This is a genomic window from Gemmatimonadota bacterium, assembly GCA_009838845.1.
GTDB lineage: Bacteria > Latescibacterota > UBA2968 > UBA2968 > UBA2968 > VXRD01.
Genome location: VXRD01000022.1, coordinates 32,964 through 90,634, shown reverse-complemented (window position 1 = coordinate 90,634; position 57,671 = coordinate 32,964). Strand labels below are relative to the sequence as shown.

At 52.9% G+C, this 57,671-nt stretch carries 49 protein-coding genes, 3 tRNA genes and 1 pseudogene (2 of these 53 cut by a window edge); 26 read left to right on the top strand and 27 right to left on the bottom strand.

The window, feature by feature from the left end; translation table 11 throughout:
• On the bottom strand, nucleotides 1-600 hold the start of the coding sequence (locus tag F4Y39_03375) for an efflux RND transporter permease subunit (protein ID MYC12744.1). Its footprint begins 2,577 nt before the window's first position; the window shows 600 of its 3,177 coding nt (coding positions 1-600); its start codon is at nucleotides 598-600; its stop codon lies beyond the left edge, outside the window.
• A 155-nt stretch (nucleotides 601-755) separates the two neighbouring features.
• Here F4Y39_03375 and F4Y39_03370 point away from each other — a divergent pair, with 155 nt between their 5' ends.
• A complete protein-coding gene (locus tag F4Y39_03370; protein MYC12743.1) occupies nucleotides 756-1,826 on the top strand; it encodes a M42 family metallopeptidase in 1,071 nt (356 codons plus the stop codon).
• A 35-nt stretch (nucleotides 1,827-1,861) separates the two neighbouring features.
• Entirely contained in the window at nucleotides 1,862-2,572 is a 711-nt protein-coding gene (locus F4Y39_03365; GenBank protein MYC12742.1) for a DUF445 domain-containing protein, read from the top strand.
• A 66-nt stretch (nucleotides 2,573-2,638) separates the two neighbouring features.
• Here the strand turns inward: F4Y39_03365 and F4Y39_03360 are convergent, their stop codons facing one another.
• From F4Y39_03360 to F4Y39_03330, 7 genes are all read right to left on the bottom strand, one after another.
• Nucleotides 2,639-3,262, bottom strand: coding sequence for a tetratricopeptide repeat protein (locus F4Y39_03360; GenBank protein ID MYC12741.1), 624 nt, complete (start codon nucleotides 3,260-3,262; stop codon nucleotides 2,639-2,641).
• Nucleotides 3,259-4,461, bottom strand: a complete 1,203-nt coding sequence (locus F4Y39_03355) for a DegT/DnrJ/EryC1/StrS aminotransferase (GenBank protein ID MYC12740.1) — start codon at nucleotides 4,459-4,461, stop codon at nucleotides 3,259-3,261. Before F4Y39_03355 ends, F4Y39_03360 begins: the two co-directional genes overlap by 4 nt.
• 9 nt (nucleotides 4,462-4,470) lie before the next feature.
• Nucleotides 4,471-6,204: an aminodeoxychorismate synthase component I gene (gene pabB / locus F4Y39_03350; protein MYC12739.1), complete on the bottom strand. Its 1,734-nt coding sequence runs from the start codon at nucleotides 6,202-6,204 to the stop codon at nucleotides 4,471-4,473.
• A 100-nt stretch (nucleotides 6,205-6,304) separates the two neighbouring features.
• The gene (locus F4Y39_03345; GenBank protein MYC12738.1) at nucleotides 6,305-7,069 is read right to left on the bottom strand and encodes a phytanoyl-CoA dioxygenase family protein; all 765 of its coding nucleotides are present in this window, start codon (nucleotides 7,067-7,069) and stop codon (nucleotides 6,305-6,307) included.
• Nucleotides 7,070-7,088: 19 nt separating this feature from the next.
• Nucleotides 7,089-8,363: a hypothetical protein gene (locus F4Y39_03340; GenBank protein MYC12737.1), complete on the bottom strand. Its 1,275-nt coding sequence runs from the start codon at nucleotides 8,361-8,363 to the stop codon at nucleotides 7,089-7,091.
• On the bottom strand, nucleotides 8,363-9,016 hold the full coding sequence (locus F4Y39_03335) for a hypothetical protein (protein ID MYC12736.1): 654 nt from the start codon (nucleotides 9,014-9,016) through the stop codon (nucleotides 8,363-8,365). The genes F4Y39_03340 and F4Y39_03335 overlap by 1 nt, the downstream gene beginning before the upstream one ends.
• Nucleotides 9,017-9,095: 79 nt before the next feature.
• Nucleotides 9,096-9,896: a sulfite exporter TauE/SafE family protein gene (locus tag F4Y39_03330; protein ID MYC12735.1), complete on the bottom strand. Its 801-nt coding sequence runs from the start codon at nucleotides 9,894-9,896 to the stop codon at nucleotides 9,096-9,098.
• A 23-nt stretch (nucleotides 9,897-9,919) separates the two neighbouring features.
• Here F4Y39_03330 and F4Y39_03325 point away from each other — a divergent pair, with 23 nt between their 5' ends.
• The 8 genes from F4Y39_03325 (at nucleotide 9,920) to F4Y39_03290 (ending at nucleotide 19,171) form a co-directional block, all read left to right on the top strand.
• Nucleotides 9,920-11,338 carry a beta-propeller fold lactonase family protein gene (locus F4Y39_03325; protein MYC12734.1) on the top strand — a complete coding sequence of 473 codons (1,419 nt, stop codon included), beginning with the start codon at nucleotides 9,920-9,922 and terminating at the stop codon, nucleotides 11,336-11,338.
• 11 nt (nucleotides 11,339-11,349) lie between these two features.
• Nucleotides 11,350-11,535, top strand: a complete 186-nt coding sequence (locus tag F4Y39_03320; protein MYC12733.1) for a 4-oxalocrotonate tautomerase family protein — start codon at nucleotides 11,350-11,352, stop codon at nucleotides 11,533-11,535.
• A gap of 136 nt (nucleotides 11,536-11,671) precedes the next feature.
• Entirely contained in the window at nucleotides 11,672-12,853 is a 1,182-nt protein-coding gene (locus F4Y39_03315; protein MYC12732.1) for a tetratricopeptide repeat protein, read from the top strand.
• Nucleotides 12,854-12,970: 117 nt separating this feature from the next.
• On the top strand, nucleotides 12,971-13,981 hold the full coding sequence (locus F4Y39_03310; protein ID MYC12731.1) for a malate dehydrogenase: 1,011 nt from the start codon (nucleotides 12,971-12,973) through the stop codon (nucleotides 13,979-13,981).
• A gap of 106 nt (nucleotides 13,982-14,087) precedes the next feature.
• A complete protein-coding gene (locus tag F4Y39_03305) occupies nucleotides 14,088-15,179 on the top strand; it encodes a DSD1 family PLP-dependent enzyme (GenBank protein ID MYC12730.1) in 1,092 nt (363 codons plus the stop codon).
• Complete coding sequence (locus tag F4Y39_03300) at nucleotides 15,176-16,393, top strand: carboxypeptidase regulatory-like domain-containing protein (protein MYC12729.1); 1,218 nt, start codon at nucleotides 15,176-15,178, stop codon at nucleotides 16,391-16,393. Before F4Y39_03305 ends, F4Y39_03300 begins: the two co-directional genes overlap by 4 nt.
• A 72-nt stretch (nucleotides 16,394-16,465) precedes the next feature.
• Complete coding sequence (locus F4Y39_03295) at nucleotides 16,466-17,707, top strand: MFS transporter (GenBank protein MYC12728.1); 1,242 nt, start codon at nucleotides 16,466-16,468, stop codon at nucleotides 17,705-17,707.
• 27 nt (nucleotides 17,708-17,734) lie between these two features.
• Nucleotides 17,735-19,171, top strand: coding sequence for a sulfatase-like hydrolase/transferase (locus F4Y39_03290; protein MYC12727.1), 1,437 nt, complete (start codon nucleotides 17,735-17,737; stop codon nucleotides 19,169-19,171).
• 176 nt (nucleotides 19,172-19,347) lie between these two features.
• Here the strand turns inward: F4Y39_03290 and F4Y39_03285 are convergent, their stop codons facing one another.
• From F4Y39_03285 to F4Y39_03255, 7 genes are all read right to left on the bottom strand, one after another.
• Nucleotides 19,348-19,692 (bottom strand): nitrile hydratase accessory protein, encoded by a 345-nt coding sequence (locus F4Y39_03285; protein ID MYC12726.1) that lies wholly within the window; start codon nucleotides 19,690-19,692, stop codon nucleotides 19,348-19,350.
• A 7-nt stretch (nucleotides 19,693-19,699) separates the two neighbouring features.
• Nucleotides 19,700-20,299 (bottom strand): nitrile hydratase subunit alpha, encoded by a 600-nt coding sequence (gene nthA / locus F4Y39_03280; protein ID MYC12725.1) that lies wholly within the window; start codon nucleotides 20,297-20,299, stop codon nucleotides 19,700-19,702.
• Between the two features lie 28 nt (nucleotides 20,300-20,327).
• The gene (nthB, locus tag F4Y39_03275) at nucleotides 20,328-20,999 is read right to left on the bottom strand and encodes a nitrile hydratase subunit beta (protein MYC12724.1); all 672 of its coding nucleotides are present in this window, start codon (nucleotides 20,997-20,999) and stop codon (nucleotides 20,328-20,330) included.
• A 99-nt stretch (nucleotides 21,000-21,098) separates the two neighbouring features.
• Nucleotides 21,099-22,031: a DMT family transporter gene (locus tag F4Y39_03270; GenBank protein MYC12723.1), complete on the bottom strand. Its 933-nt coding sequence runs from the start codon at nucleotides 22,029-22,031 to the stop codon at nucleotides 21,099-21,101.
• Between the two features lie 30 nt (nucleotides 22,032-22,061).
• Nucleotides 22,062-22,148: transfer RNA gene (locus F4Y39_03265), tRNA-Leu, on the bottom strand.
• A gap of 77 nt (nucleotides 22,149-22,225) precedes the next feature.
• Nucleotides 22,226-23,185 carry a TIM barrel protein gene (locus tag F4Y39_03260; protein ID MYC12722.1) on the bottom strand — a complete coding sequence of 320 codons (960 nt, stop codon included), beginning with the start codon at nucleotides 23,183-23,185 and terminating at the stop codon, nucleotides 22,226-22,228.
• Nucleotides 23,182-24,123 (bottom strand): heme A synthase, encoded by a 942-nt coding sequence (locus tag F4Y39_03255; GenBank protein ID MYC12721.1) that lies wholly within the window; start codon nucleotides 24,121-24,123, stop codon nucleotides 23,182-23,184. Before F4Y39_03255 ends, F4Y39_03260 begins: the two co-directional genes overlap by 4 nt.
• Before the next feature lie 276 nt (nucleotides 24,124-24,399).
• Here F4Y39_03255 and F4Y39_03250 point away from each other — a divergent pair, with 276 nt between their 5' ends.
• From F4Y39_03250 to F4Y39_03180, 15 genes are all read left to right on the top strand, one after another.
• The gene (locus F4Y39_03250) at nucleotides 24,400-25,371 is read left to right on the top strand and encodes an aldo/keto reductase (GenBank protein MYC12720.1); all 972 of its coding nucleotides are present in this window, start codon (nucleotides 24,400-24,402) and stop codon (nucleotides 25,369-25,371) included.
• A gap of 82 nt (nucleotides 25,372-25,453) precedes the next feature.
• Nucleotides 25,454-27,889 (top strand): tetratricopeptide repeat protein, encoded by a 2,436-nt coding sequence (locus F4Y39_03245; protein ID MYC12719.1) that lies wholly within the window; start codon nucleotides 25,454-25,456, stop codon nucleotides 27,887-27,889.
• On the top strand, nucleotides 27,889-28,743 hold the full coding sequence (locus tag F4Y39_03240) for a DUF4159 domain-containing protein (protein ID MYC12718.1): 855 nt from the start codon (nucleotides 27,889-27,891) through the stop codon (nucleotides 28,741-28,743). The genes F4Y39_03245 and F4Y39_03240 overlap by 1 nt, the downstream gene beginning before the upstream one ends.
• A 199-nt stretch (nucleotides 28,744-28,942) precedes the next feature.
• Complete coding sequence (locus F4Y39_03235; protein MYC12717.1) at nucleotides 28,943-29,893, top strand: AAA domain-containing protein; 951 nt, start codon at nucleotides 28,943-28,945, stop codon at nucleotides 29,891-29,893.
• Nucleotides 29,890-30,837, top strand: a complete 948-nt coding sequence (locus F4Y39_03230) for a DUF58 domain-containing protein (GenBank protein MYC12716.1) — start codon at nucleotides 29,890-29,892, stop codon at nucleotides 30,835-30,837. Before F4Y39_03235 ends, F4Y39_03230 begins: the two co-directional genes overlap by 4 nt.
• The gene (locus F4Y39_03225) at nucleotides 30,837-32,753 is read left to right on the top strand and encodes a VWA domain-containing protein (GenBank protein MYC12715.1); all 1,917 of its coding nucleotides are present in this window, start codon (nucleotides 30,837-30,839) and stop codon (nucleotides 32,751-32,753) included. The genes F4Y39_03230 and F4Y39_03225 overlap by 1 nt, the downstream gene beginning before the upstream one ends.
• Nucleotides 32,750-35,986 (top strand): hypothetical protein, encoded by a 3,237-nt coding sequence (locus F4Y39_03220; GenBank protein ID MYC12714.1) that lies wholly within the window; start codon nucleotides 32,750-32,752, stop codon nucleotides 35,984-35,986. Before F4Y39_03225 ends, F4Y39_03220 begins: the two co-directional genes overlap by 4 nt.
• Nucleotides 35,983-38,340, top strand: coding sequence for a hypothetical protein (locus F4Y39_03215; protein MYC12713.1), 2,358 nt, complete (start codon nucleotides 35,983-35,985; stop codon nucleotides 38,338-38,340). Before F4Y39_03220 ends, F4Y39_03215 begins: the two co-directional genes overlap by 4 nt.
• Nucleotides 38,337-39,281 carry a hypothetical protein gene (locus F4Y39_03210; GenBank protein ID MYC12712.1) on the top strand — a complete coding sequence of 315 codons (945 nt, stop codon included), beginning with the start codon at nucleotides 38,337-38,339 and terminating at the stop codon, nucleotides 39,279-39,281. The genes F4Y39_03215 and F4Y39_03210 overlap by 4 nt, the downstream gene beginning before the upstream one ends.
• 16 nt (nucleotides 39,282-39,297) lie before the next feature.
• Nucleotides 39,298-40,035 carry a phytanoyl-CoA dioxygenase family protein gene (locus F4Y39_03205; protein MYC12711.1) on the top strand — a complete coding sequence of 246 codons (738 nt, stop codon included), beginning with the start codon at nucleotides 39,298-39,300 and terminating at the stop codon, nucleotides 40,033-40,035.
• On the top strand, nucleotides 39,951-41,102 hold the full coding sequence (locus F4Y39_03200) for an Ldh family oxidoreductase (protein ID MYC12710.1): 1,152 nt from the start codon (nucleotides 39,951-39,953) through the stop codon (nucleotides 41,100-41,102). The genes F4Y39_03205 and F4Y39_03200 overlap by 85 nt, the downstream gene beginning before the upstream one ends.
• 43 nt (nucleotides 41,103-41,145) lie before the next feature.
• A complete protein-coding gene (locus F4Y39_03195; GenBank protein MYC12709.1) occupies nucleotides 41,146-41,781 on the top strand; it encodes a ThuA domain-containing protein in 636 nt (211 codons plus the stop codon).
• 68 nt (nucleotides 41,782-41,849) lie between these two features.
• Nucleotides 41,850-41,923 (top strand) — tRNA-Cys (locus F4Y39_03190).
• A gap of 132 nt (nucleotides 41,924-42,055) precedes the next feature.
• Nucleotides 42,056-42,961 (top strand): phytanoyl-CoA dioxygenase family protein, encoded by a 906-nt coding sequence (locus F4Y39_03185; GenBank protein MYC12708.1) that lies wholly within the window; start codon nucleotides 42,056-42,058, stop codon nucleotides 42,959-42,961.
• 83 nt (nucleotides 42,962-43,044) lie between these two features.
• A tRNA-Leu gene (locus F4Y39_03180) sits at nucleotides 43,045-43,129 on the top strand.
• A gap of 56 nt (nucleotides 43,130-43,185) precedes the next feature.
• Here the strand turns inward: F4Y39_03180 and F4Y39_03175 are convergent.
• From F4Y39_03175 to F4Y39_03120, 12 genes are all read right to left on the bottom strand, one after another.
• Nucleotides 43,186-44,166, bottom strand: a complete 981-nt coding sequence (locus F4Y39_03175; protein ID MYC12707.1) for an alpha-ketoacid dehydrogenase subunit beta — start codon at nucleotides 44,164-44,166, stop codon at nucleotides 43,186-43,188.
• Nucleotides 44,159-45,121: a thiamine pyrophosphate-dependent dehydrogenase E1 component subunit alpha gene (locus F4Y39_03170; GenBank protein MYC12706.1), complete on the bottom strand. Its 963-nt coding sequence runs from the start codon at nucleotides 45,119-45,121 to the stop codon at nucleotides 44,159-44,161. Before F4Y39_03170 ends, F4Y39_03175 begins: the two co-directional genes overlap by 8 nt.
• Nucleotides 45,122-45,133: 12 nt before the next feature.
• Nucleotides 45,134-46,300 carry a 2-oxo acid dehydrogenase subunit E2 gene (locus F4Y39_03165; GenBank protein ID MYC12705.1) on the bottom strand — a complete coding sequence of 389 codons (1,167 nt, stop codon included), beginning with the start codon at nucleotides 46,298-46,300 and terminating at the stop codon, nucleotides 45,134-45,136.
• Nucleotides 46,301-46,317: 17 nt separating this feature from the next.
• Complete coding sequence (locus tag F4Y39_03160; protein ID MYC12704.1) at nucleotides 46,318-47,739, bottom strand: sulfatase-like hydrolase/transferase; 1,422 nt, start codon at nucleotides 47,737-47,739, stop codon at nucleotides 46,318-46,320.
• Between the two features lie 20 nt (nucleotides 47,740-47,759).
• Entirely contained in the window at nucleotides 47,760-48,593 is an 834-nt protein-coding gene (locus tag F4Y39_03155; protein MYC12703.1) for a sugar phosphate isomerase/epimerase, read from the bottom strand.
• 75 nt (nucleotides 48,594-48,668) lie between these two features.
• A complete protein-coding gene (locus F4Y39_03150; protein ID MYC12702.1) occupies nucleotides 48,669-50,258 on the bottom strand; it encodes an FGGY-family carbohydrate kinase in 1,590 nt (529 codons plus the stop codon).
• Nucleotides 50,259-50,327: 69 nt separating this feature from the next.
• Complete coding sequence (locus tag F4Y39_03145; protein MYC12701.1) at nucleotides 50,328-51,035, bottom strand: hypothetical protein; 708 nt, start codon at nucleotides 51,033-51,035, stop codon at nucleotides 50,328-50,330.
• Nucleotides 51,036-51,059: 24 nt separating this feature from the next.
• On the bottom strand, nucleotides 51,060-51,893 hold the full coding sequence (locus F4Y39_03140; protein ID MYC12700.1) for a M55 family metallopeptidase: 834 nt from the start codon (nucleotides 51,891-51,893) through the stop codon (nucleotides 51,060-51,062).
• Between the two features lie 11 nt (nucleotides 51,894-51,904).
• Nucleotides 51,905-53,062, bottom strand: coding sequence for a hypothetical protein (locus F4Y39_03135; protein ID MYC12699.1), 1,158 nt, complete (start codon nucleotides 53,060-53,062; stop codon nucleotides 51,905-51,907).
• Nucleotides 53,063-53,118: 56 nt separating this feature from the next.
• A complete protein-coding gene (locus tag F4Y39_03130; protein MYC12698.1) occupies nucleotides 53,119-54,510 on the bottom strand; it encodes a hypothetical protein in 1,392 nt (463 codons plus the stop codon).
• A gap of 10 nt (nucleotides 54,511-54,520) precedes the next feature.
• Nucleotides 54,521-55,936, bottom strand: a complete 1,416-nt coding sequence (locus F4Y39_03125; protein ID MYC12697.1) for a sulfatase-like hydrolase/transferase — start codon at nucleotides 55,934-55,936, stop codon at nucleotides 54,521-54,523.
• A 12-nt stretch (nucleotides 55,937-55,948) separates the two neighbouring features.
• Complete coding sequence (locus F4Y39_03120; protein MYC12696.1) at nucleotides 55,949-56,770, bottom strand: sugar phosphate isomerase/epimerase; 822 nt, start codon at nucleotides 56,768-56,770, stop codon at nucleotides 55,949-55,951.
• Nucleotides 56,771-57,233: 463 nt separating this feature from the next.
• Between F4Y39_03120 and F4Y39_03115 the strand changes: the two are divergent.
• Nucleotides 57,234-57,671 (top strand): annotated as a pseudogene (locus F4Y39_03115) (hypothetical protein); it runs 126 nt beyond the window's last position.

Here is a 57,671-nt window from a genome sequence, read left to right as displayed (position 1 = left end):
CTCGTGATTGAGTTCAATCATAACTTCTTTTTCATCCACGCCCCAAAAGCTGACTCTGCCCACGCCCTCGATTCGTTCTAAGTGCCGTTTCACATGCAGGTTTAAGAACTTATAGGGATCGACAACCGATGGGGCCAGAGAGACGCCCGCCCACATAATGGACCAGCTATCTGTATTAAATTTATACACATAGACTTGATCGCGAACATCTTCTGGCAATTCTAATTTGAGACGCTCAAGGCGATCTACCACCTGATTATAAGCCAGGACCATATCTGTATCGGGCTGAAACTCAATGGGCGCATCCACGCCATAAGACGCGCTGTACGTGCGAATTTTCTTTATGCCCTTTACCGCGCGCAACTGTTCTTCCAGTGGGCGGGCGATTTGTTGTTCGGCTTCCTGGGGCGAGGCGTTGCGGTGATTGTATTCAATATCCACATACAAAAAAGCCGGTGTAAATCCCGAGGGAAAAAATTTCACCGGTACGCGGAAATAGGCCATAATACCCACCAGTAATAACGCGACCAGACACATCGCAACCGTAACGGGGCGATTCACTGAAATGCGCGGCAATAAGGAAGACTGACGGTCCATCATTTTTCTCACATGGAAGGGTATAAGGCTTTATGTCAAATCATTGGACGGATAACACACCAAAAGGCTTCATGAATTTTGAAAGCACTTGATAAATTGCACGCGCCAGCGTATTCTTAGTGGTCGATAATAATCCTGAAACGAAAAGGTGACATTTTATGTCTTATCCTCAAGATGATCCCAATGTACGTCTGCTGTCAGACCTTTTGCGCGTTCCCGCACCATCGGGCCGCGAAGAACTTATGGCCCGGGTTATTATGGATCGCATTGCCGATTTGGGGCATGCACCAAAACAAGACCAGCAGGGCAATGTTTGGGTGGAAGTGCCCGGGCAAAATCCCGATCTGGGGCATATCGCGCTTGCCAGTCATATGGACGAACTCGCCATGGTGATTACCGCCATCAATGCCGATGGTACCCTGCAGGTGCGCCCGAGCGGTGGGTTGCATCCCTGGAAACTCGGCGAATGTCCTGTTGAAATCGTTTCAGATGGTGCAGAGACGGTTGCGGCACATCTCTGTTTTGGTTCTACGCATACGACTGATCCGTCGGATCCCAACACGCAATTTGCAACGGGGCAAAGTGGCATTACCTGGCCCTATTGTCATTTGCTCACTGGTCTGACACCCGATCAGCTCTCCCGCGCAGGTGTGCGCGTTGGATCGACTGCTGTACCAGTGGCAGGTGTGCGCGGGCCTCATTTTTTTGGGCCACCCGACGATCCGCTCGTTTCCGCGTGGTTATTTGACAACCGGGGCGGGAGTCTCACCCTTCTGCGCCTGCTTCAGCGCATTTCGGAAGAAAAGACAATACCCAATCGCACCACCTGCCTGTGTTTTCTCGTTCAAGAAGAAACCGGATTGATTGGGGCACGTGGCTGGACCGCGCGAAACCCGGTCGAAATTTTTATCGCGGTTGATTCTGCTCCTATGCCGAGGAACCAACAACTTCAACTCGATGGTCGCCCAGCGGTCTGGTCAAGAGATAGCCAGATGCATTTCGATCAGGGCTTGATTGCCGATCTCGCAGCAGCAGCGCAACGCGCGGGTACACAATTGCAATACGCTGTTTACGATCGCGCGGCGTCCGATGCCTCGGGCGTTCTTCAGGCGGGTCACGTACCTCGGGCTGCAACTATTGGGTATCCGAGAGAAAATTCCCACGGTTATGAGGTCTGCCGTCTGAGCGTTTTTGACAATCTGATTGCCACGTTGTTCTGCTATCTCTGAGATTTTTTTCGCTATTTCCCTGTAAGGACTCCGGTATGAATAAAAGCCTTGTGACAAATCTGCTCGCGGTCGGCGTGATCGGTGCAGGTTATGTCAGTCCTGTTTATTCCGATCATTTGCTCGCGGTTGGGCTTTTTGCAACTTCGGGTGCCCTGACCAACTGGTTGGCGGTTCACATGCTTTTTGAGAAAGTGCCGGGACTATATGGTTCAGGCGTTGTGCCGAGTCGGTTTGAAGAATTTAAGACGGGTATCCACGCTTTGATTATGAATCAGTTTTTTACCGCTGAAAATGTTAAAAAATTTCTCGCCGAACAAAAAATTCCAGATGAGTTCGATGCCGACCCCGTTATTGAGGCCGTTGACTGCGACCGCATCTTCAGCCGCCTGATGGAGGCTGTTATGTCCTCTCCTTTTGGCAGCGTAATCAATATGTTCGGCGGTACAGCGGCATTACAGCCTCTCAGAGATCCTTTTGTAAAAAAAATCCGAGTAGAAATCCGCCTCTTGCTATCCTCACCCAAATTTCTCGATGCCATCCAGAGAGGGTTGAATACCGCGAGTTATACGGAAGAAATGATTGACAAGGTTGACGCCATTGTTATGCAGCGTCTAAACGAGTTGACGCCCGAAATGGTTAAGACCATTGTCCAGGAGATGATTCACAAACATCTGGGCTGGCTGGTCGTTTGGGGCGGGGCTTTTGGTGGTTTTATTGGTTTGATTGTTTCAGTGGTTAGTCGTTAGTAGGAGCGGGTTGAACTGGCCTGAGAGACGGCCAGTTGTACCCCGCTCGAAACCCACTCCTACATATCACCATTTCTCAACAAATGTTTTTACCTCGCCGAGTTTTTCTTTTTGTTCAGATGCCCATGTCCGCAAAGAGGTCGCCATATCTGCATCGGTTGCGCCATCTGCCCATTGTGTTACAAAGGTCAACAATCGCGCTGCGTGAGGGCGATTCAGTGCGGCCAATACCCCATACGCTTTTTTCATTTTTTCCACCTGTCCCACGATCAAATACGCTTCTGCGCGATATTCAATGGCTTCTGCGTAGTTTGGATTTAATGTCAAAGCACGATTGTACGCTGCCATTGCTCCGTCCATATCTCCGGTTTTGCGCTTGACGTATCCCAAACTGCTAAATGCCTGGTAATACGTCGAGTCCTGCTCGGTCGCTTTCGCAAATTCTCCCAGTGCGCGATTGTACAGGTCCTGGATAAACCGCGCGTACGTTTCTCGCTCTTCTCCTTCTGTGCCCGACATTTTTTCTTCATAGACCCAGGCCGCATCCCGGTGGCGCAAGCCTTCTTTATGGTGGCGGATCGCGATTTCGTTTTGGCCTTCCTTGGGTTTGCGAGGTGCTGGTTTGCTCGGCGCAGCCAATACACTGTTGCTCAGGGTCAAAATTAGAATCAGCATCCATTGCATTTTCATGTCAAAATCTCCTTTTTTTGATGTTTTACCACATGTGCAGATTCCCGAATGGCGTCTGCAAGTTCATCTATCTTTTCTCGGTCGTTGTCCGGGTGCATGCCAATGAGTACTGCGCGGCTCAAGATATCCAGCGACCTGGGGCACATGTCCATTGAATATTCGATATTCAATGCCTTGTTTTGCGGCAGATTAAATGGGTCGAGCGCGGGATGGTGTGCCCCCTGCTTTCGCATAATGGGATCCCATCGCGTGTAAACGTGTCGCCCGGTGTCGATGGGCAAAAAAGCGCGTCCTTTCAATTCCGATATCTGTTTGGCAAAGGCGCGAGCGTTTTCCTCGGAATTAAAAATAAAGCCGACATGGGTCCCGCATTCGCAATCCAGACTGTTGTTTGTAATGGATGTCAGGCCCGCGTCTTCGCCCACTTTTGTCAGGGTTCGTTTGTGTCCGCGCATGCGATCCAACATTTCGTCGATGCGCTCGAGTTGTGCGTTGAGAATGGCGCCCGAGATTTCAGTGGCTCTGAAATTCAATCCGGCAAATTGTTCATCTGGGCGGTGCTCGTCGGGATTCCAGTAATAAGAACAACAATCTGCTGCTACTGATCCGCGACGAAATACAGAGTCATCAGCAGAGACAAACGCGCCGCCTTCGCCGCTGGTCATGTTTTTGAAATAGTTAAAGCTGAATGCCCCGGCATGTCCGATGGACCCGAGTTCGCGCCCTTTGTATCCACCACCCACGGCCTGGCAGGCATCTTCTAATACTTTTACCCCGCGTTTTTCTGCTATATCCATCAGTGCGTCCATATTACAGGGCAATCCCCACATATGCACGGGAATGATGGCTTTTGTGTGCGGGGCAATTTTTCGCTCGACATCTTCGGGCGAGAGGGTGATCGATTCATCTACTTCGGCAATAATGGGCATGGCTCCTGCGGCAACAACGGCGAGTGCGGTCGCCATATAGGTACACGATGGCACAATGACCGAATCGCCCGGTCCAACTTTCAGGCCAATGAGGGCGCAATAGAGCGATGCCGTGCCGCTGGTGGTCATGCGGACCTGAACACCGCCCAATCGCTTTCCCCAGTCTGCTTCAAATTGGTCGCATTCGCCGGCCTTGCCATAGCGAAAAATTTCACCGCTTTCCAGGAGGGTTTCCACGCGCTTGGCTTCGGGTTGTCCGATGCGGTACATAAATATCTCCTATTCAATAAGTTTAAGCCTTGTCCATTTTCGCACAGAATTGATCATGTAGAGTACCTCCGCGCGTTTCAGGTCATCTATTTTTAACACTTGCTCCGTAACTTTGCCTCGCGATAATAATTCGGCGCGAAAGGTACCGCCCAACAGGCCACAGGAAATGGGAGGTGTTACATACAGGTCGTCCCATTTGGCGACGAGATTGCCAATGCTGCATTCTGTAGCTTCGCCGCGTTCGTTGATGAGAATGATTTCTTCACATAGGGGATACATGTTCAATCGAGAGGTATAGGGTTCGCGGCGCGTTGTTTTGTGAAATAATAGGGGATCGCGGCTGTCAACCGGTAGTGGTGAGATACGGGCGGAAAGTACGCGATCTTGCGATGCATTTTTAAGTGGTGCGGTTTCGACCTGTACACAGCCCCTGCGCGATAGGACAAGGCGCACCCGTTGTGGTGTATCCAGACCCGATACTGCCTTTTCGAGCTCAGATAGGACGTTTAACCGATCAAAAGCAAATCCAAAATACCGCGAGGACGCTTCTATCCGATCTATGTGACGATTTAACAAAAAGAACCCGTTTTTGCCATCGTATCGCAGGGTTTCAAACAGGTCAAAAACAGGTTGTCGTTCTGCGAGCATGCGCGCTTTGGTCAAACACTCTTCATACTCGCCATCATTTGAGGAATCACAGGTTATGCCACTGCCCACACCAAATTCTGCAATACCCGTTTTGCGGTCAATACAGACTGTGCGAATCGCCACATTAAAGGCTATGTCCCCTCCCGGCGACAGGTAGCCAATGCTTCCAGTATAAATTCCCCGCGCAGTTCGCTCTACTTCTTTGATAATTTCCATGGTACGCACTTTGGGCGCACCGGTTACGGAGCCGCACGGAAAGAGCGCTGTCACCAGTTCGCGCAACCCCACGCCACAACGCATGCGCGATGTCACGGTTGAGGTCATCTGCAATACGGTTTCATAACGTTCGACCTGCCATAGTGATGGCACTTTCACACCACTTGAAACGCGCCCCAAATCGCTGCGCATCAAATCGACGATCATCACATTTTCCGCGCGGTCTTTCTCGGATTTTTGAAGCTGTTTTGTACGCGCTTCATCTTCTTCCCACCATCGTCCCCGAGGTGCAGTGCCTTTCATCGGACGCGCGATTAACGTGTTATTTTTTAACGAAAAAAACAATTCGGGCGAAGCCGATAGGATTTGAAATCGCCCGATATCCAGATACGCCGCATAATCCGTGCGCTGCGCCCGACATAGATCGCGATAAAAACTCAGGCTATTGCCCGAAAAATTTGCCCGCATTCGGAAGGAATAATTAACCTGATAGGTATCGCCGGCAATGATGAGGTCTCGAATGCGATTCAGGGCGGTATCGTAAGCAGCGCGCGAAACAGAGGGGCGCCATGAGTCCAGATCGTAGTTTCTATGATTCGGTGTTCCGACAGGGATATGTTCTCGATGCCGAAACAGGCCGAACCACATGAGTGGAAAATCTCCCGGTACGTGCGTTTTTAAAACGGGATCCAGACCCGATGCGGCTTCATAAGACAAAAATCCCGCTGCGTGTAATCCCGAATGGACAGCCTGTTCAATGCGTTCGAGTGCGGGAGCAACATCTTTGGGATGCGAAACGCAAATGGTATCGCACAGGTCGCAAAAACGATAACTCGCACCTTTGCGATGCGATTCAAATAAAACGATGGGTTCTGACATATAAATCAACGAATCAACGAATCGGCGAATTAACGACGGAGTTTGGTGCAACTTTGGGTGGCAGGGTGGGGTTCGTCTATTCGTCTATTCGTCTATTCGTCTATTCAAAGACACGGGTGAAGGTGCTGCCGCGCAATGAGCGCGTGTCACCGTGCATATAACACACGCTGAATGCGCGGCGCGCAATATCTGTGGTGTTTACGCCCGAACTGTGCAGCATCCAGTTGTGGAGCAGAACAGAGTCGCCGGCTTCTAATATTAAATCTATTGGCTCGTATTGGGATACAATGGTCTCGATGTGTTCTTCGGTCAAAAATCCGGAGCCTTGCTCGGGATTTATCAGCCTGTGATGCGATTTCGGAATAATTTTCACACAGCCGTTTTCAACTGATGTGGGATCCAGAGCCGTCCATATCGTGATTTGGGGATCGAGGGTTAGATCGGTCCAGCGGTCCTGATGCCATACCAGCGGGGTGCCGTCGTGTGCGGGTTTGTTCATAAACATCGCCCTAAAACAATCTACGGGCGTATTTTTGCCATAGATGTGTTCGCAGATTTCTCGAAACTGTGGTTTTTGTAAAAATGAGAGAAAGAGGGGATCCAATTCCAAATTTTGAATTTTGCGATATCCGAGTGTCGCGTATTTATGTCCTTTGCTCTGCGGGCCGGGTTTTCCATTGTTCTCGGGGTCAGAATCCAGTTGCATCATTACATGATCGTAGTCGATGGACGCCGTGCCGAGCATGATCTCATCAATTCGCTGCTGTAATGCCTCCAGTTCCCCATCGTCCATTACTTTGCCCAAATGAAGATACCCTTGCGCTTCAAATGTTGCCCACTGTGTTTCAGAAATATACTGATCCATGCTAACTCCTTTGTGCTTTCTAAAGTCCTGTAAAAAAATAAAAACGCGCGGAGGCGAGTACCCGCACTGCACGTACGCGATCTGCGCGATTACCTTCAATGGCTTTGTAGCCACCAATCACTGCGGCAAAATCCAGGGTTACAGCCTTTTCCAATTCGGTGCCAAAACCGAGTGTCCATGCATCGCGGTCTGTCTCAATTTGTATTTCTGGGACACTGCCGCCCCCCACATAGCGAACCGGGTCGCGGTAGTAACCACCTCTGAACGCGATGCCCCAATGCGAAATGACATATTCACATCCCAAATGCAGCCGCGCCGCACTGCGATATTGCCGCCGGAAATCATCGACATTGGGTGCAATATTGAGTGGCAAAATCTCGTAAGTTATTTCTTGCAAATCGCCGTAATGTACGTCGCCGCTCACCGTCAATCCTCCCGACGACCATCCAATTCCCATCCCAAAAGTCAGGGGTTGACGAATTTCATATGCGTCCGAAAAAGATTCGCGTGGATAGGTATCTGTGCGGTCTTCAAACTCGTCTTCAAATTCATCCGCCAGCTCAGCCGATACGCGCAATGGCGTGGCCGCTGTTGCCACAATGCCAAATTGAAATCCCGTGGGATGCCAATACCGAATGCCGCCCTGGATGCCCCAGGCAGAATAGCGTTCCTCAGATTCAAAACGCTGGAAGATGCGGATGGTGTCGGCGTGTACCCGTTGCACATCTTCAAGGGTCAATTCCTGTAAAAAGCGATTGGTTCCCCCCCAACGAAACAGCGAGATTCCCGCCGACAAACGCGGCATCAGATCTATTGCAGCCCCAAATGTCCACGCGCCGAGAGCGCCTTTGTCTTCTGAAATTCCCGCTTTATCAAAATTGGCGATGGTATCATACGCATCAATCTGTAATCCTCCATCAAAATTTTGATTGCGCCCAAAGCCTCCGGCAAAGACCAGACTCCCGCGATACACGGGAACGGGATAGACAAAACCCAGGGATGCAATGCGCGTACTGCGCAATTCGAGGGTTGAAGAACGGTCAAAAAATTGCGATATGTTGCGAAATCGGTCGTGCGAAACGCCCCAATTTACGGTTCCGCGCTCGATCCGCGCCAATCCCGCGGGGTTCCAGAACAGGCCAGAAAAATCATCGGATACGGAAATATAAGCACCGCCCATGCCCATGGCTCGGGCACCAATGCCAGAAAAGCTATCGAGAGCGACTTCTTGTGCAGGGATAGATACCGCGAAGACGCAAATCACAAATGTCGGGATACAGAGATGTTTGGTCATTATCTCATCCCTCCTCTGCGGCGCTGCGTTGAGCGTTTCTCTTCGCGCTTTTCAGACTTTTCTTCTTTTTTTGATTTTTCTGATGATTGTGTTTTGGTACTACGCGAGTTCTCCGTTTGCTGTGTGCTTTTCGTTTTGGTGCTGCGCGAGTTCTCCCGCTGTGCTGTAGGTGTGCTTTCAGTTGTGGTGTTGCCCGACCGAATTGTGCTGGCCGAGGCGGGTTCTCCACGCACGCCTGTGTATCTGATACGGGGACGCGGATTGACTTGCTCGCGTTCTATTTGAGGTCTTACTGTTGGCGCTGGCGCATATACAATATGAGGCACCAAAATCCTCGGCGACCACCCCCGCCACCACGGGTCGTACACGCTTGCCCAGCTCGAATATTTCCAGATGAGGCGGTGCCGGTTCCAGCGCGGATATCGCCGATATGGACGGTACGGGCGATATGGATGGTATGATTCGTAAAATGGCAGAGGAGATGGATTGCAATAATTGTAGTAGTAATATTCAAATCGCTGTACAGAATTCTCGGAAGGCTTGACAGGGGATTCAGCGCGTTGTTCACGATGAACGCGCGGTGCCCGAAGTTGCGTATAACACCCGGAAAAAGCGATGATACAGGTCAGTATAAAGCAGATGCGCGATGCCATGGCCAACCTCCAGAGTGAGACGTGAAAGGATCACACCAGTCCCCGGCCCTTTTTCTAAAAAATAGGACAATTTTACAGTTTACACAATGCCTAACAATTGAATTAAGTTTTTGCCCGAAATCAACTGTACGCCTGCGATAAATAGAATTGAATAGACGACTATATTAAACCAGTGGTCTGTGAAACGCTTATTAAAAAAAATGCCCAACCTCACGCCTGCGTAGCCCAATGGGGATAGGATTGCGATTGTGACGAGATGTTCGGCTCGCAAAATATCCAATCCCAAATAGGGAATTAATTTCATCTGATTGATCGCGGCAAAAAGAATTACGGTCGTTCCCACAAAGAGGTTGCGGGGCAATTGTTGGGGAAGCAAATAGATGGTTGTAGGGGGACCGCCAGCATGTGCGATGGTTGACGTAAAGCCCGCTATTGCGCCCATGAAAACGCCTTCTGCACTGTGTGGGTGTCGCTTTGTAAGTGCGCCCGTAATCACTGCGCGCAAAGCCTGGAATACCACAAAAAACAAACTCAAAATCCCCAAACCGAGTTGCAATACGCGCTCATTCGCGCTGAAATATCCAAAGAATAATGCTCCTATACCGATCCCGATTGCCGCACCGGGCAAGAGCAATTTTACACTGCGCCGATGAAAATGCTTGCGGTAGTGTGCAACGGCAAATACATCGCAAACCATTAAGAGTGGTAACAAAATCGCTGCCGAGTCTGCCACTGGAATGACAAGTGCCATGAGTGGCGTTGCCAAAATGCCAACACCTCCGCCAAACCCGGCTTTGGCTATACCGACAAAAATTACAGAGATGACAGCCAGAATCCAGAAAATCGTCGGATAATCGGGTAACACAATATCTCCTTTTATTTAGAACCGGGAACTATAAGCAAATGGGAAACGTCCCAAAATGTAATCAATTCAGATTGACAGCCTCAACGGTCAAATGTATCATAAGTACCCTTCAAAAAGGAAATATTATGAAATATACCGCGATTGTATTGTCTCTCACACTAATTTTGATAGCTCCACTGCTCGATGCCCAGGAAACAAAATCCGCTGATTTTGATGGCAATGGCACCGTTGATTTTACTGATTTTCTGGCGTTTGCTCAGGGTTTTGGCAAGTCTGCCGGTCAGGATGATTTCAATGAAAAACTCGACCTCGACGGCAATGGCACAATCGACTTTTCGGACTTTCTGCTTTTTGTCAATGCTTTTGGCGGGTCTTCAAGTCCGACGACTCCACCGGCAGGACCCGAGCCTCGATTTCTTTATATTAGCGATGTTCTAGGTGCCAATATCCGGGTTATCGATACTTCGACTAATTTGCTCGATTCCAGCCGAACGTTTTCCGCCGATTTTCCGCGGGGTATCGCGTTTTCTAATATCAACAAGCGACTTTATGTGGCAGGTAGAGATACCTTCCACGCATTTACTGAAGATGGGATCCCCGATTTTCAACTCTCACTCGAAATGCCAGTCGCACCTGGCGGAGGATTTACGAGTCGGGGCGGTTTTCACATTGCGCTTTCACCCAATCACCAGTTTGCATACGTGACCGAAGAAGAGGGGGCTACAGTCGAAGTTTTTGATGTACTTGCAGGTCAGCCCCTGGACATCATCGATGTTCCGCCCACGCCCCGTGGCATTGCTATCTCGCCCGATGGGGCGCGTCTCTATGTTGGGCACGGCAATGCTACAAATGCCGTGTCTGTTATTGATACGGGTATTCCAGCACTGATCGACAGTATCTCTGTGGGCCAAACCGTCAGTCGATTGGCCGTCTCGCCCGATGGACAAAGCCTTTATCTCAACAACACTCGTGCAGGCCGCGTGCTCAAAGTCAATACCAGCACCAAAGCGATTGCCGATAGCCTCACACTCGGTCAGGCCAATGATCTGGACATTGAAGTTCGCGATATCGCGCTTTCCGCAGATGGCACGCGCCTTGTCGTATCTCTCTACCGAATTTTTTTGGGCTTTGATGCGTTGGGCAATTCCGTGCCCGCGTTCTGGGGAGGTATTGTGGTTATCGATACACAAACATGGAGACAAACCGCCGAAATTTTTGTCGGTGTAATCGTGGGCAATATCGGCCTTAAACCCGACGGTAAGACGGTCTATGTCGCTGGTGTCGAAAGCCTTGAAAGTTTGGCTTCAACGGGCAATTTACAGGTCTATATTGTCGATCTCGAAGATAATAGAACCCTGGGTACTATCCGCGGCTTTAGCTTGCCGGTTGCTTTTTCCTTTGGCGCGTCCAAACCCGCGGTTCCCAGGTTGCAGAGTCCAGAACTGATTATTTTTTAAAAGGAGGTACTATGCCTTTCATTAATGTTAAAATGCTCGAAGGCCGCACGCACGAGCAAAAACGCGAACTCGCCAGAGCTATTACCGATGCGATGGTCAATATTTGCGATGCCAAAGCCGATGGCACGATGGTCGTTATCGAAGATATTTCCCGCGATCACTGGGCGCGAGGCGGCACGCTTCTATCGGAACAATAAGGGTAATAGCGGCGTGCAGTTTGCGCCTTCGCGCAGAGACTTGACAGGATTTTACACACTGCATATATTGGCGGTATGCATTGTCATTTAACCTGCTGCCGGAACGCGCCGGTTGCGTTGAGAAAGGAAGATTCCCATGACATTTTTTAAGCGCGGATTTATTGTTGCCCTTGCACTGGCCTTTGCTGCGACACCATTGTTCGTACAGACCGCAGAGGCAAAAGTGACCAAAGGACAGGCTTCAGTAGCCAAACGCTCGGGCAAATTGTATATCAACCAGCGCCAATACGACAAGGCGATGGAACAATATATAATCGCGGCGGAAGGACGCCCCGACGATTCCGAGGTGCAGTATTATTTGGGCTGGCTCTACGGCCAGAAAGAGCTTTTTGAAGAGATGAATGAGCACTATAATCTGGCAACGGACAGAAAGTGGAAAAGGAAAGTCGATGCCGATCGCAAAGAACTCTGGACGCGGTATTACAACATGGCCGTCAAGGGGATGAATGCCCAGAGGTTCGATTTTGCCATTGAGCAATTCGATCTCGCCATTACGATTAATCCCAATGAAGCCGACGCTTATGAAGGGCTGGCTATTACGCATCTCAATATGGGCAGTTCAGAAGCGGGTATTGAGATGTACCAAAAGGCGATTGAACTCAATCCCAAAAAAGCGCAGTCTTTTTTCAATTTGGGCGGCGCGCTTATGAATGTCGAACGGATTGAAGAAGCTCTTGAAATGTTCAAAAAGGGCCATGCGATTGATCCCGAAGAAATCAATATTTTGCAGCACATGTCGATTGCCCAATATCGACTGGGCGATAAAGAAGGTGCGGCGGAATCAGCGGAGAAGGCGCTGGCTATTGCGGGTGATGATCCAAAAATTTTAAATATTGCCGCAACCATTTATTTGCAGGCAGAGAACTACGAAAAGTCCGCTGCGATTCTCGAAAAAGTAGTTGAGATACAACCCGATAATATGGACGCGCTGTTCAATCTCGCTATTGCGTATAAGCAACTCGACAAGGGTGATAAGGCTCTCGATCTGTTTGCAAAAAGCGTTGACGCAAATCCGACTGACGCCGATGCGTGGTACCAGCTTGGCTTGCTCGCAGACAAAGTAGATGCTTACGACAGGGCTATTGAAGCTTTTTCAAAAGTAACCGAACTGCAAGCGAATAATGCCAGAGCATGGGCTGCGTTGTCTCGCGTTTATGCGCGCAAATCCGAAGTCTCGGAAGGCGAAGTTGCCGCAGAATGTGTGAAAAAAGCAACTGAGGCATTTCAGATGTACGAGGCGCTTCAAAATCAGGAGTAGATGATCAATCGCGTTTCGTTCTAACCACAGTGGGTATTTAGATCAACAATTCAACCATCAAAACCCCGTACAAAAGTGCGGGGTTTTCTCAATCGTTCACCTGAAAGAGGAGTATCGATGTACCTGACAGATGAAAAAGTTGCAGTAATGGGCGCAGCAGGCGCCATTGGTTCTAACCTTGCGCAAACGCTCCTGTCTTCGGGCACGGCGTCTCGCGTATCTATGTACGATCCTTTTGCGCCTGGGCTTGAAGGTGCGGCCGAGGAGGTTTATCACTGCGGTTTTCCCAATGCCGATGTTACGTGGACAACCGATGTTGCCGAAGCACTTGAAGGCGCTTCTTATGTTATCAGTTCGGGAGGCGCGCCGCGCAAAGAGGGCATGACCCGAGAAGACTTGCGGCGCGATAATGCAGAAATTGCCAAACAACTCGGCCTCGATATCAAACAGTATTGTTCCAACTGTAAGTTTGTCATCATTATTTTTAATCCCGCCGACATTACGGGGTTGACTACATTGGTACATTCGGGACTCGAACCCGGGCGCGTGACGACTCTCGCCGCGCTCGATAGCACGCGCTTACAAACTCGACTGGCACAACATTTCGACATTTTACAAAGCAAAGTCACTGGTTGCCGCACGTACGGGGGGCACGGAGAACAGATGGCCGTATTTATTGGTGGTATTCAGATTGACGGCACGCCTCTTACCGATATTCTCAATGGAGAGACCGTCAATGGCGTTGGCATGAGTGCCGATGAATGGACCGGTGTTCAAGATCACGTGCGCGGGGGAGGCGCTCGCATTATCGATCTGCGTGGCCGTTCTTCGTTTCAATCGCCGGCACAACAAAGCGTTTTTATGCTGCGCGGCGTTCTGGCGGGCGAGTCCTATGATTGGCCCTGCGGTGCATATCTCAATGATGGAGAATTTGATCGTATTATGATGGCTATGCCTGTGACCCTGTCTGCTTCGGGTGTGAACTGGTCCCTGCCCGAAGGCACTCAAGACGATATCAATGCTCTGCGCGAATCCTACGCCCATCTGACTGCGTTGCGAGACCAGACTATTGACGATGGCATCTTGCCTCCGCTTTCTGAGTGGGGCGGTAGCAATGTTCATCTTTAAGAAGTGTGAAGTGTGAAATGTGAAGTGTGAAAAGGTAGCCGCTTTGGGGCGGTGTTGGGAGGTCTTCTAACTTCTTACTTCCCACTTCTAACTTGTAAGGTTTATTATGCCCTATTCTCCAATTGGTCAATCCATACAGGTGCTCGATACGCCCGCGCTGCTCATTGATCTGGATAAGATGGAAAATAATATCCAGAAGATGGCGGCTCGATGTCGAGATAGCGGGTTGCACTGGCGGCCCCATGCCAAGGGCCACAAAACGCCCGCTATTGCCCACAAACAACTGTGTGCAGGTGCTATTGGCATTACCTGTGCCAAACTCGGTGAAGCCGAAGTGCTGGCAGATGGCGGTATTTCGGATATACTCGTCGCCAATCAAGTTGTTGGACGGGAAAAAGTCGCGCGTCTGGTCAACCTGCGCCGCCGCGCAGATGTTATGGTGGCGGTTGACGATCCCGTTCATATCCACGCGATAAGTGACGCGGCCACAGATGTTGGGGTCAACGTGCGCGTGCTTGTTGAAGTAGATGTTGGCATGAAACGCTGTGGTGTGCCGCCGGGAGCCCCAACCCTTGCGCTGGCACAGCAGGCTGATGCCGCGCCCGGTGTGGTTTTTGCGGGGATTATGGGTTACGAAGGGCACGCGATGTCTCTGGATGATGCCGCCAAAGAAGCCGCCTGCAAGAAGGCTGCGGGAGAGTTGTCAAAGACGCGCAATCTTATCGAGAATGCGGGGTTATGCGTCGGTATTGTCAGTGCGGGCGGTACGGGTACGCTCGCATTTACTCCCGATTTTCCCGGTATTACTGAGATACAGGCCGGCGGGGGCATTTTTATGGATACTTATTATCGCGATGGCCTCCATGTTCGCGGTTTGGAACACGCGCTTTCCGTGCTGACCACGGTTATCAGTCGCGCGGCTCCCGACCGCGCAGTTGCCGATGCTGGGCGCAAGACGACGAGTAGCCATCCTTCATTGCCCGAGGTCAAAGACCGAACAGATGTTGTCGTAACTGGTCTGGCGGCAGAACACGCCTTACTCAGCCTGACGAATAGCGATCTAAAAATTGGCGATAAAATTCAATTTATTTCCGGGTATTCCGACATGACCGTATTTTTGCACGATCAGATCTACGGCACGCGCGATGACCGCGTCGAAGTCGTGTGGGATATTCTCGCGCGCGGCAAAAAACAATGATTCGCTTTTTGCCTCTTTTTTTTTCTGTTTTCCTCTGGCCTTCAATCTCACTTGCCCAGACTGATTCAACATCTGTTCTCGACGCGCAGTGTCGCGATGCCGATACCGGTGCAAGCCTGCCTTATGCCACTGTTGTTATCCGCCGAGCGGGTGAGTTCCCCCGCGTTCACATTACCGATCTGCACGGGCGCATTGAGATAGACGGACTCGTGCCGGGGATCGCACACGTTCAGGCGCGTCGCCAGGGGTATGCCCCATCAGATACGACCCTAGTGCTTTCGCGCGGTTTGATCTCCACGCTGGAACTTTCACTTTTACCCATCCCTATACTCCTGCGCGAGGAAACCACAGTGCAGGACATCTCAGCACCCGATCTGATCCGCCTCCTGATCGCGAATACCCGCTTCGAATATCTCCACACTGGTTACGCAAATATGGATACTTATGCATTTGATGCGTATAGTAGCCAGAAGGTGATCAACCGCAAAACAGAAGAAGTCGTTGCGGGTATTGAATATACGATTAAAGGCTATTACCAACCCCCCGATAGTCTCGCGCAGCATATTACGGGCATACGCAATTGGGGCAAGTGGCGGTTGAGTGTTTCCCCGGGTCTCACGCAAAGCCCTGCACGGGGTATTGTAGATGATAAATCCTTTGAAATCGCGCCGCATCCCCTATCGTCCGACGCGCTTGAACACTACCATTATGAACGCATTTCCACAGTGCAAGTGGGCGATCTTCACGTTTCGCGCATTGGTGTGTCGCCGCGGCACGGGCACAAGCCGGGCTTGCTCGGCGATTTATGGATCGCCCGCGATGACTTTTCACTTGTAGGCTATGACCTGCGTCTCAATTTTCCCGCGCTCTTGCAATTGCGCGGCATAGATCACTGGCAGGTTTATCAGCAAAATACGCGATATCTCAACGAGTACTGGTTGCCCGCGCGCCAAATTTGTACGATTAAGACACGCGATTATACCGCGCAAGCGACAACGCGTTGCTATCGCTATGATCTCAATACGGATTTGCCACCCGCAATTTTTGAGGCGCCGGAAATTGTGATTCTGCCGGAGGCAACCACGCGAGATAGCACTTTTTGGGCTGCACATACAGCGGACCGAGATACCGCACATATCCGCATGAAAAGCGAACTCCTGCAAGGCAATCTACCCGCGGCATGGCAAAAGCTCGGTTCGGGTAGAAATCAGTAGCCGGTCATCCTGAACATCCTTTCATCACTGGATAGAACCACTCCAGTGCAAGCTCTGAACATCCTGATCCAGATGCCTATTCTCTTTTCAAATGTGCATTTTTCCCGCGATGTGCGCCTCTATTTAATGGCTAATGCGCTGTTTGGTTTTGTCCTTTTTGGTGGTATTTATCCCCTTTTGTACAATCTCTATTTGTTGCGCCTGGGGTATAATACCGAATTTGTGGGGTTGGCCAATGCGACGGGGGCACTTTGTTTTGCCCTGTCCAGTTTGCCCAGTGGGATGCTGGGTGGACGCTGGGGCAGTCGGTTTACGATGGTTGTTGGGATTTGTGTGTCTGTGGCGGGTTTTGGATTGCTTTCACAGGCAGAGTTGATTTCTTCCGGCACGCGCGATTATTTTATTTTAATATCTTATTCGCTCGGTGTGATTGGTATTGCGCTGTTTATTGTGAATGGTACGCCTTATTTGATGGGCATTACGAGTCCGGTTGAGCGCGATCCGGTTTTTGCCGTGCAGGCCGCGCTGATGCCATTTTCGGGATTTGTCGGGAGTATGTTGGGGGGCGTTGTTCCGGATTATTTGGCAGGTGTGCTCGATGTGTCACTCGCGCAGCCGGTTGTTTACCGCTATACGCTGTTCATCGGAGTACTTTGTTTGATTCCGGCGGTTTTCGCACTGCTTGCCACGCAGGATGTTCAGGTTGAACGCAAGCGGGAAGAGGGGGATAATAGCGATGTGTCCAATGCGCCTGTGCTTCCTCTTGCGGCCATTGTTATTACCGCACTGATTTCCGTTCTCCACGTTGCCGGCGAAGCGGCTGCGCGAACATTTTTTAATGTTTATATGGATGAAGGGCTCAATATCAGTCTTTCTCTTATCAGTGTACAACTCGCCGCGGGGCAGTTGCTCGCTGTTCCGGCTGCGCTGTCTCTTCCGTTTTTCTCTGCGCGTTTGGGCATTCGTCGGACGGTGGTTCTGGTAACGATTTTTACAGCTATTTTTCTTTTTTTTATGGCGCTGGTTTCAAATTGGATTGTTGCGGGGGTTTGTCTGATGGGGATTATGGCGATGGCTTCGATACGCCGCTCGGCTTTTGCCATTTTTCATCAGGAATTGGTGCCCGTGCGCTGGCGTACTGCCATGTCGGGTGCGACTGCTATGATGTCGGGGGTGGGCTATTCGGCAATGGCTCTGGGCGGTGGGTATATGATCCCGGTTGCGGGATATTCGAGCCTTTTTTTGACTGGGGCTGTGCTCACGGGAATAGGGGCGTTTTTGTTTTGGATTTGTTTTCAGAGGGGTAAAAATTAATTAGTGATAAATGATCAGGAGGTTGATATGAACACGGAGAGACCCAATATCCTTTTTTTGCTTACCGATATGCAGCGCTATGATGCGCTGGGATTTAATGGCAATGCGGTGTGCAAGACGCCGGCGATTGATCGCATTGCCAGAGAGGGCATGCGTTTTTGCCGGGCTTATACGCCCATTGCCCTTTGCTCTCCTGCGCGCGGGTCATTGCTTACCGGCATGTTTCCACATAATCACGGACAGATGTCGAATATGGGCAATTTTAATCGGGCTTTTGATTTGAATATTCTGGATAAGCCCGCCTATCCGCAGATTTTATCTGACGCGGGTTATAATGTCGGTTATGTGGGCAAATGGCATTTGCCCAGGGAGGGGGATAGCGAATTTTGGGGGTTTGATCCGTGGCATACGACGCGTGATTGGAACCAGAGTGTGCGCGATGCGGGTTTTGATTGGGGATATGCACAGGAGGTTCAACGCATGGAATGGGGGGGTGACGCGCCTTTTTGCGGTCGGTCTCAGTTGCCCGCCGAGTATATGCAGGAGCACTGGACTGCCAATAGGACGATTGATCTGATTGAAGGATTTTGTGAGGTTGATAAACCCTTTATGATTTGTAGCAGTTTTTTTGGTCCACATTTTCCCTATTGTGTGCCAGAACCTTACGATGAGATGTACGATCCCAATACTGTGGAACGCTGGATCAATTTCGACGAGCAGTTTGTCGATAAACCGAGTGTTCAGCAAAAGGAGATGCTCAGGTGGAATGCCAGTCATTTGACCTGGCAAGATTGGCAGAAGGTGATCGCGACCTATTGGGGATACTGTACGTTTATCGATGATCAGGTGCAGCGCGTTTTGGATGCTCTGGAAGAAGCGGGTCAGCTGGATAATACGATGATTGTGTACAGTTCGGATCACGGCGATATGCTGGGCAGTCACCGTTTGTTTAATAAGATGATGAATATGTACAATGAGACGCACCAGATTCCATTGGCGATCCGTTGGCCGGGTGTTGTTGAACCCAATCGTGTTTGCGATGATTTTGTGAGTTTGGTCGATATGATGCCGACGTTTCTCGAGATGGCGGGCGTGGATATTCCCGATAAGGTCGATGGGTGTTCTTTATTGCCCTTGCTGCGCGGGGAGACGCCGTCGGATTGGCGAGAGGATATTTTTGCAGAGCATCACGGGTACGAGCCTGCGCTGTGTACGATTCGAATGGTGCAGACCCAAAAGTGGAAGTATATCTACAATCCGTGTAGTGAAGATGAACTCTACGACCTGGAGAGTGATCCCGGGGAGTTGCACAATTTAGCGCCTAAGCTGGGGTACAAACACGTGCTCAGACGCATGAAGGATCGGATGGTCAAATGGTTGAGGGATACCAACGATGGAATTGTAAATGATGGCGGCTGGCAGTCAAATTCTTACGATTTGTTTGTGTCTGGGCGAGAGCGTTGAAAAAAGCATCCACAGATGAACGCAGATGAACGCAGATGGAAAAATCAAAAGAAGAGCGCGTAATTTGAGAAGGCTCACAGCATAGGCATACGCTGGGCACAACGCCAGTAAAGTTAATAGTAAAAAAGGGTTACGTCGAGATGGCGTAACCCTTTCTGGTTTGCTGGTTGTAAATTTTAGTGGTCGTGATGATGGTCGTGAATGCCAGAGGCGTATTCCGCTGTTCTGGCGTCCAGTTGTTCCCGGCTGATCAAGCCTCTATCAATAAGCAGTTCTTCGAGGGAAGCGACCCATCGGGCATAGTAGCTCGATGGGTTGTTGTTTTGTTCTGCATCGGCGATTTCCGAAGCCAATTGAGAACTGAACTCACGCCATTCGTAGAGGTCTTTTTCGTTGAGTGCAACGGCAAGGCCAAAAGCGCGCGCTTCCCAGGTATCCTGAAAAACGAGTTCTCCATTTTCTCTGGGCAGGGCAATTTTCGTGTCCAGGGTAGCGATTTTTTTGTCGGTTTTTTGAGTCATTCTGGCTTCACTTTGAGGGCGATTCGATTTTGGCGACGCCGATCATTGAGTCGCGTGTGACAAGTGAGATGAGTTGTTCTTCGGTGTAGTCTTCCGTGCCGGTAGGGCGTTCGGGCAGGACCATGTAGCGGAGATCCGAGTTGCTGTCCCAGACGCGGATTTCTACGGTGTCGGGCAGGTCGAGGTCAAATTCCCGCAAGACAGCTCTTGGCTCTCGTACAGCTCGCGAGCGGTACGCGTAGGATTTGTACCAGTTCGGAGGCAAGCCGAGTACGGACCAGGGATAACAAGAGCAAAGGGTGCAGACGACGAGGTGGTGAACATCTGGGGTGTTTTCCAGTACGACGATTTTGGCACCCTGCGCGCTGTCAAACCCCAGTTCGGCAATTGCCGCTCTACCATCTTCTATTAGCCGTCGCTTGTAGTCCGGATCTGTCCAGGCGCGGGCAACCACTCTGGCACCGTTGAGGGGACCTACGTATTTTTCGTATTTTTCCACGACTTCGTCTATAATTTCTGTTGTGATCAATCCCTTTTCGATCAGGAGCGATTCGAGTGCCCTGGTGCGCAGGGCTACATCGGTCTCGGTTTGGGTAACTGTGTTCATAAAAATATCCTTTTGTGTCTGGGGACGATTAGGCTGATTCCAGATAGCTTTCCCACATGTCCAGATAGACGGCACTTTTTGTTTCGGCGGCACTATCCCACAGTTCCGAGGCTTCAAAGCGCACGGCATATAAAGGTTGCTGGCGATTTGTACACCCTGTGGGCAGTTCGGTGTCCTGGAGGTTATCGATGCCGTAGTAATTGATGATTGTGCCGTATTTGCCCCGTACGTATCGGGGAAGCCGGGTGTGGCCCTCGGGGTGGATATTGCGCGCTTTTACGCGGTCGCCATTGGAAAATTGCGGCTGGATGTCCATTTTTTGTTGGGGTGGATTAGCGGGACGCGGTCGTTTGAGTTCTGCTCTGACGGCATCGGGATCGGGGTGTGCAGGCGTTTCGGCATTGGGATTGTTGCGGAAGAGCGCCATCCGCGTTTCCATCTCCTCTGGGGTCAGGACGCCAGCGTCGATCAGTCCTTTGATACGGGAGTATAGCCATTTTTCGTAATAGCTGGACGAGAGGTAGTGTGCCGGATCCATGTTTTCGATGTTGTTGCGAGAGCCTCCGGGGATCGGCACAGGTGTGGCTACGGATATGGCGAGTACCCGGCTTTCCCAGGGGTGGTGAAATAAGGGTTCGTTTTCTTCGCGCTCTATGGGACCAAATCCATGCATCCCGCCCATGTCGTGAATGCCGTCCATGTTTGCTCCTGTTTTTAGCTGTCGTGTATATTCACTGGGTTTCTGAAGGGGACATAGTTTAATTTGTACTTAAGACTTTGTCAACTGTGCAATCAAGGATCAAAGTACGAGCAGAACGCCGGCCACGCAGAGAGCAACCCCTGCGAGAAGGCGGAGCGTAATTTGTTCTTTGAGAAAGATCACGGCCAGAATAAGTGAGAGGACGGGTGTTGCAGTTGTTAGTGTTGCTGTTTTGGCTGGTCCGATAAACAGTACGGCTTCGACATAGAAGAATGATCCGAAGCCCATGCCCAAAAGTCCTGTCAGGGCAATCAGAGCAAATGTCCGCCATCCGATGTCGCGCAGGTTGCCGCGCCCCTGATTGAGCCGCCAAATACCAAATAATGCCATGGCTACGAGCGGCATTCGCACGCTGTTGGCCTGAATGCTGGTGAGATGGGTCATTGCAGGTTTGAGCATGGTGGTACTCAAACCCCAGAGCAAGGCTGTAAGAAGGGCGAAGATTATCCCGCGTTTGAGGCGGATGGGGTGTTCTTGCGTGTCCTGGCGTTTTTTGCGTGGTCGTTGAGAGAGTAAGATAACGCCGGATGCCGCCAACACGCATCCAAAAATAAAGGTGTGGGTGACGGGTACATCGAGTAGCAGTTGTTCCCAAATGAGCGTGGTTATTGGAAGCGTGCCAACCAGAGCCATTGTGCGCGATACGCCAATTTCTTTCATGGCGTGCAAATAGAGTTGGTCGCCAATGACTATGCCGATGAATACGGAGCCGATCAACAGCCCCCATTCGTGCAGTGGTACGTTGACGAGTGTGGATAGGGGGGGACCGAAAGGCAATAGCATCCAGAAAAATGGTCCAGAAATCCCACAGCGGATAGCTGTGATGAGTGCCGATGGCTGGTGCTGGGATAGCGTTCTTAAGACGAGGCTGGTGGATGCCCAAACCAGTGACGCCCCAAGTGCAACTCCTTCGCCGTAATTGATCACCCTCGCGCTCCGTTGTGTATAAAAAAGGGTTATGCCGAGCGGCATAACCCTTTCTGTGTTCTATGTGAGAATTTATGGTGCCGAAGGTGGGATTCGAACCCACACGGGCCTAAGCCCACGGCGCCCTGAACGCCGCACGTCTACCAGTTCCATCACTTCGGCACCTGATCCAGTGCGAAGGCAAATATATCAAATCGCTTATGGGTTGTCAAGATGGTGAGCGCGTCGCAGTCGCCGCATTATGGCAGGGCGGCAAGGGCGGCAAATAGTGCTTTGATGTAGCCCACGGAGTAAGCCAGCCCACCAGTGATGGGATCGTTGTCGCCTTCGAGCCCGGGAATGTGGTCGGGATTCAGACAGCCATCAAAGCCCACGCGATTGAGTTCCAGCAAGAGCTTAAACATGTTCATGTCGCCGTCATCGAGCAAAGTTTCTTCAAAACCGCGCGCCGTGGCGAGTGAGCCGCGCACGTTGCGGAAGTGTATCATGAAGATGCGATCTTTGCGGCCGTAGTTGTTAATTTCGTCGAGGACGAGCGGTGAGCCACCAGCTTCGGCGCGGGTGCCACAGCAGTAGAGATAGCCGACTTGCGCGCTGGGAAAGGCGTCGATGACGCGGTGAAACCCCAGGCCGCCCAACGGGGTGTCCGGATTGGGGGTGTCCGACGGGTGAATGGCGAGCTTAATCCCGGTTTCTTCGGCTATGGGCACGAGGTTTTCATAGACGATGCAGAAGTGTTTCCACCAGTCTTGCAGGGCTTCGTAATCGGGGGTTTCGGGCACGGGATTGGTCAGTGCCTGACTTTCGCCTCGCGAGAGGTATCCGCCGCGGTGTTCAGATCGGTAGCGAAACATGAGTTCGTTAAAGGTGTCGCCCCAGAATCGCTGTCGTGCAATGGGTACGCCTGCTTCGGCAAGTATGCGCAGTGCCGTACATGTATTTTCGAGTTCTTTTTCGCCGCCGGGTTGATCGGTCATAAATTTTTCCGTGATATTCGGCAGGCTGACGCGGTTGATCGACAGGCCCCAGGAATGGATTTTTTTCTTTACTTTTAGAAGTTCGTCCAGGTCGGGATACCCCTGTTCTGCAACGCCAGGAATGTCCGTATCAGTCCCAAAATCGAGGGCGTCAGCGCCGAGTTGGGTGACAAATCGCAGATACGAATCGGAGAGTTCGCGGTGCCAGACGGAAACTTTCATGAAGACCTCCTTGTGTTGATGGTTCTCAGTGCGAGCCACAGGGCATAGACCGCGCAGATTAGCAGGGCCGCGGTCACGAGATGGAGTACTTGAAATACGCGGGGTAGCCCGCCATACGCCAGAGCTATGCCATTGGCTGCTTGAAACAGAATGAGTGCGAATGCGAGGTAGCTGCTCACTTTGAGCAAGCCTCTTATTGCATTTTTGCGTATGATATAGACGAGATAAGCGGCAACGGCAATTACCACCCAGGTGAAAGAGCGGTGGATGTGATCCATAAGGCCAATATTGGCGATCCACGCACTGCGAGCGACGCCCGCGCTATTTTTGATGTAGGGATCGATGGCTTCGCGCACCTGTGTGCCGAGTAGCATTTGAATACATACGATGATGAAGAGCAGGGCAGAGAGGTGGGCGAGTAATTTGGGGGTAGGCAATGTGGCGGGAAGGCGGATGTCAACGGCGCGAAATGTGACGTAGAGCAACAGGCATAAGAGTACCATTGCGCCTGCCATGTGCAATGTGATCATGCCGGGTTTGAGACCGGATTTTACGACTTGACCGCCGAGCCAGCCTTCAAAGCCAACCAGGAAGACGGCTATTAGCGATCCATAGAAGATGGCAGGGTGTGTTTTTCGATATGGGATGGCGCGCAAGAAGGTGGCGATGACCAGCATGCCGATGATCATGCCGATGAGGCGGTTGATGTATTCGATCCACATTTTGACAGGGTTGAAGTCTTCGATGTTTAGCCCGCGTTCTGCGAGATAGGCCCGGTTGATGTCGTCGATACTCGAGGGCGGGAACCAGCAGCCCCAGCACCGGGGCCAGTCGGGACACCCCAGGCCCGCGCCTGATACGCGCACGAGACTGCCAACGCCGATGAGCAAGAGGATCGCAACGAGGGTGGTGATGGCGGTTTTTTGGAATGCGTTCATAAAACCTGCTGACTACCGTTTCTCTTTTAACATCTCGTCAATGGCTTTGCGCACTGTGCGCCGCCACGCCCATTCGGACAGGTCGTCCCAGTTGTCGGTATTTTTGGGTTTTCGGAAATACAGGTAGAGTTCAATGCCCATATAGACCCAAAATGCGAGAAAAATAAAGATGAAGAGCCAGATCATAGTATATTGCGAAGTCGCGAGACAGTGTTATGTTATAGCGATAGTTAAAGATAAGAAAAAAGATTGCACAAGCAACAGTTAGGAGGAGAGATGGAGTATCGCGTTTTGAGAGGGACGGGTATTCGCGTGTCGCGGATATGTTTGGGCGCTATGACATTTGGGGATCAGGCCGATGAGGCTACGTCTATTCGCATGGTGGATACGGCTCTGGATGCCGGTGTGAATTTTATCGATACGGCAGATACTTATGTGAATGGCGTGTCCGAAGAAATTGTGGGTAAGGCGCTCAAGGGCAAACGCGATCGGGTGATTTTGGCGAGCAAGATCGCCAATTTTGTCGGACAGGATGAGATTAAGGATCAGGGCTTGCACCGCTGGCACGTGATTCGGGGAGTGGAAGCGTGTTTGAAGCGGTTGCAGACCGATTGTCTGGATATTCTCTATTTGCACAAGCCCGATTGGAATACGCCTCTTGAAGAGACAATGGCGGCGTTTGACACTTTGGTACAACAGGGGAAGGTCATATATGTGGGGATGTCGAATTTCGCTTCGTGGCAGGTGATGAAAGCACTTTGGAAATGCGATGTAAACAATTGGGCACCGCCTGTGGTGTTGCAGGTACCCTATAATTTGATTACGCGGAGTATCGATGAGGAGTGTGTTGCGTTTAGCCGTGAAATGAATATTGGGATGGCGGTATATAATCCGCTTGCAGCGGGCATGCTGACGGGCAAACACACACGGGATACCGAACCCGCAGCGGGCACGCGTTTCGATTTGAACCGGGATTATTACGGCCGGTTCTGGTATGATCGCAATTTTGATGCGCTCGATGAATTGAAGCAGATTGCACATTCTGCTGGCAAGACGATGATTGAATTGTCTTTGCAATGGTTGATGTCTCAGTCGATTGTCGATTCGATGATTTTGGGTGCGAGCAAGTTGGAACACCTGACGCACAATATTCAGGCGGCAGATGGGCGTTTGGATGAGGATGTGTTAGAGGCTTGTGACGCGGTATGGCGCAATGTGCGCGGGGGGCATTTTCCGTATAATAGGTGAGAGGTGAATGGGAACAAACCAGATGGTATTGGTGTCGAAATTTTGAAAGCGCGGGCAAGTGTATGCAGGTTGGTCGGGATTTATGATTATGTTGCGAATAGCCAAAACCACATCTTTAATCTTCGCAATACTCTTTAGCTCGGACAGCGTTTCTGCTCAGGAGACGGATTATCGCGTGCTGTGGGCGCGGGGTGATTATGCCGAGGCGGTGAAAGTGCTCGATCGCGCGTCTTATCACCCGTGGTCAACGCGGCGGGATTATGCCGAGTTGCTGGCGTTGACGGGACGCGTTGACGAAGCGATTGAGCAACTGGAAGGGATTGGAAGTGCGCTCGATGCGACCGTGCGATTGGCCGAATTGTATCGCCTGCGCGGTCGGATGGGCGATTATGGCCTGGCATTGATGAAGGCCGAGGATCAGGTGCGCTTGTTGTCGGAATATCGCCATGATGTCGATGATTTAATCGCAATTGCGCGTCTGCGCGAGTTAAAGGGCGAAGATCCAAAATCGCTGTTGCGGTTTTACAATTTGATGGCTGAGGTTTTTCCCAATAGCGCGTCTGTGCTGGTTGCGGCGGGCAATCTGGCGCTGGACAAACGCGCTTTTGACGTGGCGTCAGAAAAATACGGTGCAGCGTTCGCGTTGGACCCCGAGAACCAGGAGGCTCTGGCGGGGTTGATGTGGTGTTATTACCGCGCGGGCGACGAGCGGGTTTCGGAAGTGATGGCGCAACTTCTCGCCCTCAATCCGAATCATTTAGAGGTCCAGCGGTTGCAAGCCGAGCAATTGCTGGATCGCAATGCGCCACATGATGCGCTTGAGGTGTTGGATTCTATCCTTTCTGTTAATCCAAATCACCTGAAAGCGCTGGGGTTAAAGGCGGCGGCGTTTTTTTTATTGGACGATTCTGCGGCGATGCAAAAGACGCAGGAACGAGTATTGGCTTTTAATGGGTATTTTTCAGGGGCTTTTCGCATTCCCGGGCGCATTGCGTCGCGGCAATACCGGTTTGAAGAAGGGCGTGCTTTTCAAGCGCGTGCATTGGAAATTGATGCAAAAGATGTCGAGGCGCGTTTGCTGTTGGCGTATGATTTGTTGCGGTTGGGCAAAGATGCCGAGGCTCGGAGCGAGTTGGAGCAAGTTTTTGCTGCCGACCCATATAGCGTGCGGGCGTATAACTTACTCGAAGCTGCCGATGCGATCGATGGTTTTGTGACGATATCGCGCGGTATTTTTAAGTTGCAATTGCCCAGGCAAGAAGCCGAGGTGATGTCCGATGAGTTGTTGAAGTTGCTCAATGAAGCGGCTTTATACTATCAGAGAAAATACAATATTGCATTGCACACGCCCGTGGTGGTGCAGGTGTTTGACGATCACGATGTGTTTATGGTGCGGTCGGTTGGACTGCCGGGCAATGCGGGGCATTTGGGTATTTGTTTTGGGCGGTTGGTTACGATGGATTCTCCCCGGGCACGACCACCCGGTACGATGAACTGGCAACAGGTGTTGTGGCACGAGTTTGTGCATGTGATTACGCTGCAAAAGACCCACAATCGCATGCCGCGCTGGTTGTCGGAGGGGATTTCGGTCTATGAAGAGACGCAAAAGGATGTGTCGTGGGGGCAGCGACTGGGGCCGGAATTTAAACATATTGTAGATGGCGAGGGGTTTCCCGCTGTAGGCGATCTCGGGCGGTTTTTTACCGATCCAGAAACGCCGATGCATCTGATGTATGGGTATTTTGTATCGGGCGAGTTTGTGGCTTTTTATGTGAATCACTACGGCCACGATGCACTGGTGACAGCACTCGACCGCATTGGCGATGGCATGGAGGCTGTTGAGGCGTTGATTTCGGCCAGTGGTGTTTCTGCTCGTATTGTGGATGAGCGGTTTATGGAATATCTGGGGAATCGATGCGCGCCCCTCAAGGCGCTGTCCAAAAATTCGGAGTTTCGCAAGGCGGTGGATGCCGGAAAAGAGGCAGTTGAGACAGAAAACTGGGCGGATGCCGAGCGGTTTTTCCTGGAGGCGTACGCTTTGTATCCGGACTATGCTGCGGAAGATGCGCCTTTGCGGCTATGGGCAGATGCCGGTGCTGTGCGCGGTGATCCGGAGTGGTATCGCAAAGCATTAAAAAAGCTCGTTGGATGGGATGCGATGGCGCATGAAGCCTGTCTGTTATTGAGTGGATTTTATGTGGAGGATAAAGACTGGACGGCTGCGCGTGCCGTGCTGGATCGGGCATTGGCTGTTCGTCCTTTTCAGGTTGAGATACTGACGCGAAGTGCCGAGGTTTACGAGATGCTGGAAGACTGGAATGCGGCTATCGCGGATTGGCGTCGGCTTATTTATCTGGATGTACCAGGACGCGCCGAGCATCGGCTCAATCTGGCGGAGGCGCTCGCAAAAAAGGGCGAGGTCAAGGCTGCAAAAGCCGAGGTGCTCGCGCTGTTGGAAACCATGCCGCATTTTTGGGATGCACAACAGTTGTTGTTGGAATTGGTGGAGGTGCCGTGATGCGAATTTTGTTGGCGTGTTTGTTGGTGCTGTTGATGCCCGAGTGGGATGTCGATGCACAGTTCGGTCGCAGACGGCGAGGTCCTATTGAGCGGATGGAGCGCGATATTTTTCCGGGTAATACGTTTACGTTTTGTCGTATCGAGTATTCGAATTATACGGGCGATGATGATTGGGGGTATCGGCGGCGGCGGGGCAGTTGGTCGGTGGATTATCCCGAGTCGGATGAGAATTTTTCACTGCGGTTGTCTCAAATTACAACGCTCAATGTGAATCGCACAGAAGATGGGCAGTTTAAGCATGTGGTCGTGCGTCTCGATGATCCCGAGGTGTTTAAGTATCCGTTTATTTATATGCTCGAGGTGGGACGGATGGCGCTGAGTGTGTCCGAGCAGGAGGGGTTGCGCGATTATTTGTTGCGCGGTGGTTTTTTGCTGGTGGATGATTTCTGGGGAGATGATGCGTGGCGAAATTGGGAGTACGAGATTTCTCAGGTGTTGCCACCCGATGAATTTCCTCTGGTGGATATTCCGCTGGATCACGAGTTGTTTCACATTGTGTTTGATATCAAGGAGGTGCCGCAGGTGCCGGGTCTGGGGAGTTTCTGGGACTGGCAATCGACGGGGATTACTTATGAGGGCTGGGCTGGGCGTTATGACCAATACGGTTCTGAGGCGCATTGCAAGGGCATTTTTGATCGGGATGGACGGTTGATGGTCGTGGTGATGCACAATACAGATTTGGGCGATGGTTGGGAGCGCGAGGGCGAGAATTACGAGTATTTTCGCAATTTTTCCGCGCCCAAGGCGTATCCGATGGGTATTAATATCGTGGTGTATGCGATGACGCATTGAGGACGAATAGACGAATAGACGAATAGACGAATCCCACCCCGCCACCCAAATTTAGTGCGAGCTTCGATTCGCAGATTCGTTGATTCGCAGATTCGTTGATTCGTAACATTTGAGGTGACTTTTGGGAGAAACTATTCAAGTTCGAGAAACGCCATTTGAAGCTGAGGCGATAGACAAGTTGCGCGATGGTCGAGCGCGGATGATGGAGCAGATTCGCAAGGTGATCGTCGGGCAGGATGAGGTTATTGAGTCGCTGCTGATTGTGTTGTTTAGCGGCGGTCATTGTTTGTTGACGGGGGCGCCGGGTTTGGCAAAGACGCTGCTGGTGCGTACGATTGCGAAGATTCTGGATTTGGATTTTAAGCGCGTGCAGTTTACGCCGGATCTGATGCCTTCGGATATAACGGGTACAGAGATTATCGATGAGGATCGCGTGGGCGGGCACCGTGAGTTGCGGTTTATTCCAGGTCCTATTTTTACGCATATTTTGTTGGCTGATGAGATTAACCGCACGCCGCCCAAGACGCAGGCTGCACTGCTGGAGGCGATGGAGGAGAAGCAGGTGACAATAGGGGGTAATTTGCACGCGCTGGAGCAACCGTTTTTTGTTCTGGCGACGCAGAATCCCATTGAGTTGGAGGGTACTTATCCACTGCCCGAGGCGCAGTTGGACCGTTTTATGATGAATATCTGGATTGATTATTTGGCGGAGGATGAAGAGTTGGACGTGGCGACGCGCACGACGTCGATTGAGGCCGAAGAGGTTGAGGCTGTGTTTTCGGGTGTAGATATGCTCGATTTTGCCAGGCTGGTGCGGATGGTTCCGGTTGCCGAGCCTGTGGCGCGTTATGCGGTGCAACTGGTGCAGGCGAGCCGCCCTGGCGATACAGCGCCGGATTTTGTGACTTCATGGGTGAGTTGGGGGGCTGGCACACGCGGCGTGCAGGGGTTGTTGCTGGGGGCGAAGGCGCGGGCACTGCTCAAGGGGCGATATCACGTTTCTTTTGGCGATGTTCAGGCGGTTGCGCCCAATGTGCTGCGCCATCGCATTTTGACCAATTTTAGAGCCGAAGCCGATCGCGTAAATGCCGAGGATGTCATCAATCGGTTGTTGGAGACTATTCAGCCGCCAGAAGCGGATCTGGTATGAGACTGACCGCTATGCAAAACTCCATTTACACATATCTCGATCCGGCTGAGTTGGCGCGTATTGCCGATCTGGAGCTTCTGGCGCGTACGGTTATTTCCGGGCTACAGGGCGGAGCGCATCGCAGTATTCACCACGGGGCGTCGGTCGAGTTTGCCCAATATCGTCCCTATGCGTGGGGCGATGATTTGCGCTTTGTGGATTGGCGGCTGTACGGGCGGAGTGATCGGTTGCACGTGAAGCAGTTTCAGGATGAGCGCAATTTGCGTTCTACTATTTTGCTGGATTGCAGCGCGTCTATGGACTATGGTTCGGGAGAAGTGAGCAAGTTTCGGTATGCACAGATGCTGGCGGCGTGTCTGGTGATGCTGGCTTCTGGTCAGGGGGATGCTGTGGGTTTTGCCGCTTATCATCGGGAGTTGATTGCGCATGTGCCAGCGCGTCGTCGAGATGGGCAACGCCATCGTATTTTGATGGAGATCGACAATTTGAGGCCCGCGGGTGAAGAGACGGATACGGCGGGGACATTGCGCGTGATGGGCGATGTGTTGCCTGCGCGGGGCATGGTGGTGCTGATCGGCGATTTGTTGCATCCGGCAGATGAGATGATTGTGCATTTGCGTTCTCTGAGGGCGCAGCGTCACGATGTGCTGGTGTTGCAGGTGAGCGATCCAGCTGAGCAGACGTTTCCCTTTGATCGGTCGGTGACGCTGGTGGATGCCGAGGACAATCGCGAGCAATTTGCCGTGCCAGAGGAGGTGCGAGAGGCCTATTTGGAAAATCGCAGGCGACATTTTGACGCGATAAGAGAAGCGTGTTTGGCAGCGGAAATCGATATTGAAGAGTTCGCGTGTTCTGAACCTCTGGATATGGCGTTGCATCGGTTTTTACATCGGCGCAACGATGGGCTGATCGCGCCGAGCAGGCGGTCGCAGGGAGGTGTTTGATGGGATTGCTGGTCCCGCTATTTGCATTTGGTGTTGCGCTGATTGGCATTCCCTATTTTGTGCATCGCATTCGCCGTCCGGAGCGCGAGACCGTGCGGTTTAGCAGTTTGATGTTTGTGCCCGATATCAAGCGCGAGGTGATCGAGCGCAGACGCGTTCAACACGTTGTGTTGATGTTGTTGCGAATGGCGGTGCTGGTTGCCCTGGCTCTTGCGTTTGCGCGGCCTTTTCAAGAGATGATATTGGATGCTGAAGCAGCACCTTCGGGGCGAACAGATCATGTGATTGCGATGGATGTTTCGCTGAGTATGGGATATGATGGGGTGTGGGAGCGCGCGAAAACAGGGGCAAAGGCCGTGTTGGAGACTGTGGGACCGGGGGATCGGGTTGGATTTGTGCGATTTGCACAGCAGGCTGTGGTCGATGTGCCGCTTTCGGGTGATGTGGCAGATGTTCGACGCGCTATTGAGATCGCCGATGTGACGTGGGCACATACCGATTATGTTTCGGCACTTCAGGCCGTTGAGCATGTTTTTGCGGCTGATACTGCGCAGGTGAAGCGCGTGGTTCACGTGATCAGCGATTTTCAGGCGAGTGGCATGCCGCTATCCGATATGGGATGGCGGTTGCCGGGTGCGATTGCGCTTCAAGTGGTGGATGTGGGTACCGCGCAGGTGTCCAATGCGTCGGTTGACGCGCTCGCTGTGCGGGCTTTAAAGGACGATGTATTGCGGGTTCGCGCTCGGGTGAGAAATTGGTCTGGGCAAGGGGGACTTGCCGCGCAGCTAATGGTCAGTGGAGAGGTGATAGAAACGCGCGATGTAACGGTGTTGCAGGGCAATGCGACGCAGGTAGCTTTCTCCGTGCCTTTGGAGGATGGGATAAACGGATATGTCGCGCTCGCGGGAGGCGATGGGTTGCAGCGAGATGATCGCCGTTTTTTTGCCTGGCTTGCCAAACCGCAACATCCCATTGCGGTGTTGAATGCTTCGGAGTCCTCGCGGTTTATGCTCAAGGCTGCTGTGCCCGAGGGTGCGGATTGGCGATTGACATGGTCTGGGGACCTTATGGGATCGGCGGTGATTGCCGAAGATGTGACTGCTGTGAGTGAGTTTAGAGAGTATGTTGAGAATGGAGGGGCGCTGTTTTTGCCGCTTCGCAGGGATGCCGATATTCAGTCTGTGAATGCCTTGCTCGCGTACGCAAATATAAGGATTTCTGGGGTGGAGGATGCGGGTTATGCCGCGCTGGCGTGGGTCGATTTGGAACATCCCATTTTTCGTCCTTTCAGGGGAGCGCGATTTAACGATTTTTCATCTGTGCGTTATGAGAATTACCACGTTATTACCGCCGACAGTTCAGCCGCGGTGCTGGCAAAATACGACGATTTGATGCCCGCTATTGTCGAAGGCAGAATAGGAGAAGGTCGCATCGTGGTCTGGGCCGGTGGGATGGGGTTTGATCGGTCAAATCTGGCGCGGACGCCGCGGTTTGTGCCTTTGTTGCACGAGACGTTGCGCTATTTATCGGGTGATCGGGAGATCGAGACAGATTATCTGGTGGGCGATGCCATAAGCACGTCTGATGCGGTGGAACGAGTTATGGGACCAGAGGGATTGGATTCTGCCGTTGGCGATGCGCGTATATTCCAGGTGCCCGGCGTATATCAATGGGGAACGCAAATCGCATCGGTCAATGTCGCAGACCGAGAGAGCGATTTGGCGCGGATAACGCCCGCGGAATTTGAGATTCGGCTGTGCGATGCGCCCGTGTTATTTCAGCGAGATGGCAAACCATCGACTGATCTTTCAATTGTGTATGAATACGGCCGCTGGATACTCGGATTTTTGCTCGCTTTGCTTTTGATTGAACATTTTTACGCCGCGTATTTGAGTGCGCGGGAGGTACGGACATGATACCATTGCTACCGCTTAAATTGGAACACGCGATCCGCGAAGTTGCCGCGCAGTTTGAGCGGCGGCGGCGTTTGCAGGGTCGGTTGATGTTTGGTGCGGTGTTTTTGGGTTTGCTGATTGGGTTGTGCGCTGTGGTGGCTTTTGCCGATCGCGTGCCTGTGATTGTGCCGGTGATAGCATTTCTCCTTCTGGTCTTTGGGGCGGGGTATAAGTGGTTGTACGTTCCGCAGCGGACGGTGGTGACACGAGAGCAGATCGCGCTTTTTCTCGATGTACATCATCCCGAGCTTGAGGATCTGATTGTGAGTACTGTGTCGCTGCACGGGTCAACGCCGGTTTCCGAGTGGATGACCGAGCAGGTGTTCCAGCAGGTGCGCGAATTGTCGGCGATACAGGCGCCACCTGTGATTGATTTGCGCGTTTTGAAGCGCGTGCGCCGCGCGGTTTTTGGGGTTTGGGGATTGGGTGCTGTTGTGTTGCTCGTGGCATTGTGGCAGGTTAATCTGGGCGATATTGCGGGACGGTTGTTTTTTGCACCAGCTTTGCCTTTGCCCTATACGGTTGAACCGGGTGATGCGCGGGTGCGCCGCGGGGCGCATCAGATGGTTTGGGTGACGACAGATCTTATGGGTGCGAGCAAGGCAATTCAGTGGCGACCATCGGGCGGGGACTGGCAAACCGCGCCTTTAGAGCCTGGTGAGGCTGGCGATGTGTTTGCCCATCAATTGCGCGATTTGTATGCCGATACAGAGTACCAGGTGCAGGTTGGGGCTTATCGTTCCGATGTCTATACTCTTTCGGTGTGGACGCCGCCCGAGGTCGTATCGATTGGACTTCTATATCGCTATCCCGATTATTTGGAAATGGAGGACCGCGATGTGCCTTATGGCGGTGATATTACGGCGCCTGAGGGCACGGAGGTGGTTGTATCAGTGACGGTTAATAAAGAGTTGGAGAAGGCATCGCTGGTATTGGATGGTGAAAAAGAAATGGCGTTGAAAAAGTCAGATGATGCCTTGTGGGAAGGCGCGCTGTCGATTACAGAGAACGGGACATACGAGGTGGCGTTGCGAGATGCCGATGGCGAGGGAAATGAGTATGCGCGCGCGTATAAAATTACGGCGAAGGTCGATCAGCCGCCGCGTATTCAGGTTCGTTTTCCACGCGGGGATGACGAAGCTACGGCAATTGAGGAAGTGGCTTTTGGGTTTTCGATAAAAGACGATTACAGGCTCACGGATTACGGTTTGCAATACGAGGTTGCAGGGCGCGATCCCGTGCGGATTTCTCTTAAGACGGAGACAGCGCGGATAGAGAGCGCAGAGGGTGAGTATCCGATGGCACTGGAAGATCTGGAACTCGCGGCGGGTGATTTTATTACCTGGACGGTCTGGGCAGAAGATGGCAAGCCGGGACGGTCTGAGATTGAGACTCTGGGCGATCCCTATTTTTTGGAGATTCGGCCTTTTGAAAGACTCTATCGCCAGGCTGTGAGCAACGAGGGTGGTCAACAGGGGCAGGGCAGGGGGCAGCGGGGTGGTGCTGAGGGCCAGAAGCAGGTGATTATCGCGATCTGGAATTTGCGCAAAGGTGCGTCGGGAATGGATTGGGAAGAATACGATGAGCAGAAGCACGCCATTATTGAGGCGCAGGAGAATGTTCGGGGTTCTGTGAGGAATCCAGCAGCGGATTTGGAAGCTGAGTTTGCGGGTGTTGTAGAGGCATTGCACGAGGCGTCTTTTGACGATCCGGATGCGGCATTGGCAAGGGCATGGGGGCACGCTCAGCGCGCGTATCGATATCTTTTGCAGAGAAGACCGAGAGAATCTGAGGTGGTGCAAGGCAGGCAGCGACAGCGCGGAGGTGGTGGGGGTCAGGCACAGCAGCGCGAGTTAGATGGTCTGGAGTTGGCGCAACGGCGAGATTTTCGGGAAGAGGCATCTACATTGCAACAGCAACTGGCTGAGACGGCAGAGGCACAAAATAAAATTGAGGAATTGACCAGGCGGCAGGCGGCGATTAACGAAGATGTGGCGCAGTTGATTTCAGAGACGGAAAAGCTGGAGCGCGAAGCGCGCGAAGAAGCCGAACGGCGCCTGGAGCAGTTGCGCGAAGCGCAGCGTCAGACGATGGACGCGCTCGATGCAGTCAATGGCGAGATTGCGTCTGGGGATATGGACCCACAACAGGCGCGGCGGGCGCGGGAACAATTGGAAGGTGCGCGGCGGCAGATGAATCGCAGCGCGCAAAATCTGAATAACGATCAGTTGCAACGGGCGCGGGCTGCGGGCAATCGCGCTTTGGACGCATTGCGCGATGTGCAGGAGCAATTGGGCAATTTGTCGCGCGGGGCTGCGGCTGAGCGCATGAGAATGTTACAAGAAAATATGGATAGTTTGCGGGCCCAACAGCGCGGTTTGGTCGCACAGGCTCAGGAGCAGCAGACGCAGCGCGGAACGCTGTCTGATTCGGAGCGCGCATTGAGCGAGATGCTCGAGGGCAAGCAACGCACGACCGATCAGTTCCGCGATATGATGGAGGAGGCGAGTGCGTTGGCTGAAAAGGCCGCTGAAAGCCAGGGTTTGATGGCGCAAAAACTCAATGACTGGCTGCGCGAGACGAGCCGAGAGGGCATTTTTGAAGATATGCAAGCGGGCGAGCGATTGGTGAGACTGGGGGCGTGGCGAGCATCGGAAACACACGAGCGCGCTGTGGCGGAGAAGTTGGATCAGGCGGCTGAAAACCTCGATGGTGTCGCGCAACTTCTGGTGCGCGACGACCTGGAGGCGCTGGAGCGGGCGCAGGAGCGTCTGGAGCGTGTGATGGGAGGAGGATCGGATGGCCGCGATGGGCGATTTGGGTGGGGTCCGCAAGATCCCGATGCGTTGCGCCGATTTGCCGAAGGCGGTTTTCGCGATTGGATGGATCGCTTGCGCGAGGCCGAGTCGCTTTTGCCAGCTGATTTGGGTGTGCGACAGCGTTTGACGGGTATCCGCGAAGATCTGGCGGGCATTGGGCGCGATTATTATCGCAAGGGAGCGGTGCCGCAGTACGATTTGATTTTTGAGCGTGCAATCAAGCCTTTGACGCTGTCTGCAGAAGAATTGTCGGTGTTGATTCGCGAGCGAAAAGGAGACTATGGTCTTTCCGCTGGCAAGGCAGACGAAATTCCCGAGCAATACCGCGCCCGCGTTGCCGAGTATTTTAAAGCGTTGACGGAAAATGAGAAGTGACTGACTGGTTATTACACTTGTTGGCCGGGGATCGCGCCGCTGTATATCGGGATGTGCGGTTTGTACTGGATGTCGCATGGCCTGTGGCGCTGGTCCTTCTCGGCGTTGTTTTTTGTGCGAGTGTGGGATTCTGGCACAGGCGGCGACCCGCGCTTTCAAAGGCGTTAATTGGGTTGCGCGCAGTGGCGTTGACGCTGGCGCTATTTTTGTTATTGGGACCTGCGCTGGTGGCGCGGAAATTGGAGCCTGGTACGCATTTTGTGCCTGTTCTGTTTGATGATTCTCGCAGTATGACGGTGCCCGAATACGATGGGCGGGCGCGGGCAGAAAGATTTGTGCAGGTGTATCAGGGATCGGATTTTGAGCGCGTTTTGACGCAATCCCATCAGGTGGCGCGGTTTCGGTTTGGCAGCACGACAGCGCGCGTTAATGAGGTTGAGGATCTCGCGTTTGATCAGGGGCGAACAGATATTGTCGGTGCAGTTCGCGGGGTGCTCAAGCAAATGTCGGGAGCTGCGGTGTCGGCTGTGGTGGTGTTTAGCGATGGGGTGCAGCAAAGTGCCTCGCCTGTTCAGATAACGGATTTGTCCCGCGATGTGCCCGTTTTTACAGTAGGAATAGGACGCGATGATCTCTGGCGCGATCTGGCATTGACCGATGTATCGGTGTCGCGCGTGCGATCCGATGAGGTGGCGGTTACCGCGCGGGTGGTGGCCGAGGGGTTGGGCGGTGAAGATGTGGTGGTCGATGTGCTGGATGGCAAGCGGGTGGTGGTGTCGTCACCGCTTTCGATTGTGGGACCAGAAGAAGAGAATTATGTCCGGCTCGCTTTTGATCCGCAAAGAGATGGCTGGGTATCACACCGCGTGCGGGTGCGTTTGGCAGATACCACGGACGTTGCGACCAAAGACCGCATTGCTGAGAATAATGCGCGAGATATTCTGGTGGATAATCGCGAGCGCGTTTTTCGCATTTTGTATTTTAGCGGGCGTCCCAATTGGGAGGGCAAGTTTTTGCGGCGTGCCTTAGATGGAGCGCCGCAACTCGTTTTGTCGAGTCTGGTTCGCATTTCTGGTGCCGAGCGCAAGTTTGTTTTCCGTGGGCGCGATGCGACAATGGCGAATCCCCTGTTTGAGGGTTTTGACGATCAGGCGCTGAATGCGCCGCGTTATGACGAAGCGGTTTTTATCCGCATTGGCGTGTCAGAGTCGGAGTTGGCGGGAGGGTATCCTTCAGATGTGTCAGAGCTTTTTCGCTACCATGTGATGATCTGGGGGGATATTGAGCGCGATTTCTTTTCTCTTGCCCAACTCAATTTGACGCGGGAATTTGTGTCCAAACGCGGGGGCAGTTTTTTGATGCTGGGCGGTCCCCGCGCGTACTCAGAGGGCGGGTGGGCGCATTCTACTATTGAACCGATGTTGCCCGTTGTGTTGGGCCCTGCGGGTGATTACGACGATGTGGCTTTTCGCGCTAAGCCGACGATTGAAGGCGTATTGTCCGGGGTCTGGTCTTTGAGCGAAGATGCCGAAGTCAATGCCGAGCAGTGGGCGAATTTGTCCGCGCTTTACGGGGTCAATGCGTTTGCGTCTGTGCGCGCTGGTGCAACGGTGATGGCGACGGTGGATGCCGAGTCTGAAGCTGTGGATGCACAGCCGCTGTTTGCCTGGCAGCGGTATGGAGAGGGTTTGAGTGCTGCGTTGGGTACGGGCGAGACGTGGCAGTGGCAGATGATGCAGAATGTTGAAGATGCCGCTCACGAACGCTTTTGGCGGCAGTTGGCGCGTTTGCTGGCAATGCGGGTGCCAGAGCCTGTGACGATGATCGATAGCGGCGAGGATGTTGTCGTAGGAGACATGCGCGATTTGAAGTTTGTGGTGCGCGATTCTCTTTTCGAACCCCGCGAAGGGCTGTCCGTCGATGTGCAGGTCGAGATACCGAATGGTGGGACGGTTAGATTGCCGATTTCTGAATCGATCGCCGAGGTGGGTGCGTATTCTGCGATTTTTGAGGCTACAGAAGCGGGATTGCACCGAGTGAAGCTCACGGCGCGCGATTCCGATGGCGTAGATATTGGGCAGTTGGACGCGGCTGTGCTGGCGCGACCGGATCATCTCGAGTTTTTGTCTGCGCGTTATAATCCCGATTTTTTGAAACGCCTGTCTGCACACACGGGTGGCAAATTTATCGAGTTGGACGCGCTTGACGAATTGGCTGAGCAGATTCCATATACCGACCAGGCTCATGCGCGATTGGATCGTTTTCCGTTGTGGCATTTTCCGCCTTTTTATATTCTACTCGTGTTGTTGCTTTGCGTTGAATGGTATTTGAGACGGAAGCGGGGAGAGCCATGAGATTATGGATTTTCCCAATTTGGGTGTTGATGCTGGCGCAGGCAAATGCCGCTGTTTTTGATGTGATCATCAGCGGTAGCGGTGGAGAGGACGAGTATTCCGAGCGGTTTGACGATTGGGGGCAGCGTTTGCGCCGGGTGCTGATTGAGCGATGTGATCATCCCGCGGCAAATGTGCAACTGGTAAATGAGACGGGTGAGAATGCTGACGGAGCATCGTCAATAGCAGGCATCCGCAATGTATTCCGCGGTTTGTCGGAGCGGGTAACGTCGGGTGACGATGTGTTCATTTTTTTAATTGGGCACGGAAGCTATCGTCGCCAGGTTGCCAAGTTGAATATTCCCGGTGCGGATTTGACAGCTGAAGATCTGGATAGATTTTTGAAGATGTTATCTACGCGGCGCATTATTGTTGTCAATGGTGCGTCGATGAGTGCGCCTTTTGTCAATGCACTGAGTCGAGATGGACGTATTATATGCGCGAGTACGCGCAGTATGGATCAGCGCAATGCCACGCAATTTACGCGTTTTTTTGTGCAGGCATTGGAGGATGGTAGTGCCGATCAAAATCGCGATGACCGCATTTCGGTTCTGGAGATTTGCACCCAGGCATCTTCACTGACAGATGCCTGGTTTTTGAGTGAGGGCCTGATTGCGACAGAGAATGCGATTTTGGACGATAATGGCGATGGGTTGGGGACGCGTCTGTCCGATATCGACGCGGGCGATGGGTTGTTGGCAGACCGTTGTTTTTTGCTCAATTTTCGCGTTCCCAAAGGTGCTTCGCCCGCGCTTGTCGCAGCTTATGGCAAGGCGATTGACGAGGTTCAGGCTCTGGTAAAGAAAAAAGCGACGATGGATTCTGCAGCCTATTACCAATTGCTGGAGCGCGGGTTGGTGAAGGCTGCGAAGTTGAATCGGGAAATCCGCAGTGAGAAATGAGACAGGGAGGTTTTTCATGTTGACAGACGAACAGGTGCAGCAGTTTCGAGAAGATGGGTATCTCGTTTTTGAGAGCCTGATTCAAGGCGAGCGATTGGCCTATTACAAGCAGGTGTTTGATGAACTGGTCGCAGAGGGTAGCAAACTGACCGAGGAAGTGCCGCACTGGACGCTCGAGTTAGACGATCGCGGGGAACCCCGGGCGGGCTTGTTGCACAAAATTCAGGGTGTTTGCGTGGTTGATTCCCGCGTGTTGGAACTGGCGCGAGAACCGGCGATTTTAGACCGCGTGGCAGTATTGATTGGTGAAAATATCGATTTGTTTGGCACCAAGTTTTTTCCCAAGTTGCCCAATGGCGGCACGTCAACGGGCTGGCATCAGGACAATTATTATTTTGGGACCGATACGGATCGCATTATCAGTTGCGGGATTTATCTGGAAGATTCCGATCTGGAGAATGGGTGTTTGCGGGTGGTGCCCGGTAGCCACCGGATGGGTGAGATTGCCGAACACCAAAAAAATATAGGCAGGCACGGCCGTTGGACAAAGGTCGATGAATCGCAGGCTGTGGATCTGGTCATTCCCGCTGGTACGGTTGTTCTTTTTTCCGCCAATCTCCTGCACGGTGCTTATGATAACCACAGCAATCGCACGCGCTATAGCACAGCATGGCATTATTTGCCGGAGGAACTCAATCCAGAAAAGTTTCTAAAGGGGATATACAAAGATCGACATGTGGCGTGCAAGCATTGAGGGATAGTGCAATGGAGAATGAAAGGCGTGTGGCTGCTGGGGCGCTATTGGATTTGGTGCAGGCAATTTTTGAGACGTGTGGGATGGGTGCAGGGGATGCACATCTGTTGGCGGATTCGCTGGTGGATGCGGATCTCGGTGGGGTGCATTCGCACGGGGTATTGCGCGTTCCCGAATACGTGAGGCAGTTGACGGTTGATGGCGTGGATCCAAATGGCAAACCCGAGGTGGTGAAGGATAATGGGGCGTGTCTGGTGGTGGATGGGGGCAATTCTATGGGGCAGATTGGGATGGGGTTTGCGATGCAGCAGGTGATTGCTCGCGCTCGGGATATTGGTATAGCGGCTGCGGGTATTCGGGGCAGTAATCACTGCGGTGCCGTGGGGTATTTTGCGCGTATGGCTCTGGATTGCGATATGATTGGGGTTGCGACGACCAATGCCCTGCCCACAATGGCTCCGTGGGGAGGTGCTGAGCGTATCCTGGGTATTAATCCCTTGAGTGTGGCGATTCCCGCTGGTGGGGAATTTCCCATTGTTTTTGACGCGGCATTTTCAGGCTCTGCGCATGGGAAAATCCGTGTATATGAACAAAAAGGACTGACCCTGCCAGAAGGGTGGGCTATGGATGCGGATGGGGTGCCGACGACCGATCCCGTAAGGGCGATAGATGGTTTGTTGATGCCGATTGGGCAATTTAAGGGTGTGGCACTGGCCATGGTGATGGGGATTTTGTCTTCTATGTTGTCCGGCGCGAGCTATGGCACCGAATTGGGCAATATGGAAGATGGACCACAGGCAGGCGAAGATGGTCATTTTGTGGCGGCTATTCGGGTGGGTGCTTTTGAAGATGTGGCGCGATTCAAGGCGCGGGTTGACAATGCGATTCAGCAGATTCACGCCTGTAAAAGGGCGCCTGGGGTGGATCGGCTATTTGCCCCTGGTGAACCCGAAGCCCTGCGGCGGAATGCGTATCGCAAACAGGGCATACCGTTGAATGCCGTTACGTTAAATGATCTGAAGAAGACAGCAGAAGATAGGGGCCTGGCTTTTGCGCTGGGCAGTTGACAGATTTTCAAATAAGGAGATGAAGATGAGTAAGAAAGCTCTGATGGTATGGGGTGGTTGGCAAGGGCACGAGCCAAAGGAATGTGTGGATATTTTTGCGCCGTTACTGGAAGCAGATGGGTTTGATGTAGATGTTCGCGATTCAATGGATGTTTATACGGATGCGGATTACATGTCGGAACTGAGCGTGGTTGTGCCGTGCTGGACGATGGGTAGCATTGAAAAAGGACAGGAACAGGGGCTTCAAGGGGCGGTTAAGAGTGGCGTTGGATTGGCGGGATGGCACGGTGGGATGTGCGATGCATTTCGCAATAATACGGGCTATCAGTGGATGACGGGCGGGCAGTGGGTGTCGCACCCGGGTGGGGTGATCGATTATGAGGTCAATATTGTGCCGGAAAAAGCAGATGATCCGATTGTGGCGGGGCTGAGCGATTTTGCGATGCATTCCGAGCAGTATTATATGCATACTGATCCGGGAAATGAAGTGCTGGTGACAACGACGTTTGAGACCGATGTGGCCCCCTGGGTCAATGGTTGTGTGATGCCGGTAGTTTGGAAACGCATGTGGGGTGCAGGACGGGTGTTTTACTCTTCCCTGGGGCACAAAGCCGTGGATTTTGATGTGCCAGAGGCGAAAGAGATCCAGCGACGCGGTATTAACTGGGCTGCGCGTTGACGCCACCCCTTGACATTCGATATAAAGTACGGTATTTTAACGCTTCGCGGATCAAACACAGCGTATTGGGTGCCGTGGCCAAGCGGTAAGGCAGAGGCCTGCAAAGCCTTTATCGGCGGTTCGAATCCGCCCGGCACCTCCAAAAATTGACCGGTCAATTTCGATGATGAGATTGACCGGTTATTTGTTTCGATGTTCTTGTCAAGTGTGTTGAAATGCTTTAGATTTATTTGGAAACAGTGTTTGGTATTGCCGTATAACGCAGGAGGGCAAGATGTCTGTGTCGATAGCGCGTTTACCGGATTGTCCAGAGGCCCTGGACGATGGCCTGGTGGCGCAATTTCACCGGGATGGGTATCTCGCATTTGAAAATGTGTTGACTGCCGAAGAGGTCGAGGCCGCTCAGACAGCTTTGAGCGAGATCACGGGATGGCTGATGGACGAGGCACGCGCGGGCCGGGCACGGGTGCGGGAAGAAAATCCCGGGACAAGGGGGAACTATGCTGGCGTTCAGGTGCAGGAATTGGATGGCGAGTTCGGTATCCACTTTGAGTCAGGTGTTGCGGACCCTCTTTCATTGGCAAATACCGAAGCCGAGCTTAAATTTCGCAAACTGCACGGGTATCATCAGGCGCATCCCACGTTTCGAGCATTGGTCGAACATCCGCGTATCAAGGGATTTGTGGAACGCGTTCTGGGGCAGAGGGTAGTTTTGAAAAACGAGATGGCCCTTTCCAAGCCGCCATTTATCGGGTCGGAAAAGCCCTGGCATCAGGACAATGCCTATTTTGACTGGTTGCCTTTAGAGGCGGTTGCTACAGCGTGGATTACGCTGGACGACGCAACGGTGGAGAATGGGTGCATGCATGTGTTGCCCGGCAGACATAAGGGCGAGGCATTCAAACACGTACATACGATTGACTGTCAGATTGTGGAAGGTCGGTTGGATTATAGCGATGCGGTTCCACTGGAAATGAAGGCGGGAGGGGCGATGATCTTTTCGGCGATGCTACCCCATCAGACGCCTCCAAACCGCAGTCCGCACCGCCGCAGGGCATTGCAATTTCAGTATCGCGGAGAGAATACGCGGCAGGTTTCTCGGGAGGAATTTGGGAGAGTGTTTGCAGAAGTAGATGGCACGCCAGCCACCTGTGCGCTGGCCGAACGGTTGGATGGATAATTCTGAGATGAGATTTTTGGAGGTAAAGAGAGAATTGTGCGTTTGACAAGCACGGCCTCTTTGTCTATTTTTTGCCATACTGTGCCGAGGTGGTGGAACTGGTAGACACGAGGGACTTAAAATCCCTTGGGCTAATCGCCCGTACGGGTTCGAGTCCCGTCCTCGGCATTTTTTTATTGTACAATGCAAAAGCCCGGCAGATTGCCGGGCTTTTTTTGTGAGTGCTATTTGATTTTCATGGCCTGCACGGCTTTGACCACATCTCCGGGCGTGGGGATTGTGGCGTCTTCGAGGGGTTTGCTAAACGGTACGGGTACGTCCATTGCGCCGAGGCGAACGATGGGTGCGTCGATGTAGTCAAAGGCGCCGTTATAGACGATGGAGGCGATTTCCCCTGTGATACCAAAATTTTTATAGCCTTCGTCGATGATGACGGCACGGGTGGTTTTGACCACGGATTCGATGAGGGTTTCTCTGTCGAGCGGAACGAGGGTGCGCGGGTCAACAACTTCGGCACTGATGCCCTGTTCGGCAAGTGCATCGGCAGCTTCGAGGGCGACGTGAACCATGCTCGATGTGGCGATGAGGGTGATGTCGTCGCCTTCGCGTTTGATGTCGGCCTGTCCAAAGGGTATGGTGTAGTCTTCTTCTGTGGGCACCATGCCTTTGAGGGCGTACATCATTTTGTCTTCGTAAATGACGACGGGGTTGTCGTCTCTAACGGCGGTTTTGAAGAGGCCCTTGGCGTCGGCGGGTGTGGAGGGAATGGCGACTTTGAGGCCGGGGATGTGCGCGAGCCAGGCGTGCAAGCTTTGCGAATGCTGCGCGGCAGAGGAGCGCCCTGCGCCCATTGTGGAGCGGATGGTGATGGGCACGATGGCCTGACCACCGGACATGTAGCGCAGTTTGGCAGCCTGGTTTACGATCTGGTCCATTGCCAGGGTGATGAAGTCGCCAAACATGATATCGACAATGGGGCGCGAGCCGGTAAGTGCAGCACCAACGCCAAGGCCGACGAGACCCGCTTCTGCAATGGGCGTGTCGATGACGCGGTCGTCGCCAAATTCGTCGTGCAAACCGAGGAGTACTTTGAAGACCGTGCCGGCTTTGCCGACATCTTCGCCCATGAGAAAGACCGTGGGATCGCGGCGCATTTCTTCGGCCATGGCTTCTTTGACGGCTTCGCCATAAGTCATTTCACGCATAGACATGTTGATTGACCTCCTCAACATCGGGATAAGGCGCGGCTTTGGCAGCTTCGAGCGCGTTTTCCATTTCTTTTTCAACTTCGCGCTCTTCCGCATCGAGTTCGGCTCCGGAGGCGATGTTGTCGTCTAAGATTTTTGTGCGAAGCTGCTGGATGGGGTCTTTGGCCATCCATGATTCAATTTCTTCTTTTGAGCGATAGCCTTCCCCGGGGTCGCCAACGTGGTGCCCGCGATAGCGGTATGTGTCGCATTCGATGAGTGTGGCGCCATCGCCCTTTCTCGCGCGTTCAACGGCCTGGGCAGTGGCTTCGTACACGGCAATGGCGTCGCTGCCATCTACGGTTGTGCTGGGAATGCCGAAGGGGAGGGAGCGATCGGCGATGCTTTTACCTGCGGTGACGTTTCCGGTGGGGGTGTATTCGCCGTAGTGGTTGTTTTCGCAGACGTAGATGACCGGGAGTTTCCATATTGCGGCGAAGTTCATGACTTCGAAGAAGATGCCCTGATTGGAGGCACCGTCGCCAAAGAAGCAGACGGCAACCTGGTCGGTGCCGCGTTTTTGGGCTGAGAGTGCTGCGCCTGTGGCGATGCCAAATCCGCCGCCGACAATGCCATTTGCGCCGAGGATGCCAACGGACATGTCGGCGATGTGCATGGAGCCGCCTTTGCCGCGGCAGTGGCCCGTGACGCGGCCCATCACTTCGGCCATCATGGCTTCGAGGTTCCCGCCTTTGGCAACGCAGTGCCCGTGCCCGCGGTGGGTGCTGGTGATGAAGTCGTCGTCGCGCAGTGCAGCGCAAACGCCCACGGCAACGGCTTCTTCGCCGATGTAGAGGTGCGCCAGTCCGTGCATGAGTCCGCCGGTATAGACTTCCCAGATTTGTTCTTCAAAACGGCGGATGCGGAGCATGGCGCGGTACATTTTGATCAGGATTTCAGAGGGTAGGGACATAAAGGCTCCTTTTCACAACCAGCTTTCCAATTTGTTCGTGTCTTCCAGGTTTTGTTTTAGTGCCTGTAAAAATTGAGCCGCGACCACGCCATCGACGAGGCGGTGGTCGGCGGAGAGTGTGACTTCTGCGATTTGGCGAACGGCGATGGTCATGGTATCGCCGATGGGGACAACGCGCGCGATGGCTGCGCCGACAGCTAAGATGGCGGCTTCGGGGGGATTGACAATGGCAGTGAAGGATGTGATGCCGTACATTCCCAGATTTGAGATGGTGAAGGTGGCACTGGCATCGCCGCGCAATCTGCCCTGCCTGGCTTCTTCGACGCGCTGGCCGCGTTCGTCGGCGAGGTCAGTGAGGAATGCCTGATCGGCATTTGGGATGACCGGGACGACGAGGCCGTCGTCGGTGCCAACGGCAAGGCCGATATCGACTGTGTCGTGTACGATAACGGCGGTATCTCCGTCGAGGCTGGCGTTGAGCGCCGGGTATTGGGTGAGGGCATCGGCGGCGGCTTTGACAAAGAGGTCGGTGACAGAGAGCTTGATGGCGTCGGTTTCTGCGAGGTTTTTGCGCCAGGTTTCCGCGTCGGTCATGTCTATTTCAGTGGCAACGTAGAAGTGCGGAATGGTGCTTTTGCTATAGGCCATGGTTCTGCCAATGGCCTGGCGCATGCGCGATAGTGTGGTGGAGGATGGTGCCGCAGATGCTGCGAGTTCGACATCGGCGAGTACGATGCGGTCACCGGGACCAGTGCCTGCGATGTTGGCGAGGTCAATGTTGAGTTCGCGGGCGCGGCGACGGGCGGCAGGAGATCTTTTGATGCGCTGGGTAGAGGCTTCCAGAGTGGGTTCTCGCTCTGCGGTGTCGTCCGTTATCTGGCGCGGTTCCTCTGTGGGGGAGTCCGTGCTGGCAGGTGTTAAATTTTCAATGGTTTCGTCGGCTTCGTCGGTGATGATGGCAATGACAGAGAGCACTGGCACTTCTTCGCCGTTTTGGGCGACGAGTTTGCGGACGTAACCGCTTTCGGGCGATTCGTATTCAAAGAGTGCTTTGTCTGTTTCCAGGTCGAGGAGGATGTCGCCCTTGTTGACGTGGTCGCCTTCTTTGACGCGCCATTCAACGACGGTGCCATTGTCTTGCTGAAGCCCGTATTTGGGCATGATGATGGTTTTTGTCATGATCTATCTTTCCAAAATCACGGTGGCAGGGCTTCGCTACCTCTCGCGCGTCCCTGTGCATCTTGTTGCACGAGAAAAGTCGTGAGTTTGTGGATGAGTTGGTCGCGCGTGTCGGACATGTCGGCGTCGAACCAGAGGTTGTTCATTTCGTCGGGGTCTGTTTCCATGTCAAAGAGTTCGCCGGGGCAATCGTCGGGTCCGGGTTGTGGCGCGTGGTAGATGCTGAGTTTGTAGCGGTTTTCTCGCCACATGGTAATGTGCAATTCCGGGTTGTGATAGCCTCCGCGCGTGGTGCTCGAGTTGCGGTGCATGCAGACGGCATGGCCGCGTTGTTGCAAGGCGTTGGTGTCCAGGAGATCGCACGCATCGGGCATGAGGTCGGTTTGTTCGCATCCGGCGATGGCGAGTGCGGTTGCGGCAATGTCGTGAAGTTGGCAGGGGGCGTCGATGATTTGACCGCCGGATGTGTCTGGTGCGCGGATGATCATGGGCACCCGTGTGCAGGCGTCGTACATGTATGCGCCTTTGACGGTGAGGCCGTGATCGCCGAGCATGTCGCCGTGGTCGCTGGCAAAGATGACGATGGTGTTGTCCGCAAAATTTGTATCGTTGAGTGTTTGCAAGACGCGCCCGATTTGTTCGTCGATGAGGGTGATGGCCGCGTGGTAGCCGATGCGGCTTTCGCGCAGGGTGTCCGTTGAGGGGAAAGATCGCCCGTTGTGCTCTCGCCTGTGTGCAATTGGACGGTGGTCAAAGGATTCATCTACGGCAAAGGGTTCGGGCAAGGCATCGATGTCGAGGTAGTCGGCGTATTCTTTGGGATAATTTGTATAGGGGCTGTGCGGATCAAAGACGCTCATGCAACAGAAGAAGGGCTGGTGTGTGCCCTGCATGCGGTGGAGATAGTCGATGGTGCGGTCGGCGGCCCAGGTGGTGAAGTGGGCTTCGGCGCGTACATGGCCAATGCTGTTGCCGTCGCGTTTCCAGCGCTGGAGAATGTCGGGATGATGTACTGCAAGCCAGCGGAAGTACGCGGTGTCGCATCCCCGATACCCATTGGGGTCAGGTGCCCATTCATAGGTGTTGAAGCCGTCGAAGCGGTGGCGGTATTGCATTTCCCACATGTGACCGGCAACGTGGAGTTTGCCAAAGAGCGCAGTGTCGTAGCCGGCTTCGCGCAGATGATAGGGAAAGAGGATTTCGTCCTGGGGTAGAACATCGTGCAGGCGATAGACGCCGTGACCGGGCAGGTGTTTACCGGTCCAGAGACTGGCGCGACTGGGCGTGCATATCGGGTTGTTGACATAGCACTGGTCGTAGCGCGTGCCTTCACTGGCGAGGCGGTCGAGGTTGGGGGTGTGTACGCCGCTTACACCGCAACAACCGAGCGAGTCCCAGCGCTGTTGATCGGTCAGGATGAGGAGGATGTTGTAGGGCATGATTGAATTTTTGATTTATCTTATGTAATACCTGCTTCTGTGCGCGCGTTGTCGAGTGCACTGAAGCATTGTTCGGCGACGGGCCAGGGGTCGTATTCGGGTTGTCTCCAGATTTGCGCGGTGACTTCGACGGTGATTGGGACGGTGATGCCTGCGGCTGCGACGGCTTTGAAGTAAGTGACGAGGTCGAAGTCGCCTTCGCCGGGCAGGAGATAGCGCACCTGTCCGTTGACGCGATGACCGTCTTTGATGTGGGTGGAGACGGTATAGGGGGCGCACAGGTCAACGCTCGGCTGGAGGGCGATACCGTCAACGTAAAAGTGGCTCATGTCGAAATTGACTTTGACGTTGTCGTGATTGGTTTGCCGCATGAGCCAATCGACTTTTTGGGGTGTGTCGAGTGGGTGGCCCGCATGGGGTTCGGTTGCGAGGATGACGTTGTGTTTGGCGGCGCAGTCGCCCAATTCGAGGAGTTGATCGCAATAGGTGTGTTTGACTTCGTCCCATGTGCCGTGCAGTCCGCCGAGTGTGCTGACGATGATGCCGGGGCTATCACCGAAGGCGAGGTCACTGGCGAGGATACAGGCGTCGTCAAATTTTTCGAGGATGGCGGGACGGCTATCACCCTGTGTGCAGATGGGCATCAAGGCCATGGTGACGGGGGATTCAAAGCCGAGGTCCTGGATGGTTTTGGCGAGTGTTTCGCGGGTAGCGGTGTCGAGTTTGTGCGGGGCAGTGGGCCAGTCGTCACCTGTGTTGATTTCGAGGGCTTCGTAACCTATGTCGCGCAGGCGAGGAAGCGCGTCGAAGATATTTTCCGTTTGCATTGCATAAGTGCCGTATCCGATTTTCACGGTTTATCTCCTTCAGTTGATAATTAACAATTCCATGCTAATGCGATATCGCGCGAAACACAACCGAATTTCTGATTAGTCGATGTTGCGTCGGTTCACATGCTGGTCGTACATGGTCAATTGTTTTTCGTATTTCCAGGCGTGATAATCTGCGGTGTCTCGATTGGGTTCGATGACTTCGCCCGCGTGACACATTGCGCCCATCGCTTCCTGAATTGATGCATAGGCACCTGCGGCGACGGCACCGAGGATTGCTGATCCCAACAGTACGGCTTCGGGTTCTTTGGGTAGATGAATGGGACGCTGTGTGGCGTCGGCGTGTTCGCGTATCCACAGTTCGTTTTTTGTGCCGCCTCCGCACGCATTGATCTGCTCGATTGCGTAGCCTTGTTTTTCCATTTCGTCGATGATATTGCGCGTGCCATAAGCTACTGCCTGGATGGTTGCGTGATAAATTTGCGCCAGTGTATTGTAGGACATATCCAGGGTCAAGCCATCCATCATTCCCCGTGCGTTGGGGTCGGCTTTGGGAGAGCGGTTGCCGTGGTGATCGGGCAAAATATGCAGCCGTTCTGTCCAATCTGAACGCATGCCTTTTGCGGCGATGTACGCGTTGAGTTCTGCGTACACGGCATTGATTTCTTTTCCGGTGAGTACATGCCAGTAGTGATCTTCTTCTTTGACCATGCCAAATCGCTCGATGGTATGGTCCAATAACGCGCCCGTGGCACTCTGTCCGCCTTCGCTGAGCCACAAACCCGGTAGCATCGCTCCGAAGTAAGGTCCCCACACGCCGGGGATAAATCGCGCGTCTTTTGATACTGCCATGTGGCACGACGAGGTGCCGCCGATCAATGCCAAAATCGGTTCGCTGACCCCAACGCCAATGCCCCCTGCATGTGCATCGATAATGCCTACCCCTACGGCGGTTTGCGTTGTCAATCCCATCAAATCGGCGGCTTCTGCACTCAGTGTGCCCGAGTTTTCGCCCATGGGTGCGACATCTTCTGTCACTTTTCCGCCGTCGAATAAATCGCCCAGACCAATGGCACCAAAGAAGTTGCGATCCCAGCGCGATTCATGGCCCAGGTAGGTCCATTTGCACACGTTGGTACACAAACTGCGGCGGTCGGCTCCCGTTGCTTTATAGACCATAAAATCCGCCAGGTCAAAAAATTTGCCCGCTTTTTGCCATGTTTTGGGCAGGTTTTCTTTGATCCACAATAGTTTTGGCGGTTCTTGCTCGGGCGACATCGTGCCCCCGACGTATTGCAACACATCATATCCACCCGCATTGATGCGATTTACCTGGTTTATTGCGCGGTGATCGCGCCACACGATGATGTTGCGCTCGGTTTCGCCCGTTTCAGATACGGTCAGGGGCTGTCCAGCAGTGTCCAGGACGACGAGAGAACAGGTTGCGTCAAAGCTCATGCCGATTATTGCATTGGGTGAGAGGCCAGATTGGGAGATGGCCTGGCGAACGACTTTTCCGGTTTCTGCCCAGATATTCTCCGAGGATTGTTCGTAAAAATCGGGTTTGGGATTGAATTCCAGGATGGGCGAGGATGCTGTGCCCAACATGGTGCCGTCTAAGTCAAATACGCCTGCCCGCACGCTGCCTGTGCCCACATCGACTCCGATTACTGCTCGATCACGCATCACGTACCTCAGTTGTGAGAAAGAAAAGCCCCGGAGGACCGGGGCTAATTGGAAGATAATAGGCGTGTCCCATCACCACGAAATTTTGGCAACCCACCCCGATGTGGCATCGCAATACAAAAACCCACCGTTGCAGATGGATAATCCGTGTGGTTCGGGATGGGGTTCGGGCACTTCTATGCGATCGAGTTCTGCATTTGTCGCCAGGTCCAGGTTTACAATTACCCGATCACCTGTATGAACGACCCAGATCGAATCTTCTTCCGTTCGCACGACGCCGTGTGCGCGATGCAAGGGCAGTTTTAATGTGCGGATGACGGACCAATCTTCAATGCGCATCTGCGTAATGGTCTGTTCTTTTAACGTGGTCAGCCACAATGTACCCGGTTCAATTGCGTCGTATTCCACGCCGTGCGTGCCGCCGCCCGTGGGCAGTGCCCAGCGGCCCTGTGTTTCTCCGTTACAGGGATCTACGCGCAATATTTCACCCTGGGGCGCATCGGTCTCGCGCGGCAGCCGCCAGCGTTGCCCCGGTCCATTGGCCGCCAACCACAGCGATCCATCGCCTGCGGCCATGCCACTGGTGTTGGAGGATTCTGATGGGATATCTCTCAACAGGCGGCGATTGCCGTAATAATCGTCTTTGTCCTCATCTTTCATGCTCATCAACGCTACCCGGTCAGTCATCTGATCTACAATCCACAAACCATCGTCTGTGAGTTGCAAACCGTTTGGTACGCCATAAGGCGCTCGAAATTGATTCTCTATTTTGACTTTCATACGTCCTCCTATAATGCGAAGAAATTACGCGGGAACAGGAAAATTGGGTTTGCCATAAACCACGTTGTGAAACACCTGCCAGAAGGATTCGCCTTCACACCGAATTGTAAAGTCATCTACACGCTCAACCCCTTCTGGCACGGAAAGACGACCGGGTTCGGGGCGCGTGACTTCCATGACCACAGGGCTTTTTGCAACGAGCGGTTCGATATTTTCGACGATCTCCATTGCTTCTTGAACGCGCGTTTTGATGAGGGCGCGGGCATCTATTGGCGCCAGGTGGAGCGCACATAATTCTCCCAGGCCTTCTTTTACAGGTGCTGTGACAATGTCATTGACCCAGCGTTGGGATTCGGTACATGCGTGCAGATCGCCCGATGTAAAGACCCAGGGAATACCCAGATGGCCACACAAATAAGCCGCCATTTCCATCTCGCCGACTTCGGCACCATTGACGCGATAGATCATCCTGCGGCTCATTGAATGTGCGAGACATCCGTTGGGCGTGTTGGTCATCGCATGCATGCCCAATTGGATCAATGCATCAAATCTGGGGGATAGTCCCGGCAGCCAGCAGGGGCGGTTGACACCCTGTACGAGTTTTACGCCGGAGATCAATTCTTCTGACAATATTGTGCGCCCCGCTCCATGTGCGTCATTGATGATTATTTCTTCTACACCTGCTGCAAATAATCCTTCGGCTGCGGCGTTGACTTCACCTGTCAACAATCGCTGCATCTCTGCGCGGTCGTACACGCCTTTTGCCGTTGTCGCATCTTCCCGGTGTCTCGGGTCCCAGTCATCTACTCCGGCTGAGCCTTCCAAATCGGTCATCATGTAAACGGATTTTACGGGCATGAGGTTCTCCTTTACACGTCACACACACATAACTGGCAAATTTCAGATGCGTCGCTGGCGTATAAAATCTGAGAGCTGTCTTGCCGCCATACCGGGTGCAGATGCGTTCCGGCATGAGAGTGGTCGAAGACCGGGAGTTCCAATAGCGTTTCAGCGGTATCGGTTTCGACATCTACGAGCAGGAATTTGGCTTCTTTTGTCGTGTTATTCACGACATCTATGACAATGTATTTGCCGTCTGGTGAAAAGGAGGGATGTCCCGATCCTTTTGCACAGGTCACAGCCAGACGCTCTTCACCCGTTTCCACATCGGTCAGTACCAGTTTATTACCCGGTGAGCCTTCAAACGGGCTGTTGGTCAGTATTTCTCGACCATTGGGATGCCACAGGGGGTGGTTGCCAAATTCACCTACGCGCTTGAGATTTGAGCCGTCGGCATTGATTACGTACACATCTTTTACTCTGGGGAGTTCGCCGTATTTCCGATCAAAATGGATTTCGTTGGTGAATACAAACATCATCCGCGATCCATCGGGCGACCATTTGGTGTGCTTGACAAACAAATGCCAGTCGGCAATTTCATCCCGACGGGGATGGAGTGTCAGGCAATCGGAGAGGGTTGCGAGTTGTTTGGATTCCCCTGTTTCTAAATCCTGCGCGAAGACACCGTGTACATCCTTCATTTTGGGCACGTCGTCCTCGGCGTAATCTCCGTGCATCGTGTGATAGGCATGTAAGTGCCCAGCGGGTGAAATCATCCGCAGGTCTCCAGGATGCGTACCCGATATACCGGTGTCTGGATCGACCCATCCGATCAGACGGGTTTCGCGGTCTCGGTCCTTGAAGTACACTCGCGATCCATCCGACGCCCATTGCGCCAATGCACCGCCATTGGCGGACATCGCGCGGGATTCGGCCACTTTGTACAAATTGCCCCCATCGGCATCCATGACGCAAATATCGCCTGTTTTTGAATCCGGTGCATTCATGCGGCTAAATGCAATGCGCCCATCCACAGGCGACCACGGGGGTAGATCGTAATACCCATGCACCGATCGCCGCGTATTTGTCGTCAGTTGTAATACGAGTCTTCCAGTCGGATTTATCACCTCAATAGCTTCGGACGTTATGGTATCAATTGCCATGTTATATCCCTCCAATATCGACATTGTTACCTGACCTTATCAAAAAGCCCACTCGCAGAGAGCTTTAGCGTTGGGAGTAGTCACGGGCTGTAATAGTTCCAGGTCATCTTACTGCGGCGGTAGTGGTCTTGCGACCACAGGCGCTGACGGTCAGAACCCCGATTCTCAGAGTCGTTGAAGTAGATGTGGAGTTGGTTGCCGTGCAAGACGATCAGTTCTTCGCGCCAATCTCCAGCCACATCGCCCACATAGAGCCGGTCGGCCTTTTCCTCAAACCGGTGGAGAAAGTGCCCGCTAAGCGGATCGAAGATGCCAATATCCCCGGAGATATGGCGCTCTTTGGCTGCGGCAAGCTGTTTGCGGTCACCCGTCCAATCGATCTTGTGGATGACCTCGACCCCTCTTGTGGTCCAGCCCTCGGGTGCTACATCGTCCATCTGGTAATCCGCGATTTTCTCTCCCTGTGCGTCAAAAACAAAAGGTTTCTGATGTTCGTTATAGCGGCTCCGACACCATATCTCCAGGCCCGGTCGCTCCAGGTCAAACTCGCCGACCGCCGCATTCTGGGGTTCTTGGTGGCGAAAGTGCGTTTCCCAGAAGAGTTGTTCGTGGTTGTAGAGAAAAATGCGATTGCCACCCCCTTCTTCTAAGGCGACGATTTCCAAGCCCGGTATATCGGGCAGCACGTCGTAGATGAAGATCGAGTCGATGTGACCTTTTAGGGGAATCCGCAGTAAAATTTTGCCATCGGCAGAGACGACCGTAGCGCCGATCACTTCGTCTTGCCCATCTCTATTCAGATCCGCCAGCCGTGCGCCGTTGTGGGCGCAGGCAACGAAATCGTCGCGTTCCCACAGGGGGACAAAATGTCTGCGCCGGAGATCGGCCAGCGCATAGGCTGCTAGAAAGCGCCCCATGCGGTAACCTTTGGCATTGGTGGCTTGGAGGAGTAAATCTCGATCTCCTGCGCCGCGGAAATTGGCTACGACCAGGTGCTCCCAGCGTTGGGCGCCTTTGGGGATGGGCGGCTTTGCGGTCCACTGCTCGCGTCCTGTAGCGCCATCAATTACGTGGAGCGTGCCATCCCGGGTAAGGAACAGCACTTCGATCTGTTCATCGCCATCGACGTCTGTAACCTGAACACCTGGACCGTGATGGCCGGGTAGGCCGACGCGCTCTGAGGAGCCGCCTACCCAGAGGTCGGTTTCGATTACCCAGAGTTTGCGGCCATCGTGGGCATGAGCCGTGAGATAATTGGGAACGGTGACCAAGTAATCCATGCGTCCATCTCCATTCAGATCGGCGACAATGAGGCCACCGGCGGAATCCGTAGGGCCGGGAATATCCAATTGGATGACGAATGGATTTACGGGGTATTCAGGCCAGTGCGACCGCATGTTCCCAAGGGTGGAACAACTGGCTAGCATCAACAGCGTCAGAAGACTTTGCAATGCCAATGTGATTATTCTCATATGCTTTCTCTTATTTCTTTTCGGCAACTGTTCCTTCCACCTTTTTATTTCCCGCCTGTAGCCGCGCGGCCTGGCTGGCAGAACCGATGTGCATGTAGTTATATGCATCTTCTGAGGATTTGAAAGGTCCGTCGTAATTCTTGCGGCCGTGCCAGTTCAGGTTTGTGTACATGGGATTGGTATGGCCCACTTCTTTTTCGCGTTTTGCAATATAGGCTTCCATGCGCCCGCGCAACAGGGCGACCATTTCGGGTTCTTTGTCCGCAAGATTCGTGGTTTCGCCCGGATCCTGAATCAGATTGTAAAGCTCCACTTCGGGCTTAAAATGGAAGTCGGGCTCCAATGCCACGATCAATTTCCATTCGGGGGTGCGCCAGCCGTGTTTTCGCATCCAGGTACACTCGGTGATATAAAATTCCGATTCGTGGGTGTGGCGTTTTCCCTCAACCATCGGGATCAAGCTGCGTCCGTCAAACGCGATGTCTGTTTCTATATTCAGGAGCTCCAGGATCGTCGGTGTCAGATCTTTGTGCTGATTGTAGCCCTTTACGCGCACGCCTTCGGGCAACTGTCCGGGTAGGCGCATCGCGAGGGGTACTTTCAAGGTGCATTCATACATCCCGTGGTGATCAAAATAGCAATCGTGCTCGTCGAGGGTCTCGCCGTGGTCGCCGTTGATTACGACCAGGGTATTATCCCTCAGGCCCAGTTCATCAACACGGGTGAGCAGGCGCTGGATACACGCGTCCATATAGGCGATTTCACCGTCGTATTGCGCCACTACAAAATCGGCATCGGTAATGCCCGGCGGCATCCAGCTCAAATGGAAATCTCGAAACGGCTTAAATGCTTTTACCGGTTCCATGGTGGTTTTGGACGGGTCGCACGGGTCTTTGCTGTAGAACATCGAATCGTACGGTGGCGGCGGCAAATAGGGTGCGTGCGGATCCATGTGTCGCAAAAAAAGGAAAAACGGTTTGTCACCCGCGGCCAGGCGTTCCAGTTCGGGCAATGTCACTTCGTTGAGCAATTCGGCTTTGCGCAGCGGTCGCTCGTCCCAACTTCCCCACGCTCTGAAGTTCACATATTCATCAAAGCCGCGAGAACTCGGATTTCCCGTAAAGCCCACACATACGGTTTCATAGCCTTCTCCACTCAAAATTTCGGGCAAGGTAGTGACATCTTCTGTCAATCCGCCGCGGTGGCGCAGTGCCACGACATCGGTCGAAAAACAATCCATGCCCGTCAGCATTGACGCATAAGCCGGTGTGGTGGGTATATGCGCGCTGAATGTGTTTTCGAACAAGACGCCCTGTGTGGCAAATTTGTCGATATGCGGTGTTGTGAGCCGATTATAGCCATAACAACTCATGTGATCGGACCACAAACTGTCGATTCCAAATAAAATTAAATTTTGTTTTGCCATGCTATTCTCCAATTAAAAATTTGCGACAATTTTTCTGAATCCATCGCCATACGCTTTTAAGGTTGCATCTGCATCGTGATCGCTGCCGGACTTGTGGATTACTTCCACGGAAAAGAAGCCATCAAATTCGGCATCGTGCAATAATTTTAGGGGCGTGACATAGTCCAGGTCGCCTTGGCCCAGACCGACTGTTGTAATTTTTCCATTTTCGGTGTCATAACGCCCGTCGTGTGCGTGCAGGTGTTTGGCCATCGCACCAATTGTCTGCATGGTTTCTTCGGGTCGCTCCATATAGCGCTGGGTGTGCATCAGGTCCCACAATACGCCGAGATTGGGGTGATTTACTTTTTCAATCACTGCGCGTACTTGCGTCGAGACACACCACTCGTCGTGCGTTTCCATCATGACAATGACGCCACGCTCGGCTGCGTGATCCATTACGCGCTTGTATGCCTCAGCCGTGCGGTTCACCATCCAGAATACTTCGCCCTTACCGCGTGCGCCGCCAAATGTGCGAATCAATCCGGACCCCAGATCAGCCGCGAGGTCTATTGCAGCGTTGGCCTCGGCGATGGATTTGTCCAAATCTGCTGGGTCTTCTGCAGCAAATTTTGCCCCGGTAGCTACACAGGATATTTTTAGTCCGGCATCTTCTATTTTCGCTCGCGCTGCATCTCGATCAGCCGCAGGCATGTCCAGTTCAAAGCCCGAGGCGTGTCCCCATCCCGCGCGAGGTTCCAATCCTTCGAACCCATGGCGCTGCATCCCATCGATAATCTGCTCGATAGACCAATCTGGACACACACTCGTCATCGTTCCCAACCGAATCATCATCTGCTCCTTTCCTATTCCAGTGTTGTTCTCGAAATATCGGTGCTTAACCTAATGCCATACTCCCACTATCGCAAGCGGAAAAGGGATCAATTGATATGAGCCAACCAATAATAGGTCAGTTTTTTTTCCCTGTATGGAACGCGCGAGGCCATTTTATGATCTAAGAATACAAGACCGGGGTTCGCTTGTGCCTGAATGTGGGGGTATCGCTGTACAGATGTAGCCACATTCCAGGGCGTAGCGGAGCGAGCAGTATCGGTCTTTTTTATGTGTACAAACTATAACAATTTTAACAATTTATTACAATTTTCAAGGGAACGAAGTGACCTGCTGATTGTTTAAAATACTGTAGCCGCAAAGTGCGGCAGGTTGATAGTGCTGATCGGATTTTGGTTCCGGCCGGACAAAATGAGATCGGTGCTTGAGAGCGGTTCATAGAAGTTCAACAGTGAGGAGCAAGGCCATGAAAAAGTGGATGACCTATAGTATTGCGTTGGCACTGACATGTGCCCTGTGGGGCGGTCAGGACGCGCAGGCGGCAGGACCTGTATTTGTGGATGAAAATGCCGACGGTATTGATGATAATGTGCGAATATCGTATCATCGCGGGCGCAAAGGTGTTTTGGGACAACGCGGCACATCTTCGCAACTGACCAAAGAGCAACGCGCAGAATTGAAAACTCTGGTTGATGGCTTGAAAGAATCGGATACGTCGAGGGAAGATATTCGCGCAGCAGTGAAGGCCAAATTGGAAGAATGGGGTGTTGAATTTCCCGAACGTTCTGCCATTTCGCCTGGTCTGGCGAAGTTGCTTACCGATGAGCAGGAAGCAGAACTTACGACGTTGATTGAAGGGTTGAAAGCGTCGGATACGTCGAGGGAAGATATTCGCGCAGCAGTG

Coding starts and splice junctions, on each gene's coding strand:
- F4Y39_03140 (MYC12700.1), bottom strand. CDS start 51,893: ATGCCCGTAAAATCCGTTTACATGATGACCGATTTGGAAGGCTCAGCC.
- F4Y39_03325 (MYC12734.1), top strand. CDS start 9,920: ATGGGAAACGTCCCAAAATGTAATCAATTCAGATTGACAGCCTCAACG.
- F4Y39_03120 (MYC12696.1), bottom strand. CDS start 56,770: ATGATGATTCGGTTGGGAACGATGACGAGTGTGTGTCCAGATTGGTCT.
- nthA (MYC12725.1), bottom strand. CDS start 20,299: ATGAACACAGTTACCCAAACCGAGACCGATGTAGCCCTGCGCACCAGG.
- F4Y39_03355 (MYC12740.1), bottom strand. CDS start 4,461: ATGTACCGCATCGGACAACCCGAAGCCAAGCGCGTGGAAACCCTCCTG.
- F4Y39_03240 (MYC12718.1), top strand. CDS start 27,889: ATGCGAATTTTGTTGGCGTGTTTGTTGGTGCTGTTGATGCCCGAGTGG.
- F4Y39_03145 (MYC12701.1), bottom strand. CDS start 51,035: ATGAAAGTCAAAATAGAGAATCAATTTCGAGCGCCTTATGGCGTACCA.
- F4Y39_03295 (MYC12728.1), top strand. CDS start 16,466: ATGCCTATTCTCTTTTCAAATGTGCATTTTTCCCGCGATGTGCGCCTC.
- F4Y39_03205 (MYC12711.1), top strand. CDS start 39,298: ATGTTGACAGACGAACAGGTGCAGCAGTTTCGAGAAGATGGGTATCTC.
- F4Y39_03185 (MYC12708.1), top strand. CDS start 42,056: ATGTCTGTGTCGATAGCGCGTTTACCGGATTGTCCAGAGGCCCTGGAC.
- F4Y39_03345 (MYC12738.1), bottom strand. CDS start 7,069: ATGGATCAGTATATTTCTGAAACACAGTGGGCAACATTTGAAGCGCAA.
- F4Y39_03365 (MYC12742.1), top strand. CDS start 1,862: ATGAATAAAAGCCTTGTGACAAATCTGCTCGCGGTCGGCGTGATCGGT.
- F4Y39_03235 (MYC12717.1), top strand. CDS start 28,943: ATGATGGAGCAGATTCGCAAGGTGATCGTCGGGCAGGATGAGGTTATT.
- F4Y39_03310 (MYC12731.1), top strand. CDS start 12,971: ATGTACCTGACAGATGAAAAAGTTGCAGTAATGGGCGCAGCAGGCGCC.
- F4Y39_03210 (MYC12712.1), top strand. CDS start 38,337: ATGAGATTATGGATTTTCCCAATTTGGGTGTTGATGCTGGCGCAGGCA.
- F4Y39_03340 (MYC12737.1), bottom strand. CDS start 8,363: ATGACCAAACATCTCTGTATCCCGACATTTGTGATTTGCGTCTTCGCG.
- F4Y39_03370 (MYC12743.1), top strand. CDS start 756: ATGTCTTATCCTCAAGATGATCCCAATGTACGTCTGCTGTCAGACCTT.
- F4Y39_03220 (MYC12714.1), top strand. CDS start 32,750: ATGATACCATTGCTACCGCTTAAATTGGAACACGCGATCCGCGAAGTT.
- F4Y39_03125 (MYC12697.1), bottom strand. CDS start 55,936: ATGGCAAAACAAAATTTAATTTTATTTGGAATCGACAGTTTGTGGTCC.
- F4Y39_03225 (MYC12715.1), top strand. CDS start 30,837: ATGGGATTGCTGGTCCCGCTATTTGCATTTGGTGTTGCGCTGATTGGC.
- F4Y39_03200 (MYC12710.1), top strand. CDS start 39,951: ATGGCATTATTTGCCGGAGGAACTCAATCCAGAAAAGTTTCTAAAGGG.
- F4Y39_03300 (MYC12729.1), top strand. CDS start 15,176: ATGATTCGCTTTTTGCCTCTTTTTTTTTCTGTTTTCCTCTGGCCTTCA.
- F4Y39_03170 (MYC12706.1), bottom strand. CDS start 45,121: ATGTCCCTACCCTCTGAAATCCTGATCAAAATGTACCGCGCCATGCTC.
- F4Y39_03130 (MYC12698.1), bottom strand. CDS start 54,510: ATGAGAATAATCACATTGGCATTGCAAAGTCTTCTGACGCTGTTGATG.
- F4Y39_03335 (MYC12736.1), bottom strand. CDS start 9,016: ATGGCATCGCGCATCTGCTTTATACTGACCTGTATCATCGCTTTTTCC.
- F4Y39_03160 (MYC12704.1), bottom strand. CDS start 47,739: ATGCCCTACAACATCCTCCTCATCCTGACCGATCAACAGCGCTGGGAC.
- nthB (MYC12724.1), bottom strand. CDS start 20,999: ATGGACGGCATTCACGACATGGGCGGGATGCATGGATTTGGTCCCATA.
- F4Y39_03305 (MYC12730.1), top strand. CDS start 14,088: ATGCCCTATTCTCCAATTGGTCAATCCATACAGGTGCTCGATACGCCC.
- F4Y39_03195 (MYC12709.1), top strand. CDS start 41,146: ATGGTATGGGGTGGTTGGCAAGGGCACGAGCCAAAGGAATGTGTGGAT.
- F4Y39_03320 (MYC12733.1), top strand. CDS start 11,350: ATGCCTTTCATTAATGTTAAAATGCTCGAAGGCCGCACGCACGAGCAA.
- F4Y39_03290 (MYC12727.1), top strand. CDS start 17,735: ATGAACACGGAGAGACCCAATATCCTTTTTTTGCTTACCGATATGCAG.
- F4Y39_03165 (MYC12705.1), bottom strand. CDS start 46,300: ATGACAAAAACCATCATCATGCCCAAATACGGGCTTCAGCAAGACAAT.
- F4Y39_03255 (MYC12721.1), bottom strand. CDS start 24,123: ATGAACGCATTCCAAAAAACCGCCATCACCACCCTCGTTGCGATCCTC.
- F4Y39_03230 (MYC12716.1), top strand. CDS start 29,890: ATGAGACTGACCGCTATGCAAAACTCCATTTACACATATCTCGATCCG.
- F4Y39_03270 (MYC12723.1), bottom strand. CDS start 22,031: ATGCCGCTCGGCATAACCCTTTTTTATACACAACGGAGCGCGAGGGTG.
- F4Y39_03250 (MYC12720.1), top strand. CDS start 24,400: ATGGAGTATCGCGTTTTGAGAGGGACGGGTATTCGCGTGTCGCGGATA.
- F4Y39_03260 (MYC12722.1), bottom strand. CDS start 23,185: ATGAAAGTTTCCGTCTGGCACCGCGAACTCTCCGATTCGTATCTGCGA.
- F4Y39_03315 (MYC12732.1), top strand. CDS start 11,672: ATGACATTTTTTAAGCGCGGATTTATTGTTGCCCTTGCACTGGCCTTT.
- F4Y39_03135 (MYC12699.1), bottom strand. CDS start 53,062: ATGTCGATATTGGAGGGATATAACATGGCAATTGATACCATAACGTCC.
- F4Y39_03285 (MYC12726.1), bottom strand. CDS start 19,692: ATGACTCAAAAAACCGACAAAAAAATCGCTACCCTGGACACGAAAATT.
- F4Y39_03360 (MYC12741.1), bottom strand. CDS start 3,262: ATGAAAATGCAATGGATGCTGATTCTAATTTTGACCCTGAGCAACAGT.
- F4Y39_03175 (MYC12707.1), bottom strand. CDS start 44,166: ATGCGTGAAATGACTTATGGCGAAGCCGTCAAAGAAGCCATGGCCGAA.
- F4Y39_03245 (MYC12719.1), top strand. CDS start 25,454: ATGATTATGTTGCGAATAGCCAAAACCACATCTTTAATCTTCGCAATA.
- pabB (MYC12739.1), bottom strand. CDS start 6,204: ATGTCAGAACCCATCGTTTTATTTGAATCGCATCGCAAAGGTGCGAGT.